Origin of the sequence: Streptomyces sp. NPDC006430, assembly GCF_040612395.1 — a bacterium.
GTDB lineage: Bacteria > Actinomycetota > Actinomycetes > Streptomycetales > Streptomycetaceae > Streptomyces.
On record NZ_JBEXQA010000002.1, the window covers coordinates 448,680 to 505,607 of the forward strand.

General features: G+C 71.7%; 50 protein-coding genes and 1 pseudogene (2 of these 51 running past the window's edge). 30 read left to right on the forward strand and 21 right to left on the reverse strand.

Annotated features, from left to right (window positions below; all coding sequences use genetic code 11):
- Positions 1–1,124, forward strand: partial view of a Na+/H+ antiporter gene (locus tag ABZZ20_RS05215; protein WP_356866860.1) — the 3' portion only. Its footprint begins 454 nt before the window's first position; the window shows 1,124 of its 1,578 coding nt (coding positions 455–1,578); its start codon lies off the left edge, out of view; it ends in the stop codon at positions 1,122–1,124.
- Between the two features lie 99 nt (positions 1,125–1,223).
- Here the strand turns inward: ABZZ20_RS05215 and ABZZ20_RS05220 are convergent, their stop codons facing one another.
- From ABZZ20_RS05220 to ABZZ20_RS05230, 3 genes are all read right to left on the reverse strand, one after another.
- On the reverse strand, positions 1,224–2,174 hold the full coding sequence (locus tag ABZZ20_RS05220; RefSeq protein WP_356866862.1) for a pyridoxal-phosphate dependent enzyme: 951 nt from the start codon (positions 2,172–2,174) through the stop codon (positions 1,224–1,226).
- 284 nt (positions 2,175–2,458) lie between these two features.
- On the reverse strand, positions 2,459–2,668 hold the full coding sequence (locus ABZZ20_RS05225) for a DUF397 domain-containing protein (protein ID WP_356866864.1): 210 nt from the start codon (positions 2,666–2,668) through the stop codon (positions 2,459–2,461).
- Between the two features lie 266 nt (positions 2,669–2,934).
- A complete protein-coding gene (locus tag ABZZ20_RS05230; RefSeq protein WP_356866866.1) occupies positions 2,935–3,165 on the reverse strand; it encodes a hypothetical protein in 231 nt (76 codons plus the stop codon).
- A 322-nt stretch (positions 3,166–3,487) separates the two neighbouring features.
- Here ABZZ20_RS05230 and ABZZ20_RS05235 point away from each other — a divergent pair, with 322 nt between their 5' ends.
- Positions 3,488–4,594 (forward strand): helix-turn-helix transcriptional regulator, encoded by a 1,107-nt coding sequence (locus ABZZ20_RS05235; RefSeq protein WP_356866868.1) that lies wholly within the window; start codon positions 3,488–3,490, stop codon positions 4,592–4,594.
- A gap of 168 nt (positions 4,595–4,762) precedes the next feature.
- Here the strand turns inward: ABZZ20_RS05235 and ABZZ20_RS05240 are convergent, their stop codons facing one another.
- The 5 genes from ABZZ20_RS05240 to ABZZ20_RS05260 form a co-directional block, all read right to left on the reverse strand.
- Entirely contained in the window at positions 4,763–5,245 is a 483-nt protein-coding gene (locus ABZZ20_RS05240; RefSeq protein WP_356866870.1) for a hypothetical protein, read from the reverse strand.
- A 128-nt stretch (positions 5,246–5,373) separates the two neighbouring features.
- Positions 5,374–5,724: a hypothetical protein gene (locus ABZZ20_RS05245; protein ID WP_356866872.1), complete on the reverse strand. Its 351-nt coding sequence runs from the start codon at positions 5,722–5,724 to the stop codon at positions 5,374–5,376.
- A gap of 60 nt (positions 5,725–5,784) precedes the next feature.
- Positions 5,785–6,375 (reverse strand): N-acetylmuramoyl-L-alanine amidase, encoded by a 591-nt coding sequence (locus ABZZ20_RS05250; protein WP_356866874.1) that lies wholly within the window; start codon positions 6,373–6,375, stop codon positions 5,785–5,787.
- Between the two features lie 150 nt (positions 6,376–6,525).
- Positions 6,526–7,731 (reverse strand): globin domain-containing protein, encoded by a 1,206-nt coding sequence (locus ABZZ20_RS05255; RefSeq protein WP_356866876.1) that lies wholly within the window; start codon positions 7,729–7,731, stop codon positions 6,526–6,528.
- A 131-nt stretch (positions 7,732–7,862) separates the two neighbouring features.
- Positions 7,863–8,318: an Rrf2 family transcriptional regulator gene (locus ABZZ20_RS05260; protein ID WP_356866877.1), complete on the reverse strand. Its 456-nt coding sequence runs from the start codon at positions 8,316–8,318 to the stop codon at positions 7,863–7,865.
- 225 nt (positions 8,319–8,543) lie between these two features.
- On the opposite strand from ABZZ20_RS05260, the gene ABZZ20_RS05265 reads away from it, so the two are divergent.
- The 4 genes from ABZZ20_RS05265 to ABZZ20_RS05280 all read left to right on the forward strand — a co-directional run bounded on the left by ABZZ20_RS05265 (position 8,544) and on the right by ABZZ20_RS05280 (position 12,089).
- The gene (locus ABZZ20_RS05265; RefSeq protein ID WP_356866879.1) at positions 8,544–9,950 is read left to right on the forward strand and encodes a family 2B encapsulin nanocompartment shell protein; all 1,407 of its coding nucleotides are present in this window, start codon (positions 8,544–8,546) and stop codon (positions 9,948–9,950) included.
- Positions 9,951–9,995: 45 nt separating this feature from the next.
- Positions 9,996–11,045: a family 2 encapsulin nanocompartment cargo protein polyprenyl transferase gene (locus ABZZ20_RS05270; protein ID WP_356866881.1), complete on the forward strand. Its 1,050-nt coding sequence runs from the start codon at positions 9,996–9,998 to the stop codon at positions 11,043–11,045.
- A gap of 139 nt (positions 11,046–11,184) precedes the next feature.
- On the forward strand, positions 11,185–11,784 hold the full coding sequence (locus ABZZ20_RS05275) for a GNAT family N-acetyltransferase (RefSeq protein ID WP_356866883.1): 600 nt from the start codon (positions 11,185–11,187) through the stop codon (positions 11,782–11,784).
- Between the two features lie 74 nt (positions 11,785–11,858).
- On the forward strand, positions 11,859–12,089 hold the full coding sequence (locus ABZZ20_RS05280; protein WP_356866885.1) for a hypothetical protein: 231 nt from the start codon (positions 11,859–11,861) through the stop codon (positions 12,087–12,089).
- Here the strand turns inward: ABZZ20_RS05280 and snpA are convergent.
- Positions 12,086–12,769, reverse strand: coding sequence for a snapalysin (gene snpA, locus ABZZ20_RS05285; RefSeq protein WP_356866887.1), 684 nt, complete (start codon positions 12,767–12,769; stop codon positions 12,086–12,088). The genes ABZZ20_RS05280 and snpA overlap by 4 nt on opposite strands.
- A gap of 209 nt (positions 12,770–12,978) precedes the next feature.
- Between snpA and ABZZ20_RS05290 the strand changes: the two genes are divergently transcribed.
- Positions 12,979–13,911 (forward strand): LysR family transcriptional regulator, encoded by a 933-nt coding sequence (locus tag ABZZ20_RS05290; protein ID WP_356866889.1) that lies wholly within the window; start codon positions 12,979–12,981, stop codon positions 13,909–13,911.
- A 42-nt stretch (positions 13,912–13,953) separates the two neighbouring features.
- On the opposite strand, the gene ABZZ20_RS05295 is transcribed toward ABZZ20_RS05290, so the two are convergent.
- Positions 13,954–14,733, reverse strand: coding sequence for a hypothetical protein (locus tag ABZZ20_RS05295; protein ID WP_356866891.1), 780 nt, complete (start codon positions 14,731–14,733; stop codon positions 13,954–13,956).
- A 138-nt stretch (positions 14,734–14,871) separates the two neighbouring features.
- On the opposite strand from ABZZ20_RS05295, the gene ABZZ20_RS05300 reads away from it, so the two are divergent.
- Together ABZZ20_RS05300 and ABZZ20_RS05305 are read left to right on the forward strand one after the other, a co-directional pair.
- Positions 14,872–15,786: a DUF4097 family beta strand repeat-containing protein gene (locus tag ABZZ20_RS05300; protein WP_356866892.1), complete on the forward strand. Its 915-nt coding sequence runs from the start codon at positions 14,872–14,874 to the stop codon at positions 15,784–15,786.
- Between the two features lies 1 nt (position 15,787).
- The gene (locus tag ABZZ20_RS05305; protein ID WP_356866894.1) at positions 15,788–16,726 is read left to right on the forward strand and encodes a helix-turn-helix transcriptional regulator; all 939 of its coding nucleotides are present in this window, start codon (positions 15,788–15,790) and stop codon (positions 16,724–16,726) included.
- 102 nt (positions 16,727–16,828) lie between these two features.
- Here ABZZ20_RS05305 and ABZZ20_RS05310 read toward each other — a convergent pair whose 3' ends face one another.
- The 4 genes from ABZZ20_RS05310 to ABZZ20_RS05325 form a co-directional block, all read right to left on the reverse strand.
- Positions 16,829–17,389, reverse strand: a complete 561-nt coding sequence (locus ABZZ20_RS05310) for a Clp protease N-terminal domain-containing protein (RefSeq protein ID WP_356866896.1) — start codon at positions 17,387–17,389, stop codon at positions 16,829–16,831.
- Positions 17,389–17,598, reverse strand: a complete 210-nt coding sequence (locus tag ABZZ20_RS05315; protein ID WP_356866897.1) for a helix-turn-helix domain-containing protein — start codon at positions 17,596–17,598, stop codon at positions 17,389–17,391. Before ABZZ20_RS05315 ends, ABZZ20_RS05310 begins: the two co-directional genes overlap by 1 nt.
- A gap of 83 nt (positions 17,599–17,681) precedes the next feature.
- Positions 17,682–18,644, reverse strand: a complete 963-nt coding sequence (locus ABZZ20_RS05320) for a zinc-binding dehydrogenase (RefSeq protein WP_356866899.1) — start codon at positions 18,642–18,644, stop codon at positions 17,682–17,684.
- A 655-nt stretch (positions 18,645–19,299) separates the two neighbouring features.
- Positions 19,300–20,502: an NADP-dependent malic enzyme gene (locus ABZZ20_RS05325; protein ID WP_356866901.1), complete on the reverse strand. Its 1,203-nt coding sequence runs from the start codon at positions 20,500–20,502 to the stop codon at positions 19,300–19,302.
- Positions 20,503–21,027: 525 nt separating this feature from the next.
- Between ABZZ20_RS05325 and ABZZ20_RS05330 the strand changes: the two genes are divergently transcribed.
- The 3 genes from ABZZ20_RS05330 to ABZZ20_RS05340 are packed head-to-tail and all read left to right on the forward strand — an operon-like array spanning position 21,028 to position 23,738.
- On the forward strand, positions 21,028–21,987 hold the full coding sequence (locus ABZZ20_RS05330) for an ABC transporter substrate-binding protein (protein ID WP_356866903.1): 960 nt from the start codon (positions 21,028–21,030) through the stop codon (positions 21,985–21,987).
- Between the two features lie 36 nt (positions 21,988–22,023).
- Positions 22,024–22,974, forward strand: coding sequence for an amino acid ABC transporter permease (locus tag ABZZ20_RS05335; protein ID WP_356866905.1), 951 nt, complete (start codon positions 22,024–22,026; stop codon positions 22,972–22,974).
- Complete coding sequence (locus ABZZ20_RS05340; RefSeq protein ID WP_356866907.1) at positions 22,971–23,738, forward strand: amino acid ABC transporter ATP-binding protein; 768 nt, start codon at positions 22,971–22,973, stop codon at positions 23,736–23,738. Before ABZZ20_RS05335 ends, ABZZ20_RS05340 begins: the two co-directional genes overlap by 4 nt.
- 94 nt (positions 23,739–23,832) lie before the next feature.
- Here ABZZ20_RS05340 and ABZZ20_RS05345 read toward each other — a convergent pair whose 3' ends face one another.
- Positions 23,833–24,588 carry a methyltransferase domain-containing protein gene (locus ABZZ20_RS05345; protein WP_356866909.1) on the reverse strand — a complete coding sequence of 252 codons (756 nt, stop codon included), beginning with the start codon at positions 24,586–24,588 and terminating at the stop codon, positions 23,833–23,835.
- Between the two features lie 82 nt (positions 24,589–24,670).
- Between ABZZ20_RS05345 and ABZZ20_RS05350 the strand changes: the two genes are divergently transcribed.
- Entirely contained in the window at positions 24,671–25,300 is a 630-nt protein-coding gene (locus ABZZ20_RS05350) for a CGNR zinc finger domain-containing protein (RefSeq protein WP_356866911.1), read from the forward strand.
- Here the strand turns inward: ABZZ20_RS05350 and sodX are convergent.
- Positions 25,204–25,623 (reverse strand): nickel-type superoxide dismutase maturation protease, encoded by a 420-nt coding sequence (gene sodX, locus ABZZ20_RS05355; RefSeq protein ID WP_356866913.1) that lies wholly within the window; start codon positions 25,621–25,623, stop codon positions 25,204–25,206. The genes ABZZ20_RS05350 and sodX overlap by 97 nt on opposite strands.
- Before the next feature lie 182 nt (positions 25,624–25,805).
- Between sodX and sodN the strand changes: the two genes are divergently transcribed.
- From sodN to tgmC, 6 genes are all read left to right on the forward strand, one after another.
- Positions 25,806–26,201: a superoxide dismutase, Ni gene (gene sodN / locus ABZZ20_RS05360; RefSeq protein ID WP_030709803.1), complete on the forward strand. Its 396-nt coding sequence runs from the start codon at positions 25,806–25,808 to the stop codon at positions 26,199–26,201.
- A gap of 482 nt (positions 26,202–26,683) precedes the next feature.
- Positions 26,684–27,868 carry a helix-turn-helix domain-containing protein gene (locus tag ABZZ20_RS05365; protein WP_356866915.1) on the forward strand — a complete coding sequence of 395 codons (1,185 nt, stop codon included), beginning with the start codon at positions 26,684–26,686 and terminating at the stop codon, positions 27,866–27,868.
- Between the two features lie 110 nt (positions 27,869–27,978).
- Complete coding sequence (locus ABZZ20_RS05370) at positions 27,979–28,509, forward strand: hypothetical protein (RefSeq protein ID WP_356866917.1); 531 nt, start codon at positions 27,979–27,981, stop codon at positions 28,507–28,509.
- 311 nt (positions 28,510–28,820) lie between these two features.
- Positions 28,821–29,084 carry a putative ATP-grasp-modified RiPP gene (tgmA, locus tag ABZZ20_RS05375; RefSeq protein ID WP_356866919.1) on the forward strand — a complete coding sequence of 88 codons (264 nt, stop codon included), beginning with the start codon at positions 28,821–28,823 and terminating at the stop codon, positions 29,082–29,084.
- Positions 29,084–30,049 carry an ATP-grasp ribosomal peptide maturase gene (gene tgmB / locus ABZZ20_RS05380; protein ID WP_356866921.1) on the forward strand — a complete coding sequence of 322 codons (966 nt, stop codon included), beginning with the start codon at positions 29,084–29,086 and terminating at the stop codon, positions 30,047–30,049. The genes tgmA and tgmB overlap by 1 nt, the downstream gene beginning before the upstream one ends.
- The gene (gene tgmC / locus ABZZ20_RS05385; RefSeq protein WP_356866923.1) at positions 30,046–31,212 is read left to right on the forward strand and encodes an ATP-grasp peptide maturase system methyltransferase; all 1,167 of its coding nucleotides are present in this window, start codon (positions 30,046–30,048) and stop codon (positions 31,210–31,212) included. The genes tgmB and tgmC overlap by 4 nt, the downstream gene beginning before the upstream one ends.
- A 452-nt stretch (positions 31,213–31,664) precedes the next feature.
- Here the strand turns inward: tgmC and ABZZ20_RS05390 are convergent, their stop codons facing one another.
- Positions 31,665–31,853, reverse strand: a complete 189-nt coding sequence (locus ABZZ20_RS05390) for a DUF6104 family protein (RefSeq protein ID WP_030597201.1) — start codon at positions 31,851–31,853, stop codon at positions 31,665–31,667.
- Between the two features lie 133 nt (positions 31,854–31,986).
- Between ABZZ20_RS05390 and ABZZ20_RS05395 the strand changes: the two genes are divergently transcribed.
- The 7 genes from ABZZ20_RS05395 (at position 31,987) to fxsT (ending at position 44,490) form a co-directional block, all read left to right on the forward strand.
- Positions 31,987–34,065: a trypsin-like peptidase domain-containing protein gene (locus ABZZ20_RS05395; protein ID WP_356866925.1), complete on the forward strand. Its 2,079-nt coding sequence runs from the start codon at positions 31,987–31,989 to the stop codon at positions 34,063–34,065.
- A gap of 25 nt (positions 34,066–34,090) precedes the next feature.
- Entirely contained in the window at positions 34,091–35,101 is a 1,011-nt protein-coding gene (locus tag ABZZ20_RS05400; RefSeq protein WP_356866927.1) for a MoxR family ATPase, read from the forward strand.
- A gap of 6 nt (positions 35,102–35,107) precedes the next feature.
- The gene (locus ABZZ20_RS05405) at positions 35,108–38,284 is read left to right on the forward strand and encodes an SAV_2336 N-terminal domain-related protein (RefSeq protein ID WP_356866929.1); all 3,177 of its coding nucleotides are present in this window, start codon (positions 35,108–35,110) and stop codon (positions 38,282–38,284) included.
- A 204-nt stretch (positions 38,285–38,488) separates the two neighbouring features.
- Positions 38,489–38,683, forward strand: coding sequence for an FxSxx-COOH cyclophane-containing RiPP peptide (gene fxsA / locus ABZZ20_RS05410; protein ID WP_356866931.1), 195 nt, complete (start codon positions 38,489–38,491; stop codon positions 38,681–38,683).
- A 221-nt stretch (positions 38,684–38,904) separates the two neighbouring features.
- Positions 38,905–40,167 carry an FxsB family cyclophane-forming radical SAM/SPASM peptide maturase gene (locus ABZZ20_RS05415; RefSeq protein WP_356866933.1) on the forward strand — a complete coding sequence of 421 codons (1,263 nt, stop codon included), beginning with the start codon at positions 38,905–38,907 and terminating at the stop codon, positions 40,165–40,167.
- Positions 40,164–41,420, forward strand: coding sequence for an HEXXH motif domain-containing protein (locus ABZZ20_RS05420; protein ID WP_356866935.1), 1,257 nt, complete (start codon positions 40,164–40,166; stop codon positions 41,418–41,420). The genes ABZZ20_RS05415 and ABZZ20_RS05420 overlap by 4 nt, the downstream gene beginning before the upstream one ends.
- Before the next feature lie 64 nt (positions 41,421–41,484).
- Complete coding sequence (gene fxsT / locus ABZZ20_RS05425) at positions 41,485–44,490, forward strand: FxSxx-COOH system tetratricopeptide repeat protein (protein WP_356866937.1); 3,006 nt, start codon at positions 41,485–41,487, stop codon at positions 44,488–44,490.
- Positions 44,491–44,814: 324 nt separating this feature from the next.
- Here fxsT and ABZZ20_RS05430 read toward each other — a convergent pair whose 3' ends face one another.
- The 4 genes from ABZZ20_RS05430 to ABZZ20_RS05445 form a co-directional block, all read right to left on the reverse strand.
- Positions 44,815–48,687 carry a multifunctional oxoglutarate decarboxylase/oxoglutarate dehydrogenase thiamine pyrophosphate-binding subunit/dihydrolipoyllysine-residue succinyltransferase subunit gene (locus ABZZ20_RS05430; RefSeq protein WP_356866939.1) on the reverse strand — a complete coding sequence of 1,291 codons (3,873 nt, stop codon included), beginning with the start codon at positions 48,685–48,687 and terminating at the stop codon, positions 44,815–44,817.
- Positions 48,688–48,946: 259 nt separating this feature from the next.
- A complete protein-coding gene (locus ABZZ20_RS05435) occupies positions 48,947–50,071 on the reverse strand; it encodes a HAMP domain-containing sensor histidine kinase (RefSeq protein WP_356866941.1) in 1,125 nt (374 codons plus the stop codon).
- Positions 50,068–50,808, reverse strand: coding sequence for a response regulator transcription factor (locus ABZZ20_RS05440; protein ID WP_356866943.1), 741 nt, complete (start codon positions 50,806–50,808; stop codon positions 50,068–50,070). The genes ABZZ20_RS05435 and ABZZ20_RS05440 overlap by 4 nt, the downstream gene beginning before the upstream one ends.
- 339 nt (positions 50,809–51,147) lie before the next feature.
- Positions 51,148–51,729, reverse strand: coding sequence for a hypothetical protein (locus ABZZ20_RS05445; RefSeq protein ID WP_356866945.1), 582 nt, complete (start codon positions 51,727–51,729; stop codon positions 51,148–51,150).
- 179 nt (positions 51,730–51,908) lie between these two features.
- On the opposite strand from ABZZ20_RS05445, the gene ABZZ20_RS05450 reads away from it, so the two are divergent.
- From ABZZ20_RS05450 to lon, 4 genes and pseudogenes are all read left to right on the forward strand, one after another.
- Positions 51,909–53,189 carry a hypothetical protein gene (locus ABZZ20_RS05450; RefSeq protein ID WP_356866947.1) on the forward strand — a complete coding sequence of 427 codons (1,281 nt, stop codon included), beginning with the start codon at positions 51,909–51,911 and terminating at the stop codon, positions 53,187–53,189.
- A gap of 446 nt (positions 53,190–53,635) precedes the next feature.
- A pseudogene (locus tag ABZZ20_RS05455) lies at positions 53,636–54,481 on the forward strand (sulfurtransferase); the annotation flags it as partial.
- Complete coding sequence (locus ABZZ20_RS05460; protein ID WP_356867237.1) at positions 54,473–55,018, forward strand: DinB family protein; 546 nt, start codon at positions 54,473–54,475, stop codon at positions 55,016–55,018. The pseudogene ABZZ20_RS05455 and the gene ABZZ20_RS05460, both read left to right, overlap by 9 nt.
- A 384-nt stretch (positions 55,019–55,402) precedes the next feature.
- A protein-coding gene (gene lon, locus ABZZ20_RS05465; protein ID WP_356866949.1) for an endopeptidase La crosses the window boundary here: on the forward strand, positions 55,403–56,928 show its 5' portion. It continues 871 nt past the right edge of the window; the window shows 1,526 of its 2,397 coding nt (coding positions 1–1,526); the start codon lies at positions 55,403–55,405; its stop codon lies beyond the right edge, outside the window.

Sequence of the window (56,928 nt, forward strand, 5' to 3'; positions counted from 1 at the left end):
ACGACGCCACCGCGATCACCGCGTACAAGGTGGCGCTGGCCGCGGCCGTCGGGGTGAGCGCCGGCTGGGCGGGCGGTATCGCGGAGTTCCTGCTCGCCTCGGTGGGGGGCGTCGGGGTGGGCCTGTTGCTGATGGTGCCGATCCACCACCTGCGCAAACACCTGCGGGAGCCGCTGCTGCAGAACACCTTGTCCTTGCTGATCCCGTTCGTGGCGTACGCGGCGGCCGAGCGGGTGCACGCCTCGGGCGTGCTCGCGGTGGTCGTGGTCGCGCTGTACCTCGGGCACCGCAACTGGCAGGTCGACTTCGCCACCCGGCTCCAGGAGGAGGCGGTGTGGCGGATGGTCGCCTTCGTCCTGGAGTCGGTGGTCTTCGCGCTGATCGGCCTCCAGCTGCCGGTGGTCCTGAAGGGACTTGCGGAGTACGAGGGCTGGGACGCGGCCTGGTACGCGCTGGCGGTGTTCCTCGCGGTCGTGGTGGCCCGCTTCGTGTGGGTCTTCCCGGCCACCTTCGTACCCCGGCTGTCGGAGCGGATCCGGACGCGGGAGCCGGACACCACCTGGAAGGCTCCGGTCATCGTGGGCTGGGCAGGGATGCGCGGAGTGGTCTCGCTGGCGATCGCCTTCTCCGTGCCGATGAGCGTGCCGCACCGGAACCTGATCCTCTTCCTGACCTTCACGACGGTGATCGGCACATTGGTCGTCCAGGGCCTCACCCTGCCGCCACTGATCCGGCTGCTACGGCTGCCGCCGCGGGACGTGCAGGCCGAGACCCTGGCGGAGGCCCAGGCCCAGAGCGAGGCCTCGCGGGCGGCGGAGGAGCGACTGGCGGAACTGCTGGCCGAACCGGAGAACGCCCTGCCGCCACCCCTGGCGCAGCGGCTCCGTACGGTGATGGAACGCCGGCGCAACGCGGTGTGGGAACGACTGGGCGAGGTCAACCCCGTCACCGGTGAATCGGCGGACGACGTCTACCGGCGCCTGGCACGGGAGATGATCGCGTCGGAGCGCGAGGTGTTCGTGAACCAGCGGGACCGCCGCCAGATCGACGACGAGATGCTGCGGGGGCTGCTGCGCAGGCTGGACCTGGAGGAGGCGGCGGCCTACCGGGAGGAAACGGCCTGAGCCCGGAGCCGCCCCGCGGGCCGCCCAGTGCGGCGCTGGGACCAGCCCCCCGGCCCCTCCTCCTGCGGGTGGCGGGTTCGGTTTCCCGCGCGGCCGGCTTTACGGGCTGCCCGTGATGACGGCTGCCAGGGTGGTGCCCCGCGGGAAGGCGCCCGACTCCGTGAGGGACGTCAGGGCCCAAAGGAGCTTGGCCACGTAGATCCGCTCGACGGGGAGGCAGTGCCGGGCCCCGAAGTCGGCGGCGAAGGCCTCCAGGGCGGCCGGGACCCGGGCGTAGCCACCGTGGTGGAAGTCCTCCGCCAGGCTCCAGTCCCCGGCCGGGCCGCCGAACGCCCGGTGCTGGAGGGAACGTATCTCCGCCGCCATGAAACCGCCCTTGAGGACGGGCACGCCCAGGGCCCGCTGCCCGGGGGCGAGACCCGCTGCCAGGCCGGCCAGGGTGCCGCCGGTGCCGCAGGCCACCGCGACCACGTCGGACGTGCCGCGCAGCTCCTGCCCCAGCTCCGCGCAACCGTGCAGCGCCAGCGCATTGCTGCCGCCCTCGGGGATGACGTACGCGTCGGACGCACCGGCCCCGGTCAGCAGCCGTGCCAGTACCTCGGGCTCGGCCTTGCGCCGGTAGTCCGACCGCGCCGCGAAGTGCAACCGCATCCCGTCCGCCGCACACCGGGCCAGCGAACCGTTCAGCGCCCGTCCGGCCAACTCGTCGCCGCGGACGATCCCGACGCTCGCCATCCCCAGCAGCCGCCCGGCCGCCGCGGTGGCCCGCAGGTGGTTCGAGTACGCCCCGCCGAACGTCACCAGCCCCGTACGCCCCCCGGCCACGGCGGCCCGCAGGTTCGGCGCGAGCTTGCGCCACTTGTTCCCCGGAGGGTGCAGGTCCACGGGTCCCAGTAGATCCGTGTCCCACGGGATGGTGGTGTGGATCAGGTCGTCGCGCTTCAGCAGCAAGCGGACGCCGTGCCGCTCGAACCTGTCGTCACGGATCTCCTGCAACGGGGACGGTGGGCGTGGCTGCAAGAGCACGTCAACGTTCGCGGGGCGGTTCACCCGTCCATTGTGGCTGGTCCAGGCGGTGCTGGGGAAAGACAAAGCCCCGCCCAGCGGTGGCGCTCGCCGTTGCCGGACGGGGCTCGTGCGTGTTCAGCGGTTCAGGTTCCGGTGTTCGTTCAGGGCACGCAGACCGGGGGAGTGACGAGGCAGGGAGCCCGGACAGCGGATCTCTCGAGGGAGGGCCCAGGAGTGCCAGCAGGAGAGGCACCAAAGCGACCGGTCATGCTCGGGGTCCTGTACCGCTTCGCCGCCGCAGCGGGGGCACTCCTGCACCGTGTCTCCTAGGCCGAGAGGTCGAACTCTCCCAGCTTGGCACCGGTGAGGAAGTCGGTCCATTCCGTGGGCGTGAACTCGACCGCGCGGCCCGTCTCAGAGCTGCGCACCACTACCTTGCCGGGAACGTTGGTGGCGACCTCCACGCAGCGCGGGTTGTTGTTCTCGTACGTGCACGCGCTGGACGTGCGGAACTCGTAGTCGGGAATCTTGGTCATGGTGCCTTCCCTTCGCCGTGCTGCGGGGAAGCGGTCCCCGCGCCGTTCTACTGCCCGCCTCACTCGGGGCGGGGGCCTGTGTGCATCGGGCACTGACAGGGCGGGAACTCGTCCCCGAAGCCCTCCCAGTAGCCCTCGCGACGGAACCGGGCCACGTTGATGGGGTCGCGTACCAAGGGGACGTACGGGCTCGCCCGATCGGAACACCAGGGGTTCGCCGGCTGAGTCGCCGTGGAGCACCGGGACCGTCATCCGGGTTCGTCCGCTCACGGGACACGCTCCACCACGACGACTTCCGAGAACTCCCGCAGGAAGGTCATGTGTCCGGTCCTCCCCGTGTGCTCAATGCACATGTCGGTGCACACGTCCGCGTTCCCGGTCGGTGCGGAAGTCCACCGACAGTCCGGATTCAGGCATCGTGCGGTGGCCGTGGTCTCCGCCGAGGGGTGGCGGTGCATGACGTAGCGGACGTAGCGCAGGACGGTTCGAACGGTCATGCCGCCCCCCTATCGCGGGAGTGGTTGCGCAGCTCGGTACGCAACAGTTCGGCAGCACCCAGGTTTCCGACTGCTTCGGCCACCTTCAGGTCAGCGTCCAGCGCGCGGCACACCCCGCACTCATGGGCGGGAGGCTCCGGGCCCTCTGGCCAGGTCGCTTCCTGCCGTGCTGCCGTCGCCATGCTGCACCTCCGTGTCACCCTCGGTGCTGGGCATCGTTCCGCCGCCGGGCGGCCCGGCCTAGTGTGATCCGTAGTGGCAACCATCCCCCGAGCCCCGGAATCCCGCTGTCTAGTGGCATGGCTAGTAGCAAGATGGCCGCATGGACATCGGGGAGCTGATTCGGGATCTCCGCAAGGCTCGTGGCTGGAGCCAGGGGCGGTTAGCTTCGGAGATCAACAAGGTTCACGGCACGACGCTGACCCGGGAGTACGTGAGCAACTGGGAGCGTTCCAAGGTCAGGCCCGGCCCGTTTTACCTGGCCGCGCTGTCTGCCGTGCTCGACGTTCCCCTAGCTGTCCTTGAAGGTGAAGTGGACCGACGCGAGTTCCTTACCGATGTGGCCGGGGCCGCCATAGCCCCTGTCGTCGCCTCCGATCTGATCAGCGCAGGATTCGCCGCCCGGCTCCATGGCGGGCCGTCAGCCGACGAGTGGGAGGCCAAGCTCACGACGTACGGCACCGAGTACATGTCCATGGGCGCGGCGGACATCCAGCGTCGGGTTTCCGGGGAACTCGTCACCGTGCAGCAGCAACTCGAAGACCCCTGGCTGTGGTCCGTCGCCTCCCGCCTGATGACCCTCTACGCCAAGACGTTCCCCGGTTCGGACGGCTCCAAGGCCGTGCACTGGTACCGGATGGCGGCGAGAGCCGCTGACGAGTCCGGCAACGACGAAGCGCGCGTGTGGGTCCGGGGACGTGCCGCTATCGCCCTGGGCTACGAAGGCGCGTCACTGGGTGTCGCTGATGTGCTGGCCGATCAAGCCCTGGCCATATCGGAACGCCCGTCACTGGGACTCCTCAACGCCGTCATGGGCAAGGCCCACGCGGCAGCGATCCGAGGCGACCGCAAAACTGCTCTCAAGCTGGCCGACGACGGGCGGCGCATCTTCGACAGTGCTGGATCGCACGAACAGACCAGCGACTACGCCGTGCCCTGGTGGCGGATGAACGTCTTCCTGTCGCTGCTCCTCGCACGTTTGGGAGACGAACGCGGAGCCGTGGAAGCCCAGGAAGCAGCACGCCGAGAACTGCCCGCAGAGCTGCCTCGGTTCGCGACTCACCTTGAGATGCACCGGGGCCTCATGCTCGCCCGGTCCGGAGATCTGTTGGGCGGGGCCGCGTACGCACGCACAGCGCTGGACGCCCTGCCGCCGGAAAAGCACTCCCTGACACTGCGACTCCTCATGGCGGAGATCGAACAGACCTGACAGCCGGCCACTGAGACTCGGCGCGTGGTGCAGGCCGCCGCATGGTCGGGGCGCAGCTTCGGGGGCATCCAGCGTCGTGGGTCGAGGGTCTTCGCCCACCCAGTGGAACCTGATGGGGCCCAGCGCTTCAGGTGGCGACTCGGCGTGCGAGACGGCGGGGTGAGCGCTTCATCCGCCAAAGCCCCGGAAGACCCCATCGGGATCACCCTCGGCCGCGTCCGCGAAGTCACCGAAGTCCAGGTTCGCGATCATCAGGTTCGCGTTCATCTCGTGGATCCCGTACGGCACCACGCGGAACGAGCCACCGTCCGCCTCGAACTCCTCGTCGCTTTCGCACTGCTCCCTGGTGAGCAGGGACAGCGCCAGCAAGGTGACAGGGCTCTCCCGCATCGAGGTGTGGTCGGCGAGGTAGACGACGCTGTGGCGCTCTGCCTGTGCGGACGCCTCGGAGAGGACCTGAGCGGGTGTGGTTCCCGCCCACTTCGGATCGTCGACGATGTGGACGTAGGGCTCGAAGTCGTCGTCCTCGCCCCAGGCCATCATCAGCGCCGCTTTCACGGCCGCCCATGCCTGATCATCGCCGTAGGCGGTCCTGATGATCAGCGCGGCGTCCTTGTCACGCCCCGCCGGCCACTCCCTACGATCACTCATGCCGCTCCCCACCCGTCCGCGCAGATCACCACCCCACGCATTCGGTACGCACGCTACGCCAGGGCACTGACACACCCGTGAGCAGTTCAGCCGGCGAGCCCCGGGACGGGTGTCCGACGGGGGCGTGCTCAGAGCCAGCGGCCAGCCGCCTCGACGCTGTCCCCGCCACTGGTGCTGAAGGCGATCGCGGCCTGGGGAGCATGGCGGCGGATCAGGTTCAGGATGCGCTCGAAGAGCGGCAGCAGCTGTTCCGTCTTGCGGATCCCGCCCCCCACGACCACCACGTCCCAGGGGCGCCGGGCCAAGGAGGCGGCAAGTGCGGAGTCGCTCGCGGCGTCGAACACGACCAGCGCCATCTCCGCGTCGATGCCGTGCTCGCCGAAACGCGCCAGCTCCGCGTCCAGGGCCGCACGAAGGGCCTGCGCATCGATTCCGGGTATGGCCTGCGGGTCGTAACCAACGACGAGTACGGAAGACATGGCGCCAACCTACGGGGGCTTGCCCGGGCGTGATCCGCCGGGCAAGCCCAAGTCACCCGCCTATGAGAGGCGTTCGCCGACGCGGGTGCGGAAGGAGTCCATGGTGAACCCCTTCGGGTCGATCTTGCCGGGTTGCCATTCGAGGTGGCCGATCACCGAGCGTTCGGTCCAGCCGTGGACCCGGCACACGGCGGCTGCCGCACGGGCCATCGCGTCGAGTTGGACCGCGGGCCACGGGTCCTCGCCGTCGCCGAGGTTCTCGCACTCGAAGCCGTAGAAGTGCCGGTTGCCGTCGGTGTTCGCGTGGCGGTCCGGCGGGAGGCGCCTCTCCGCGATCACCGCCGCCAGGACGTCGGCGTCGCCCGACCCGGCGTGGTTGGCGCGGCCGTAGCCGACCAGGTGGACCCGGCCGTCCTTGGTGATCACGCCGTGGCAGAGCGGTCCCGGGAGGGCCGCGTCGCCGTCGCGGCAGAGCTGGACGGTGTACGCGGTGCCGTGCGTGACGGTGTGGTGGATCATCACCCCGTTCACCGGGCCCCAGGGGCCCTTGTGGTTGCGGTTGTGGGTGCGCCAGGCCCCGACTTCGACGACGGTCAGGCCCTCGCGCCGCAAGACGTCGATGAACCGGCTCGCGGACATGGGTGCGGACACGGCCCACCTCCCTCCGGTGCTGGCGGTCACCTTACGTGTCCGCCTCATTGCTCTCCGGTGTAGTGGAGGTGGTCCTTCCGGGCTAGTGCATTCGTACAGCGAGCGAGCCGATCCGGACACTCGTCCCGATCGGCCCGCCCATCGCAGGAGTTACGCGGAGGCCAGCCACAGGTCCGGGCCGAAGACCTCGTAGTGGATGTCGGCGGCCGGTACGCCCTTGGCGAGCAGCTGCGCGCGCACGGCCCGCATGAAGGGGAGCGGTCCGCACAGGTACGCCGTGGTGCCGGGTGCGACCGGAACCTCCGCCAGGTCGAGCAGGCCCTCGCGGTCGCCCGGCTCCGCGCCCTCGGTGGCGTCCTCGTACCAGAAGTGCGCCGTGGCGTCGGGGAGCTTGTGCGCCAGCGCGCGGTGGTCGCCGCGCAGGGCGTGGTCGGCGGGGGAGCGGTCGGCGTGCAGCACGGTCACCGGCGCGGTGTGTCCGGTGTTGGCGAGGTGCTCCAGCATCGAGAGCATCGGCGTGCAGCCGATCCCGGCCGAGGCGAGCAGGATCGGCGCCGTGGAGTCGCGCAGGACCAGGTCGCCGTACGGGGCCGAGACGCGCAGGGTGTCGCCGACCGCGACCCGGGCGTGGAGGTGGTTCGACACCTCCCCGTCGGGGCCGGCGGCGGCTGCGCCGTGGACCCGCTTCACGGTGATCGCGCGGATCGGGGAGTCGGGGGAGCTGGAGAGGCTGTACTGGCGTATCTGGCGTGCGCCGTCCGGGAGTTCGACCTGGACCGAGACGTACTGGCCCGGCTTGAAGGAGGGGGCGGGCGCGCCGTCCGCCGGGGTGAGGTGGAAGGTGGTGCAGTCCGCGGTCTCCTCGATGCGGGCGGCGACCGTCCAGGTGCGCCAGACGTCGCCCCCGATGACCTGCTGCTCGGCGTAGAGCCGCTCCTCGATGGTGATGAGGGCGTTGGCCATCAGCCAGTAGACCTCGTCCCAGGCCTCGGCCACGTCGGGGGTGACGGCTTCGCCGAGGATCTCGACGATCGCCTCGAAGAGGTGCTTGTGGACGATCGGGTACTGCTCGCGGGTCACGCCGAGGGAGGCGTGCTTGTGCGCGATCCGCTGGAGCATCACGTCGGGACGGGTCTCCGGCTGGGCGACGAGGTGGGTCGCGAACGCGGCGATGGAGCCGGCGAGCGCCTGCTTCTGGAGGCCGGCGTTCTGGTTGCCGCGGTTGAACAGGTCGCGGAGCAGTTCCGGGTGGGCCGCGAACATCTTCGTGTAGAAGAGCTCGGTGATGTCGCCGATGGCCGCACCGACTGCGGGCAGGGTGGCGCGTACGGTCTCGGTGGACTTCTCGGACAGCATCCGGCACTCCTTGTGATAATTGGTATTTGAGATACGTATTTTTGGGCGTGGGTACACCCGTTCGAGCTACCGATGGCTTCACCCTAGGTGGGGCGGCCTGGCGGCGGGAACCGGCCAATCGGCCCTCGGGCTCAGGGTCCTTCGGCCCTGCCCGGCGCTCCGGTCGAGATCCCCAGGAGCAGTGGCCCGGTGGGTGCTGCGACGAGGTCGTTCACCGTCAGCGGGTCCAGTGTGGCGAAGAAGGCGTCCTGGGCCCGACGTAGGGCGCCCCGCAGGAGGCAGGCCCCGCGCAGTGGGCACGGGGTGGTGCCCTCGCAGTCCACCACGTCGCCCGCGCCCTCCAGTTCGCGGACCACCCCGCCCACCGAGGCGGCTCGCCCGGCGGCGGTCAGGGCGAGCCCTCCGCCGCGACCGCGCCGTGCCTCGATCAGGCCGAGATGTTGCAGTTTGGCGACCACCTTGGCCGTATGCGTGTACGGGACCTCCATGGTCGACGCCACCTCGCGGGTGGTCGGGAGGTCCGTCTCCGCAACGGCCAGGCGCATCAGGACGCGTAGCGCCACGTCGGTGAATCGGGTCAACCGCATGGGCTACACCCTAGGAAACTTGCATCTCGTGTGCAAATTAAAGATCCCGAAACGCGGGATGGCTGAATTCGCTGGGGTGGGAATGGACTCCTGGGGAGGGAGTGAACTCAAAAGGGTGCCCATGCTCGGACGGAGTAGTCCCACCCTTTTGTGTAATGGTCTCACCACGTTCCGTACTGGAAGGCTGCGTCCCGCAGGTCCATGGAGTGATCGAAAGGGAAACACATGTCGGTCCAGGCAGGTTCCGAATCCGAGCTCCAGGCTCCGCAGCGGAGCCTTGGCACATCGGCCGCGCGGAACTTGGCAACCACGACCAAGTCCGCCCCGCAGATGCAGGAGATCACCTCGCGGTGGCTCCTGAAGATGCTCCCGTGGGTGTCCGTGCAGGGCGGCACATACCGGGTGAACCGGCGACTGAGTTACTCGGTCGGCGACGGACGCGTGGAGTTCATCAAGACCGGGACCCAGGTCCAGGTCATCCCGGCCGAGCTCGGCGAGCTTCCGCTGCTGCGGACGTACGAGGACCCGGAGGTGCTCGCCGAACTCGCCCAGCGGTGCCGGCAGATCGACTTCGAGGCGGGTCAGGAACTGACCTCCTTCGGCAGTGCCTCCGACAAGGTGTTCCTGCTCGCCCACGGACGCATCGAACAGGTCGGCCCCGGCCCCTACGGCGACGACGCGGTCCTGCGGACCGTCGCCGACGGCGCCTACTTCGGCGAGGACTGTCTCGTCGACGACGAGGCGATCTGGGAGTACACCGCCCGCGCCGTCACCTCCGGAACCGCGCTCGTCCTGTCCCGCCAGGACTTCCGGCTCCTCGCCGACCGGGTCGACTCGCTGCGCGAGCACGTGGAGACCGTACGGGCCCTGCCGCCCCAACGCACCAACAAGTACGGCGAGGCGGCGATCGACCTCTCCGCCGGCCACCAGGGCGAGGCCGTCCTGCCCGGCACCTTCGTGGACTACGACGCCAAGCCGCGCGAGTACGAACTCTCCATTGCACAAACGGTCCTGCGGGTGCACACCCGCGTCGCCGACCTGTACAACCAGCCGATGAACCAGACCGAGCAGCAGTTGCGGCTCACGGTCGAGGCGCTGCGCGAGCGCCAGGAGCACGAGATGCTCAACAACCGCGAGTTCGGCCTCCTCCACAACGCCGACTACGACCAGCGCATCCAGCCCCACGACGGAGCACCCACCCCCGACGACATGGACCAGCTGCTCAGCATGCGGCGCGGCTCCAAGCTCTTCCTCGCCCACCCCAAGGCCATCGCCGCGTTCGGGCGCGAGTGCAACAAGCGCGGCCTGTACCCGGAGTCGATCGACGTCGGCGGGCACCGGGTGCCCTCCTGGCGGGGCGTACCGATCTTCCCGTCCAACAAGATCCCGATCAGCGACGCACGGACGACGTCGATCCTGTGCATGCGTACGGGCGAGGACGAGTCGGGCGTGATCGGCCTGCACCAGCCGGGCATCCCGGACGAGATCGAGCCGAGCATGTCGGTGCGCTTCATGGGCATCAGCGAGCAGGCGATCATCTCCTACCTGGTCACCGCCTACTTCTCCGCCGCGGTGCTGGTGCCGGACGCGCTCGGCATCCTGGAGAACGTCGAGATCGCCCGCTGGCGCTGACGGGCCGGCCGAGGACGACCTGAGATCGGGGATCGGGGACACGCCATGGGGACCACTGAGGCGATCACGACCGGCGAGGGGCAGGAGGCCGCCGCCCTCCTGGAGCGGACGAGAGGAACCGTCGATCCGGAACTGCGCCGCACCGTCGAGAGCCTGCCGGGTTCGATGCGGCGCGTGGCGATGTACCACTTCGGCTGGGAGCACGCGGACGGCACCCCGGCCGCAGGCAACGCGGGCAAGGCCATCCGACCCGCCCTGGTGCTCGCCGCGGCCCAGGCCCTACAGGGTCCGGCGGGCAGCGCCGAGGGCGCGGTACGGGCGGCGGCGGCCGTGGAGCTGACGCACAACTTCACGCTGCTGCACGACGACGTCATCGACAAGGACGCACGGCGTCGGGGCAGACCCACGGCCTGGACCGTGTTCGGGGTCCCGGACGCGATCATCACCGGCGACGCCATGATGGCGCTCGCGCTGCGGCTGCTGGCGCAGGACCCGCACCCCGCCTCGGCGGCTGCTTCGGCCCGGCTCGCGACCTGCGTCGTCGAGCTGTGCGCGGGCCAACAGGCGGACTGCGCCTTCGAGCAACGGCCGAACGTCTCGCTCGACGAATGCCTGACCATGGCGACGGCCAAGACGGGGGCGCTGCTCGGGTGCGCCTGCGCGCTCGGGGCGCTCTACGCCGGTGCCGGGCCCGAGGAGGTCGATGCGATGGACGCCTTCGGGCGCGAGGCCGGGCTGGCCTTCCAGTTGATCGACGACCTCATCGGCATCTGGGGCGATCCGGGGCATACCGGCAAGCCCGCAGGGGCCGATCTGCTCGCCCGCAAGAAGTCCCTGCCCGTCGTGGCCGCCCTCACCTCGGGCACCGCGGCCGGCGAGGAGCTGGCCACCCTGTACGCGGGCCCGATGACCGGGGACGACGTGCTCAGGGCCGCCGATGCGGTGGACCGGGCCGGCGGGCGCGACTGGGCGCAGGCCCATGCCGCGGACCGGATGGGCCGGGCGGTGCAGCAGCTGTCCCGGGCCGTGCCCGATCTCGCGGCGGCGGGCGGGCTGCTGGCGCTGGCGGAGTTCGTCACGCGCCGCACCCGGTGAATCGGAGTCCGTAGCGGGGGACGGGCGGTGCGCAAGCCCTGTTCCGGCACTGCATGGTGCCGGAACAGGGCTTTCCGCTCTTCTGGGCCAACTCTAGGATCGCTCAAGGTAGTTGAAACGCGAGCGAAGGGTGTGACCAGTGGCGCTGGAGATACGTCAGGCGGATCAGTCGGACCGGGACGCGGTGGCGCGGCTGCTCGACGAGGCCTTCCGCAACGATCCGGTGAGCACCTGGGTCTTCCCCGAGCCGGCACACCGGGCCGCGGTGCACGGCAGGTTCCTGGGCGTCTTCGTGGACGTGGCACTGGCCGAGGGCCGGATCGACTACGCGGTCGACGGATCGGCCGCCGCGCTGTGGCTGCGGGTCCCGGCGGGCGAGCCGGAGGGCGAGGACGAGGTCCCGGCGAAGATGCGTGCCATCGCCGACCCCGACAACGAGCGGTGCGAACTCGTCGGCCGGCTGACGGGCGCGGTGCACCCCACGGCCGAGGAGCACGAGTACCTGCTCATGATCGCGGTCGCCCCGGGCCGGCAGGGGGAGGGGCTCGGCACCGCGCTGATGCGGCCGGTGCTGGACCGCTGTGACCGCGAGGGCGTGCCTGCCTACCTGGAGGCGAGCAGCGAGCGCAGCAAAGGGTTGTACGAGCGGCTCGGCTGGGAGTTCACGGGCGAGGCGGTGCAGCTGCCGGAGGGGCCGCTGATGTGGCCCATGTGGCGCAAGCCGCAGGGGGCCGCGTAACCCCGTCCGGGCGGACGCCACCGGGTGGACGCGCTCGGACCGCTGAATGCACGGAACCGGCCTACCGTGGTGGTATGGCCGGTGAACAGCACCAACAGCAGGATCGGCGCCATCCGCGCCCGTACGGGACGGTCGCCCCGCAGGCCGGGCACGAGCAACACGTGTGCCCGGCCTGCGGACGCCCCGTCGAGACCCTCGTCCGACGACGCAAGGCGCTCGGGATCTTCATCCCGGAGTGGGTGCCGGGCCCCTGCGGGAATCCGGACTGCCCGGAGTACGACCCCGGGGCGAAGAACCCGTACTAGCTCTTGGTGCCCAGCCCCGAGGCGGCCAGGCCGTTGCGCCACAACTGGTCCACGCGCGAGCGCTCCGTGCTGTTCGGGTAGGCGTTCTGGCACGAGGTGCCCGGGCCGCCGCCCGACATCAGCTCGGAGCAGGGACCCGAGTAGTGGTCGGGCAGACCCAGCACGTGGCCGGTCTCGTGCGCGGTCACCCGGGTGGAGTTGTACTGCTGGTTCTGCCGGTAGTCGAGGAAGATGTAGCCCCGGCCGTGGCCGTCCGTGCTCGCGTACGAGCCGCGGGAGTCGTTGCCCTCGTAGTACGAGAAGTTCCCGCCGGAGGAGACCTCCTGCAGCTTCACGTTGGACACCGAGCTGTTCCATATCTGCGTGGAGCGGGATATCTGGGTGCGGAAGCTCGGCGCGTTGCGCGTGTTGTAGGTGACGGTCACGGAGAGGACGCCCGGGTTCGCGGCGCGCTGCTCGGCGACCGAGCGCTGCACGGCCTCGAAGAAGGCGCGGTTGGCGTTCTGGTTCTCCTGCGAGCGCTCGTACGCGGCGTAGGTCGCGGCGTTGCCGGCGGGGGCGGGAGCAGAGGCGGCGCTGGCGCTGGGGACGACGCCGGCGAGGGCGGCCGCGACGCCGAGGCCGATGGTGGCGGCCAGCACGGCCTTCCGGGACGTGCGGGCATGACGGGAGTGGCGCATGTGGGGGGCTCCTACTCATCCGGTGTGGGGGGGTGGGTCGTTCGGTACCGGAGTCTGCGGGAGCCGGAGCGTGCGGCGGATGATGTCAGCCACCGATAGCGCGGCCCTATCGGGGAGATTTCGGCAGGTCAACTTCCATGAGAATGGCGGGATTCGATGGGGTATCAGTGGCTGGTGCGGTCCACCGGACCCGGCCTACCCTCGGGGACATGGAGCTCGAGGTGAGGCACCTGCGCGCACTGTGCGCCATTGCCGACGCCGGCAGTCTGCACAAGGCCGCGCGGCAGCTCGGCGTGAGCCAGCCCTCCCTGACGACCCAGCTGCGCCGCATCGAACGCGCCCTGGACGGGGAGCTGTTCCTGCGCGAGCGCACCGGTTGCCGCCCCACCCCGTTCGGTCGCACCGTACTCGGCCGTGCCCGCCCGCTGCTCGACGAGATGGCCGCACTGGTCGCGGAGGCCCGGGCGCTGGCCCGCGGACCGAGGCTGCGCATCGGCTCCACGGCCAGCCGCGCCCTGCCGGGATGGCTGCGCCGACTGCACCGGAGGATGCCGGACGCGGAGACCTCGTTGGTGGTGGACGTGTCCGCCAACGCCTTGCTGCGCATGGTGGCTTCGGGGCAGCTGGACGTAGCGTTCGTCCACGAGGTGGAGGGCAGTCCGCTGCGGGTGCCGCCCGATCTGGAGCTACGGGTCCTGATGGAGCGGGAGCCGCAGTTCGTCTCCATGTCCCGCGACCACCCGGCGGCGCGGCAGCCGGTGGTGGCGTTACAGGACCTCGCAGCCGACCGGTGGACCGTCGACCCCTCGGTGGACGGCGAATGGGACGGACTGCGCAGGGTGTTCGCCGGGGCCGGGGTCGACCCGCCCGTGTTGCAAGCCGACTACCACACCGCGACCTCGCTGATCGTCTCCGGCGAGGCCGTCGCCCCCTGTCAGCCGACCTCCGGGCCGCGCGAGGACATGGCGATCCGGCCGCTGTCCGGTGACCCCCTGGTGGTACGGCTGCTGCTGGCGACCCGGCCCGGCGCGCACGCCGAGGTCTTCGACGACCTCCGGGCGGCCTACCGCGAGGTCGCGCTGCGGACGCCCCCGTACCGGGCGTGGCTGCACCACCACGCGAGTCCGCTGCTGGTTGCGTAGTCGGTCATCCGCACGGTGGGGCGGGGGCCGGGCTGCGGAGCGTCAACGCGGCGTGCGGGCGCGGCCGGAGGCCAGGGCCGCGGCCCCGTGTGCGACCAGCAGGGCTCCGGCCGCCAGCCAGCCCGGGCTGCGGCGCCGGGCGGCCCATACCACCAGCGGCACCCCGGCCGCGAGCTGTAGCGCGCCCGTGCGGCGGGCCCACGCGCCGTGCGCGTCCAGTTCTGCGCGCACCGCATCGCGCCAGCCCGACCCCTCGACCGTCCGGGCGCCCGGCGCGACCCGGGCCGCCGCCCTCAGCCGGTCGGCCGATTCGCCGGGTGACAGCCCGGCGGGCAGGGCCATACCGGCGCGCGAGAGGAGGGCGATCAGTCCGATCATCCTCGTGGAGCCGTCGGCCGCCTCGTCCGGTCGGGTCAGCCGTTCCAGTTCCTCCAGGTCCAGGACGGGGTCCAACCCCAGCCGGGCCGCGAGCGTGCGCATCGCGTCGGGGTCCCCGTCCGGGCGGCCCGCCGCGTCCCACGCGTAGGCGGCCGGCCGCCGGAAGCCGGAGGCCAGGGCGAACCCGCTGCGGCCGTCCTCCCACCACAGGCTCAGCACCGGCCACGGGGTGCCCACCGCCACCGCCGAGCCCCAGCCGGCCAGCACCTCGGCCACCGATTCCTCGGCGCCCCGCCAGGGCGTGTCCACGGGGACGAGCACGGTCCACTCGCCGGCGGGGGCCAGCACCATGCGTTGGCGCAGGAGGTGCGCGGCGGGGCGGGACGCGAGCGGTTCGGTGGGGCAGAGCAGCAGGCCGCCCGCCGCGGTCCGGGAGATCGACATGCCCACACGCTAAGCCAAATCCCCGCAAAGCGGGGATTTTGACCGCAGTCTTGACTTCGCCCTACCGCGATATATCGTGTTGACCAGAAGACGCGATATGTTGCGTGCCGAGTCCGTACGTCGAGGAGGATCAGCACCATGGCAGAGCAGAAGACGTGGTCGGTCGCCGAACCGCAGAAGCTCACCTTCGATGAGCCGGTGACCGAACTTCGCGTTCGTGTCGTCGGCGGCACGGTCAACGTCGTCGCCGACGAGGGCCCGGCCCGCCTCGAAGTGGCCGAGGTCGACGGACCGCCCCTGTACGTGGTGCACGAGGGCGGCATGCTCACCGTCTCCTACGAAGACCTGCCCTGGAACGGCTCCCAGGGCTTCAAGAAGTGGTTCGAGGGCAAGCCGTGGAAGGCCTGGTCCCCGTCCGGCGCGGGCCGCAAGGCCTGGGAGCGCAACGTCACCGTCACCCTCACCGTTCCCGCCGGCACCCGCGTGCAGCTGGCGGTGCTCGGCGCGGCCTCCGTGGTCTCCGGCATCGCCGGCAGCACCGACGTCAACGCGGTCTCGGGCGACGTGACGCTGGTCCGCCTCTCCGGCAAGGTCAACGCGAAGACCGTCTCCGGCAGCGTGGAGGCCCAGTCCGTCACCGGCGAGCTCGGCTTCCACTCCGTCTCCGGTGGCCTGACGGTGGTGGACGGTGCGGGCGGCAACGTACGAGCCGACTCGGTCAGCGGCGACATGCTCATCGACGTCGCCCTCGACCCGGCCGAGCCGCGGCCGGTGGACATCTCCCTGAACTCCGTGTCCGGACAGGTCGCGATCCGCCTGCCGCACCCCGCGGACGCGCGGGTGGAGGCCAACACCGCCACCGGCGGCGTCTCCAACGCCTTCGAGGACCTGCACGTGTCCGGTCAGTTCGGCGCCAAGCGGATCACCGGCACCCTGGGCGCGGGCACCGGTACCCTGCGGGCCGCCACCGTCTCCGGCTCCATCGCCCTGCTGCGCCGCCCGGCCGCCGACGCCCCGGCCGCCCCCCTCGTGCTCGACAAGAAGGTGCTCTGACATGCCGCCCGTCTTCGCCCACGGCCGCCTCCGCCTCTACCTGCTCAAGCTGCTCGACGAGGCCCCGCGACACGGGTACGAGGTGATCCGCCTGCTGGAGGAGCGCTTCCAGGGCCTGTACGCGCCCTCCGCGGGCACGGTGTACCCGCGGCTGGCCAAACTGGAGGCCGAAGGGCTGGTCACGCACGCCAGCGAAGGCGGGCGCAAGGTGTACTCCATCACCGATGCGGGCCGCGCCGAACTGGCCGACCGCGGCGGTGAACTGGCCGACCTGGAACTGGAGATCCGCGACTCCGTCTCCGAACTGGCCGCCGAGATCCGTGACGACGTGCGCGGTGCGGCGGGTGCTCTGCGGCGCGAGATGAGGGCCGCGGCCTCCGCGACGGCGACCCCGGTCGAGGACGTGTCCTGGGCGGCGGCCAAGGAAGAGCTGCGCAAGGCCAAGCAGGAGTGGAAGGAACAGGCGCGCCGGGCGAAGGACGAGAGCCGCCGGGCCCGCGAGGAGGCCCAGCAGGCCCGCCGCCAGGCCAAGGAGGCGCAGGAGCGGGCCCGCGAGGAGGTCGTGCGGATCGCGAGCCAGCTCCAGGAGCAGTTCGCGAAGTCCGGCGGGGTCCTGGGCAATCTGGCCGGCACCTGGCTGGGCGGCGGTGCGAGCGCCCCGGGCGCCGATGCCCCGGCCGCACCAGGTGCGGGAGCTGGTACCGGCACCGCTACCGGTGCGTCGGCCGGCGCCGCGGCAGGGGACCCGCACTGGGCCGAGGACCTCGCCGCCACCGGTGACCCGGCCCGCGACCTGGACCGGCTGCTGGACCGTTTCCGCGATGACGTCCGCGACGCCGCCCGCGACCACGGCGTCACCCCGGCCCAGCTGGCCGAGGCCCGCACCCACCTCGCGGCGGCGGCGGACCGCCTCGCCGCGACGCTCCGGCCGGGCCGGTAGACGGGGCGGGAGTCCTCCCGCCCTGCCCGCGCCGTCCGGCGCCCGTGGTGCCTGCTGCGCCGCCCCCCACCGAGGTGGGGGGCGGCGGTCGGGCGTTCGGGGTCAGGCAGGCAGTCCCGCTTCGGCGGTCGCGTACGTGACGCCGTGGTCCGCGAGGACCTCGCAGACCGCGCCCGGGCGGGACAGCAGGGCCAGCAGTAGGTGCAGGGTGGCGATGTGGTGCTCGCGGCGCCCCACCGCGATGCGCAGGGACTGCTGCACGGTCTTCTTCGCCCCCTGGGCCAAGGGGACGTGGCGGCTCCCCGGTTCCGGGCGGCCGAGCGTCGAGCGGAGCGAGGAGCCCAGGCTCCGCCGGCGCGGGGCCGCCGCACCGAGCGCGCCCTCGCCGTGGGTCTCCTCGACGCGGGAGACGATCTCGGTGAGGTCGATGCCGAGGCCGGCGAGTGCTTCCTCGTCCGCCCGGGACATGCCGCCCCGGCGGCGGGTCGCTGCGAGGTCGGCCGCGACCGCGGCGCGGTCCACGCCCAGAGGGTCCAGTGCGCCCAGGTCGAGCAGGGCCAGGACCAAGTGCTCTTCGGTGACCGTGGCGGCTCCGGCCCGCCGGGCCTCGGCGACGGCGCCCGTCACGGTGTCCCGGGCGTCCCGGGTGAAGCGTTCGAACATCAGACCCTCCCGTGCTTCTTGTGCACGGCCTGCCGGCTGACGCCCAGCTCGGCCGCGATCTCCTGCCAGGACCACCCCTGTACGCGGGCACTGCGTACCTGTACGGCTTCCAGCTGCTCCAGCAGCCGCCGGAGCGCGGCCACGGCACGCAGGCCCACGCGCGGGTCACGGTCGCCGGCCCGTGCGGCGAGATCGGTCGCTTCCGTCATGCCTGTCAATGTAGGTTGACGAGAAGAGGCGTGTCAACCATGGTTGACGGGAAAGGTGTGCGATCGCGGATCACGGATCGCGACTAGACCGTCAGGACGATCTTTCCGAAGAGGTCGCCGGACGCCAGCTTCTCGAAGCCCTCCCGCGCCCGGTCGAGCGGAAGGACCTCGTCGATCACCGGTCGGATCCCGGTCGCCGCGCAGAACGACAGCAGGTCCTCCAGCTCGTCCTTCGACCCCATCGTCGAGCCGACCACCCTGAGCTCAAGGAAGAAGATCCGGGTCAGCTCGGCGTGCGGGGGACGGTCCCCGCTCGTGGCGCCGGAGATGACCAGGGTGCCGCCCGGGCGCAGCGACTTGATCGAGTGGGACCAGGTGGCGGCGCCGACGGTTTCGATCACCGCGTCCACCCGCTGGGGCAGCCGTGCGCCGGGCTCGTACGCCTCGACCGCACCGAGCTCCAGCGCACGCTTGCGCTTGGCCTCGTCCCGGCTGGTGGCGAAGACCCGCAACCCCGCCGCCTTGCCGAGGACGATCGCGGCGGTCGCGACCCCGCCGCCCGCGCCCTGCACCAGGACCGAGTCGCCGGGGCGCACGCCCGCGTTGGTGAACAGCATCCGGTACGCCGTCAGCCATGCCGTGGGTAGGCAGGCGGCCTGCTCGAACGACAGCTCGGCGGGCTTGCGCAGCACGTTCCAGGCGGGGACGGTCACCTGCTCGGCGAAGGTCCCCTGGTAGCGCTCGGTCAGGATCGAGCGCGGTTCGTCCGGGCCGACCCCGTGGCCGCTCTGGCCGATCACGGAGTGCAGGACGACTTCGTTGCCGTCCTGGTCGATGCCGGCGGCGTCGCAGCCGAGGATCATCGGGAGCTTGTCCTCGCCGAGGCCGACCCCGCGCAGCGACCACAGGTCGTGGTGGTTGAGGGAGGCGGCTTTGACGTTGACGGTCACCCAGCCGGGGCGGGCCACGGGAGCCGGGCGCTCGCCCAGCACGAGGCCGCTCAGCGGCTGGTCACGGTCGATTCGGGCGGCATAGGCAGCGAACATGCCGCGACGCTACCGCCCGGTAGCGCGGTGGGCCAGCCCTGTCAGGGCTCTGCCGGTGAGGCCTTCGTCGCACGGTCCGCCGTACGGAACACCGGCCACCAGTGGGAACCGGACGGGGCGCATGTGCGTCCGTAATGGGTCTGCCCGGAGCCGGAGCGGAACTATCCGCCATGCGCCCAACTACCGGCTGTACATGCGGTTTTACGTCACTTAGAAGCGGAAGCGGAACGTCAAAATCAAGCCTGGGGTGGCGGTAATATTCAGGCCGTGCCGCCCGGCTCGTCATGAGCCTGTCATGGTGCGCGGCATTCCCCTTCGTGTTTCCGGCGCGCCCCTCCGCGCGCCCAGTGAGGAACCCTGATGAAACGTCAGTTCGTGGTGTTCGCAGTCGTGGGCGCCGTCGCGACCGACGGCGTCCACGGTCCGCGAACCCGCAGCGTCGTCCCGCGGCGCCGGTGCGCCGGACCGGGCGGCGGTTCCCCGTGCTCCACGCCCTGATCCTCCGGTTGAGGCGCTGAGGCGGAGCGCCCCCTCCCGGTTCGGGGGCGGGGAGGGTGTGTTCCGCGCGCGAGCGGTGCGTGAGAAGAAGGAAGGGCCCGGCCGGATGGAATCCATCCGGCCGGGCCCTTCCGCGTACGGCTGCCCGTGGGGCGGCTCAGGCCAGGCGGGCCACGCCGTCGGCCTTGGCCGCCGCGGCGACCGCGGCGGCGACGGCCTCGGCGACGCGCTCGTCGAACGGCGACGGGATCACGTAGTCGGCGGCGAGCTCGTCACCCACGACGCCCGCGATGGCGTCGGCGGCGGCGATCTTCATGCCCTCGGTGATCCGGCTGGCGCGGACCTTCAGGGCGCCCGCGAAGATGCCCGGGAACGCCAGCACGTTGTTGATCTGGTTCGGGAAGTCCGAGCGGCCCGTCGCCACGACCGCCGCGTACTTGTGCGCGACGTCCGGGTGGACCTCCGGGTTCGGGTTGGCCATGGCGAAGACGAAGGCGTCCTTCGCCATCGAGGCCACGGCCTCCTCGGCCACCGTGCCGCCGGAGACGCCGATGAAGACGTCCGCGCCGTTCAGGGCCTTCTCCAGGGAGCCGGTCTGCCCGGTCCTGTTCGTCAGCCGCGCGATCTCCGCCTTGACGTCCGTCAGGTCGGAGCGGTCGGCGGAGACGACGCCCTTGCGGTCGGTGACGCACACGTCGCCGATGCCCGCGTCCACGAGGATCTTGGCGATGGCGATGCCCGCCGCGCCCGAACCCGAGATCACGGCGCGCAGGTCGCCGAGCGTGCGCCCGGTCAGCTTCGCGGCGTTGCGCAGGGCGGCCAGCGTCACGATGGCCGTGCCGTGCTGGTCGTCGTGGAAGATCGGGATGTCCAGCTGCTCCTGCAGCCGGCGCTCGATCTCGAAGCAGCGGGGGGCGGAGATGTCCTCCAGGTTCACCCCGCCGAAGGACGGCGCGAGACGGACGACGGTCTCGATGATCTCGTCCGTGTCCTTGGTGGCGAGCGCGATCGGAACCGCGTCCACACCGCCGAACTGCTTGAAGAGGATGGCCTTCCCCTCCATCACGGGGAGGGAGGCTTCGGGACCGATGTCACCGAGTCCGAGCACGGCCGTGCCGTCGGTGACGACGGCGACCACGTTGGACTTCCAGGTGTACTCGTTCACCAGATCGGGCTGCTCCGCGATGGCGCTGCAGACCTTCGCCACGCCGGGCGTGTACGCGAGGGACAGGTCATCCTTGTTCTGGACCGGCACCGTGGCCTGGATGGCCATCTTGCCGCCCCGGTGCAGTGCGAACACCGCGTCCGGGTTGTTGTCCGTCGCGCTGTCGCTGCGAGGATTGACGATCTCCGCTGCCACTTTCTTGGCCCCTTAGGTCTTTGAATCATTGAGGGTGACCACTCCTGGTTAAGGGGTGGGCGGGCACCGCGTCCGTACTCCGCATCGACGGTTGGCCCGTCTCCGCGGAGGGGAGGTTCGTACGCGCGGGCGCGCCGCACGCGCGCCCTGAGCCCCGGATGAGGGGTGTAAGGATCCGTTGTACCCGAAGAACGCTCGCTCAGACGAGTCGATTCCTGCTCGACTGTAGACCTCTTGTCCTGATTTCGGCGAAAGGTCCAAACGGCTGTGTCCAATAGGCGAGACGGACCGCAAATAGTCCGTCAAAAAGGCCAGGTCGCGGCGGTTCCTGCGGCTTCGAGGGCCCCATCCCGCAGTCCTGTTGGGTACCCCAGGCCACCCGTTATCCGATTTTGACCTGACGAGTTACCTGAATGCGTCAGTCCGAATGGCAAGATGCCGTAATCACACAAGGTCGCGACACCCGATGGTGCGTGCGCGACCGCTCTCGGATGCTTTTCACCAGCCAGCCGGAGGAACCAGCTCATGACCGCAAGCACCACCCGTCGTACGACCGCCGCCCGGTCCCGGATCGCCGCGGTCGGCGCGATCGCGGTCGCCGGCGCCCTGATCCTGACCGGCTGTGGCGACCAGACCGAGACGAAGTCCACGGGCACCCCCTCGGGCGGCACCACGGCCAACAACAGCGCCCCGCTCTTCTCGGCCCTGCCGAAGAAGATCCAGGACGCCGGTGTAATCAAGGTCGGTACCGACTCCGCCTACGCCCCCATGGAGTTCGTCGAGGGCGGCAAGATCGTCGGCGTCGACCCCGACATCGCCGAGGCGCTCAGCAAGCAGCTCGGCGTGAAGTTCCAGTTCACCGCGGGCACCTTCGACGGCCTGATCACCTCGATCTACACGGGCCGCCAGGACGCGATCATGTCCTCGATCACTGACAACAAGCAGCGCCAGGAGGGCCTGGACGACAAGGGCCAGAAGATCGGCAAGGGGATCGACTTCGTCGACTACTTCTCCTCCGGCCTCTCGCTCCTCGTCAAGAAGGGCAACCCCGAGGGCATCAAGACTCTGGACGACCTCTGCGGCAAGACCGTGGCCGTCCAGCGCGGCACGACCTACGAGGACGAGTTCAAGAAGCAGGCCGAGAAGTGCGGTGACAAGAAGCTCACCATCCAGGCCTTCGACACCGACGCCGAGGCGCAGACCCGCGTCAAGGCCGGCGGCGCCGTCGCCGACCTGAACGACTACCCGGTCGCCGCCTACACGGTGAAGACCTCCGGTGGCGGCAACGACTTCGAGATCGCCGGCCAGCAGACCGGCGTCGGCCTCTTCGGCATCGGCGTGAGCAAGGAGAACACCCAGCTCCGCGACGCCCTCAAGCAGGCTCTGGACGCCGCGATCAAGGATGGCTCCTACGGCAAGGCGCTGGAGAAGTGGAACGTGCAGGACAGTGCCGTCAAGTCCGCGACGGTCAACGCAGGTCAGTAAGTCCCGCGCTCCACGCTCCACTGAAGGGCAGTCATTGTGACTGACAAGATCGAAAAGGGTCCGGCCGAGAATCCGCCGGCCGGACCCGGCGCCTCGGGAACCCCGTACGAGGCGATCAAGGCAATCCCGGTGCGGCACTACGGTCGCTGGGTCAGCGGCGTGATCGTCGTCGTGCTGCTCGGCTGGCTCGTCTACGCCTTCTCCCAGGGCAATGTCATCTGGGCGACGGTCAAGGACAAGCTGTTCGACCCGGCCGTCCTCGGCGGCCTCGGCAACACCGTGATCATCAGCGTCTCGTCCATGGCGCTGGGCCTCGCGCTCGGCATCATCTTCGCGGTGATGCGCCTCTCCAAGAACCCGGTGACGAGCGCCGTCTCCTGGCTCTACATCTGGTTCTTCCGCGGTACTCCGGTGTACGTCCAGCTGCTGGTGTGGTTCAACCTGTCGCTGATCTTCCAGTACATCAACCTGGGTCCGATCTACAAGAACGAGACCGTCGACATCATGACCCCGTTCATGGTCGCCCTTCTGGGCCTCGGCCTGAACGAGGGCGCGTACATGGCGGAGATCGTCCGGGCCGGTATCCAGTCGGTCGACGAGGGCCAGACCGAAGCCGCTCACGCGCTCGGCATGCCCCAGACGAAGACCATGCGCCGCATCGTGCTGCCGCAGGCGATGCGCGTGATCATCCCGCCCACGGGCAACGAGTTCATCAACATGCTGAAGACCTCGTCCCTGGTCTCGGCGGTGCAGTACACGGAACTGCTGCGTGCTTCGTCGAACATCGGCAACACGGCCGGTGCCATCATGGAGATGCTGTTCGTGGCCTCCTTCTGGTACCTGGCCCTGACCAGTGTGTTCAGCGTCGGCCAGTACTACCTGGAGCGCCGCTTCGCCCGAGGTTCCACGCGGAACCTGCCGCCGACGCCGTTCCAGCGGCTGAAGGCCAACCTGAACATGTTCCGCCGTACGGAGGTCGCGCGATGACCACTCAGCCGATGGTCAAGGCCGAGGGCGTCCACAAGTCGTACGGCGCCGCCCACATCCTTCGGGGCATCGACCTTGAGGTCGCCCCGCGCGAGGTCTTCTGCCTGGTCGGCCCGTCCGGCTCCGGCAAGTCGACCTTCCTGCGGTGCATCAACCACCTGGAGCGCATCAACTCCGGGCGGCTCTCGGTGGACGGGCAGCTGGTGGGCTACCGCCAGAAGGGCGACAAGCTCTACGAGCTGAAGGACAGCGAGGTCGCGGCCCAGCGCCGCGAGATCGGCATGGTCTTCCAGCGCTTCAACCTCTTCCCGCACATGACGGCCATCGAGAACGTCATGGAAGCCCCGGTCATGGTCAAGGGAGAGAGCAAGGCGGTGGCGCGCGAGCGCGCCATCCGGCTGCTCGACCGCGTGGGTCTGGGCGACAAGGGCGGGAACTACCCCACCCAGCTCTCCGGCGGTCAGCAGCAGCGTGTGGCCATCGCCCGCGCGCTGGCCATGGAGCCGAAGCTGATGCTCTTCGACGAGCCCACCTCGGCGCTTGACCCCGAGCTCGTCGGTGACGTCCTCGACGTCATGCGGGACCTGGCCGAGTCGGGCATGACCATGATCGTGGTGACCCACGAGATGGGCTTCGCCCGCGAGGTCGGCGACAACCTCGTCTTCATGGACGGCGGCGTCGTGGTCGAGTCCGGCCACCCGCGCGACGTCCTGGGCAACCCGCAGCACGACCGGACGAAGGCGTTCCTGTCCAAGGTGCTGTAACGGCCGGATATGCGAGAGGGGTGGTACGGGTTCCCGTACCACCCCTCCTGCACGTTCGGCGTCCCGCTTTCCGGCCCGCGCTCCTACCCGCGTCCTACTTCACTCCTAGGACCAGGCCGTCGGAGGGCGAGCGCCAGACCGTCCGGGCCTCCGCGAAGCCGGCCGCGCGCAGGGTGCGGGCGTGCCAGGCGGCGTCCGGCGTGTCCCCGTCGGCGTGCTCGCCGTAGATCTCGAAGCGGCGCGCCGTCGGTTCGGCCAGCACCGGATCCGCGGCGGCGAGGGCCCACCAGTCCCGCCAGTCCAGCGCCCCGGCCTCGCGCGCCCGGTCCATGGCGGCGTGCCGGTGGGCGCGCTCGGCGGCGTTGATCCGGGGGGTGGCGGGGTCGGGCATGTGGTCGGCGTTCATGAAGACCCCGCCCTCGCGCACCAGCGGCGCCAGTTGCCCGTACAGCACGGCGAGCTGCGGGCTGTGCAGCCAGTGCAGGGCGGTGGCCGTCAGTACAGCGTCGTACGTGTCGTGGGGCAGTGCCGAGACCCAGGAGGGGTCCTTGAGGTCAGCGGTGACGAAGGTGACCCGGTCGTCGCCCGCGAAGTGGCCCCGGGCGATGGTCAACAGCGCCGGGTCGAGATCGACGCCCGTACTGGTGGATTCCGGGAACCGCTTGAGCACGCGGTCCGTAATACTTCCCGTACCGCACGCCAGATCCAGCACCCGGGGGGTGGGGCCCACCAGTGCCTCGACCATGTCGAGCATCACCCGGAACCGTTCCTCGCGGTCGGGCATGTACCACTCCTGCTGCCGGTCCCAGCTGTCCTGCCAGGCCTGCCAGTCGGTCGTGGTCTCCGCCATCGCTCACCCCTCCAGTCGTAATACCCTCGAATACGTCTCAGGCGTTACCCGAGACATTAATCCGCAGCCGTAAGGACTACAAGTGGAACTGGCCCATTACTCGGACTATGCCGTGCGCCTGGTCAACACCGAGGAGCCGGCCCGCAACAAGGATTCGCTCACCTCGGTGGACGCCGTCCGCGCCCTCTTCGGCGCCGGGGTCCAGGCCGCCCGCCGGGTCACCGACGCCGACGTCACCCGCTTCCGCAACGTCCGCGGCCGGCTGCGCGCCGTCTTCGAGGCCGCCGACAGCGGCGACCACGTCCTCGCCGTCGACCTGCTGAACTCCCTGCTCATGGAATTCCCGGTCAGCCCCCAGGTCTCCGGCCACGAGACGATCGGCGAGGACGGCAGCCCCAACTGGCACATCCACCTCGCCGACCACCCCTCGAACGCCTCGGCCGGCTACGCCGCCACCGCGTCCTTCGGACTGGCCTTCCACCTCACCGAACACGGGCCCGACCGGCTCGGCCTGTGCCAGGCCGCGCCCTGCCGCAACGCCTACCTCGACACCTCCACCAACCGCTCCCGGCGCTACTGCTCCGACCGCTGTGCCACCCGCGCCAACGTGGCCGCCTACCGGGCCCGCAAACGGCTGGAAGCCGAGGCGTCCGGCCAGAGCGGCCGCAGTGCCGACACCGCCCAGGACAGCCGCGCCCTCAGCGAACTCTGATCCGCCGCGCGCGGCCGGAAGCGCAGCACCGCCGTCGCCAGCACCAGCTCGTCGGGCACCGCCCCGTAGACGGTGCTGTCGCCGGTCTCGTTGTACGGGTTGTCCCCGAGCACCCACCAGCCGCCCGGCCGCCGCTCCACCGCCCGCTTGACCACCAGCAGGTCCTGCTGGAAGGGGTGCCGCAGCACCACCACGTCACCCGGGCGGACGGTCGCCCCGTACCGGACGACCAGCCGGTCCCCGTGCAGCAGCGTCGGCACCATCGAGGGTCCCGTCACTTCCAGCACCTCGAACGCCGCCCGCGAGGGCCTTCTCTCCACCATGCGCGACCTCCTCGCCGCTCTCGCCCCACTGCGCATGCTGCCGTACCCGCCCGTACCTTCGCTCACCGGTCCCGACGTCACCCTGGACTTTTGTCCTAAGCCCACGGGGCCGCTCGCGAAATACCCCTTCCCACGGAGTAATCTCCCCTCTTGAGAAGACGATCACGAGGAGGACAAACTCCATGCTTTCCCGCCTCTTCGCCCCCAAGGCGAAGGTCTCCGCCCACTGCGATCTGCCGTGCGGCGTGTACGACCCTGCCCAGGCCCGCATCGAGGCCGAGTCCGTCAAGGCCGTTCAGGAGAAGTACCAGGCCAACGACGACGCCGACTTCCGCGCGCGCGCCATCACCATCAAGGAGCAGCGCGCCGAGCTCGCCAAGCACCACGTCTCGGTGCTGTGGAGCGACTACTTCAAGCCGCCGCACTTCGAGAAGTACCCGCAGCTGCACACCCTGGTCAACGACACCCTGAAGGCCCTCTCGGCCGCCAAGGCGTCGAACGACCCGGCGACCGGCGCGAAGGCCCTGGAGCTCATCGCCGAGATCGACCGCATCTTCTGGGAGACCAAGGCCGCCTGATCTGGGACGGTCGAGGGATCTCCTTGCGCTGCTGGTCAGAGCGCAAATGACAACGGCCCGACCGCTTCATGCGGCCGGGTCGTTGGGCACTCACGAGATCATTTGTGGGGGCGGGAGATGTGAGTTGATCATGCGGAAGCCGCCTGCTCCTTCCACGCCCCGGAGCCGGTGACCCGTCCTCTGCTCGACCGCGACCCTCGGGCGATCCTGCTCGTCGAGCCGCACCTTGTGGCCGTGCCGGAGGCCGTGAGGCGCCATCCCTTCGAGGTCCCCATCCCCCGGGAGCTCGATCTGGGCGCGTCGCCCTCGCCGCGACGGTTCGGCGTCCTGGCCGGCGTCGCCGGGGCGGTCACCGGTGCTCTGTCGCTGCTCGCGCGGTACCCCTCCCAGCAGCACATCGCCCCTCCCGCCAGCAAGGTGGGAGAGGGCGATTTTGTCGTGTACCGGTACCGTTCCGGTGTCGAGTCAGAACGGGAGCCAGTATGCACTCTCTACCTCACGACCACACCGGCGCGCGAATCAAGCGCCTGCGCCTGGAGCGCGGCCTCACCCAGAAGGCCCTCTCTGACCTTTCCCAGGTCTCCTACTCCACGCTGACGATGGCCGAGCAGGGCGTGAAGCCGGCCTCCCCCTACGTCATCGCCCAGCTGGCCCGTGCCCTCCGTATTAACGTCGCCACGATCACCGGCCAGCCCTACGTCAATGAGCTCCGCGAGGATCAACTGGACGTCCTCGTCCAGCCGATCCGCGAGGCCCTTGACGTCTACGATCTCGGGGCCGACCCCGAGATCACCCCTCGCGACCTCCAACTCCTCGCCGACGATGCCGAGGCCCTCCTGATCGCCGTCCGCGCCGGAGAGATCAAGCAGGCCGCAACGGATGTTCCCGGGCTCATTCAGGAGGTCACGACGGCCGCTCACTCGGCCCCCTCGCGCGAGCGCTGGCTCCTCCTGGCGAGCACCTACCGGTCCGCCTACGACGTATCCAGCAAGCTCGGATACGGCGATCTGGCGGCCATCGCGCTCTCCCGCATGGACTGGGCGGCCGAACGGGCCTCCAGCGCGGCCCTGGGTGGCATCTACAGGTACATGCGCGCCCTCACCTACCTTCGCGATGGCCAGTACCGCACGGGCCGGCGACTCACCGACCTCGGCCTGGGCATCCTGGAACAGGCAGACCCCGGGCACGAGCGCGAGGTCGTCACCGGCCAGCTCCACCTCGGCGCCGCCGTTATGGCCGGCCGCTCGAAGGACGCGGTGACCGCCGAGGAGCACCTGGCCGAGGCCGAACGGATCGCGGAGGCAACCGGCGAGGCCCCAAGGGTCCACTACCTGGCCTTCGGGCCCACCAACGTCCAGGTCCACCGGGTATCCGTCCTGGCTGAGCTTGACCAATACGACAAGGCAACCCGGACCGGACGTGGGCTGCAAATCCCCCGAGACTGGCCCAAGTCGAGAAAGTCGCACCACTTCGCCGAGCTCGCACGGGCGCAGCTGTGGACCGGTGACCTCGACGCCTCGTTCGGCAACTTGTTGCGGGCGCGCAAGGCCGCGCCGCAACAGGCGCGCTATCACCAGACGGTGAGGGACACGTACACCGGACTGGAGGCCGCCCGCCGACAGCTACCCGACTCATTCCTCTCGTACGGCAGCTGGCTGGGCGTGTAGCGGTCCGCCAACCCATGGCCCCGGCTATCACCAACTCGTGATAGCCGGCGCCTAGTTGTGCAATCACCCTGGTCACATCACCCGCTCGCGAAGGCAGGGAGTGACCACCCGTGACGCGCATGATGACCGACTGGCTGGCCGGCAGTTACGGCCAGCCCCAGCAGGTACGCGCCGAATGGCGCAATCGCGGAGTAGCCCTGATCCCCATCGGCCGCATCTTCGACGCCATCCGCCTGCCGGAGCCGGTCGTCTTCGCGGCCGTCTGCAACGAAGGGCACGACTACGCACACGCCGACGCCGCCCTCGACGAGAGCCTCGGCGGCCCCGTCATCCACGATGGCCACGGCCGCAACTACTACGCGATCGTCCCCGCCGGCACCGTAAGCGAGTGGCGCTTCACCGGCCTCGGCGTCGAGTGCCTCGGCCCCGGAACGCACTTCGGCGTCCCTGCGGTAGACGTTCAGGAGTATGACGCCACACACCCGATCTACTGGGCCACCCTCGGCGGAAGCTCCGGATTCTGCGCCCCGGCGTCCGTGGCCCTCCTCGTTCGCATCGGGGCGGCCCGTCTCGCAGAGGCCGAAGCGAGCCAGCAGGGCGCCGATGCGCGGACGCTACGAACCGAGCAGGTCCCCCAGTGACCGCCCCTAGGTGGAGCGCAAGGCCTTCGACCTCCACCAGGGCAACTCGCGCCGATCACGATCAAGTGCGGCGGCCCGATGGCCTACTGCCGGCTCTGCGGCTCCGGCTGGGCCGTTCACCACGACCCGAGTTCGTGCTGGCTGCGCAGCAGCTACTTTGACGGCCCGCACGTAGAGGCGACCACGGCCGCTCGGGTGCTTGAGCTGGCGCCCCTCCTGATGGCGGCACGCGCTCGCCTCAGTGTCATCGCCGACACCCTCTGACTTCCCGGTCCCGTCCGGGCCCGGGTTCATCTATCGATCGGAGTCCCATGTCCATCACGTCTCCCACACCCATCGTCCCGTGGGGAAGCAGCCGACTCGCCCCATACGCCGCCACCATGCAGCTCCCGCACGCCTCCGTCACGATCGACCCCAACACTCAGCTCGGCATCTTCCGCGACCGGCACGGCCGGGTGGTCGAGATGGGCAAGCACGGCACCAGCAGCGCCACGGGAACCACGACCTCGACCAGCCCCGACGGGGGGCAGGGTACCGGCGACCAGGGCAGCGACCAGGACAGCCAGCAGGACTAATGCCCACGACCGAGGAGAGGCCGGTTCTGGTGGCCACCGAGGCGGACGACGTCACCGCAGACATGGTCATCACCGAGCTCAACCGGCGAGGTGTGCCGGTAGTTCGGTTCAACCCCGCCGACATCGGCGACGGCCTGACGGTCTCGGCTCGGTACGGCATCCGCCCGGCCCAGGCGGCTGGGCGGATGCGCACCCCGTCGAGAGCCGCCCAACTGGATGACGTGCGAGCCGTGTACTGGCGGCGGCCAACATGGCCGGCCTTCCCACACCTGAGCTCCGACGACGCCCGGTTCGCCGCGGCACAGACGCGGTACGGACTCGGCGGCGTCCTACACGCCCTTGATGGCCCGCTGTGGGTGAATCACCCGCTGCGGAACGCCGAAGCCGACTACAAGCCCCACCAGCTGGCCCGCGCCCAGCGTCTCGGACTCGCCGTGCCAGCCACTCTCATCACCAACGATCTAGACGACGCGCGCGAGTTCGTCGCGGCTCACCCCGCAGTGATCCACAAGACGCTGCGGGCAACGTCCTACCAGCGAGACGGCGTCTCCGTGGTGTCGTGGGCGGAGCAGGTCACTGCGGACGAGATCGACGACCGTGTCCGAGTCGTCCCGCACCTCTTCCAGGTGCGTGTCGACAAGACATGTGACATCCGCGTCTTGATCGTGGGCCGCCGGGTCTACGCGGTACGCATCGAGTCCGATCTCCTGGACTGGCGGCGGGACTACTCTGCCCTGACGTACTCGGTCATCACCCTGCCTGCCGCGCTGGAAGCGGCCCTGCTCGCTTTCCTCGACGCTTTCGGACTTGCGTCTGGAAGCTTCGACCTCGCAGTCGACCGGGCCGGAAAGTGCTGGCTCCTGGAACTGAATCCCAACGGTCAATGGGGCTGGCTGGAGGAGCACACCGGCCTCCCCATGGCAGCCGCCTTCGCTGACCTGCTCACCCGAGGAGAAACCCGTTGATCGATACCGCCCCCCAGCGGCAGGCCCTCGCCGACCGGCTCGAAGCCGCGGGCGCCCTCCGGACACCGGCGTGGCGGAAGGCCGTCGAAGCGATCCCCCGCGAACTCTTTCTGAACCCCGGCGTCTTTCTGCCCGCCGGTAACGGGCTCTGGCGGCCGATGACCGCCGCCGACACGGACCCCGCGGAGTGGGCCAGGACCGCGTACGCCGACGAGTCCCTCGTCACGCAGCTCGACAATCAGCTCACCGCCGACCAGGCCCCGGGCCCGTTGCCAGGCATCCCGACCTCATCGTCCACGGCTCCGCAGCTGGTGCTGGAGATGATCGAGGAGCTGGAGGCCGAGGACGGGCACCGAGTGCTGGAGATCGGCACCGGGACCGGGTACTCCACGGCTCTGATGTGTCACCGTCTGGGCGAGGACAACGTCACCACGATCGAGGTCGACGCGGGAGTCGCCGCCCGAGCTGATGCGGCCCTGGAGAGCGCCGGCTTCTCCACCTGGACCGTCACGGGGGACGGGCTGCTCGGCCTGCCCCGCCGCGCCCCGTACGACAGGGTGATCGCCACATGCGGAGTCCGCCGCATCCCCTACACGTGGGTGCGCCAGACTCGCCCCGGCGGCGTCATCCTCGCCACCGTCGGGTCACTGGTCACCGGGACCGGCCTCGCCAAGGTCACCGTGCGCGAGGACGGGACGGCCGAGGGGCGGTTCGTCGCCCACACCAACTTCATGCAGGCGCGGTCCCAGGCCGTCACTCCTGTCGCCGGAGACCTCTCCTCCCGTGTGGCGTACCCCGACACCGAGCGGCGCGCCCTCGTACCCCCGACCGACCTCGACGAGCCGATGCAGGCCCTCCTGGTCCAGCTCGCAGCACCGACGGCCCAAGTCCTACGAGCCCGGGCCAGCGACGGCGGGACCCTCGTCTACCTCTTCGACCCCGACCGGGAGTCGTTCGCCGAGCTCGTGCAGAACGGCGGCGAGTGGCTCGTACGCCAGGGCGGCCCCGTCTCATTGTGGGACGACGTCGAGCACGCGCTCCTCGGATGGGCCGGCATCGGCCAGCCGGGCATTACCGAGGTTCGCCTCCGCGTCACCGAGCGCGCCCACACCTACTGGATCGACAATTCTCCGGCCCTGCGATGGGAGCACCCGCTCTGCTGAACGGCCTGGACTCCCTGCGTTCGCCTCAGGGCTTACCAGGACGCCCCGGCTGGCCTCCGGCCGGGGCCTCCCTGGCTCACCCGATGAGCGGATTCAAGCCTGGCTGCTCGAAGCTCGACAGAAGAACCCTCAAGTCCGGGTGCGTACCCGTCTTACTACGTGAGCGGGGAGCCGCGCGTCCCGCATTTGCCGCTCGTCGCGGGAAGCCCTGCAATCCGGTCATATGACGGACTCGGCGGAACGCCTGATCGACCATGCATCTCGCGGGGCATGACCACGGTCACCAGGGGGCGTCTCGGGAGCCCCGGGGCGTCTCGAAAGCACTGCCGCCACGTGCGCTGAGCGCCCCAGGAACACCGTTCGCCCATCCGACGCCGAAGGGGCCCGACCGTTAGACCGGTCGGGCCCCTTCGCCGTGGTCAGCCGCCGCGCGGCTCACACGTGAGCGCTGCTCACTCGTCGTCTTCGTCGTCCTCGTCGTCCAGCCGCGCCAGCCACGTGGCCAGGCGCTCTACCGGGACCTCGAAGTCCGGATTCAGGTCGACGAAGGTCCGCAATTGCTCGGCGAGCCACTCGAAGGTGACCTCCTCCTCGCCGCGCCGCTTTTCCAGCTCCTCGATGCCGCGATCGGTGAAGTACAAGTCGGGCTCCGTGCCGTGATGAAGGTGTGCATGGGGATGTTTCCCGCCAGGATAATCCGCATAGTCGGCTAGACCTCCCGCCCTCCTGGCCCCGCCGCTAGCCTGGAACGTCTCGAAGCTGAGGGGGCAGGGGATGCAGGACGGGCGCACGGGCGGCACCGCGCGCGCCTACGAGCTCCTCGAACCCCTCGTCCAGGCGGCGACCGTACGCGTCCATGCGGCGCCGGACGGGTATGGAACCCCTGGGACCGGACCCACCTGGGGGAGCGGTTTCTTTATCGCCCCCGGCTGGGTCCTGACGTGCGCGCACGTGGTGGGGGAAGGGGGTGCTGCGGTGCGTCTCGTGGGGCGTGAGCTCGGCATCACCTTCTCCTCCGGCAACAGCGCCACCGGGACCGCCACCGGCCGGGTGGAGTGCGTCCTGCCCGAGCGGCTGGAGGAGCGTCGCCCCGCCCGCCACGCCCTGTGGGACCTGCCCGACCTGGCGCTGGTCCGGGTCCTCTCCCCGATCTCGCACACCTGCGTCCGGCTCACCGACCGCGCCCGGCCGCGCCTGGACGAGGTCGCCTACTTCGGCTGCACCGAGGACCTCGGCGCCCCCGAGATCACCGGCCGCACCACCCGGCTGCGCGGCACCGCGGCGGGAGGGGCCGCCCTGCGCCTCGGCGACGACGACGAGATCGAGCCCGGCATGTCCGGCGGACCCGTCGTGGACCTCGCCCGCGGCGAGGTCGTCGGCGTCGTCAAGGCCCGTCGGCACACCGGGGGCGGCGGGCTCGCCGTGTCCGTCGTGCAGCTGCGCACCCTGCCGCTGGCCGCCACCGGCCAGATCGGGCTCTACCGCCGGGTCATGCAGGCCCACGACCTCTACCACTACGACCAGCACCTGAGCGATCTCTACAGCCGGCGCACCTGGACCGACGTCCACGACGAGCTCCCCACCCGCGACGACCCGTACGAGGAGCGCCGGCGGCTCACCCCCGCCGAGCGCACCACGCTGTGCGGGCTGCTCGCCGAACTGCCGCCGCCCGGTTCCTCGGAGACCGTACGCGCCCTGGTCGAGGCGGCGCGCGGCGAGGAGCCGGACCCCGGCCTGCCGGCGCCGCTGAGCTGGCGCGACGGACTCGGCATGCTGCACGACCCACCGGGCGGAGCCGGCGAGGCCGCGGCGATGCTCCGATACGCGACCGACGTCAGCGTGGTCGACCACCGCGAGCCGCCTTCCCCGGGCGCCGACGAGGAGCTGTGGGACTGGGTGCGGGCGACGGCCGAACGGCTGTGGCGACCCCTGCGGCGCGAGTTGGGCGAGCGGCACGAGCAGGGCCTCGCGGAGCGGGCCCGGCGTCGCCGCGTTCAGGCCGTACAGCCTTCGAACGGGCCCGGCCGGCCGGCCGACGGGCTGCTCCAGGGGCCGTCGGTGCTGCTGGAGGCATGGCCGCACGGCTGGGAACAGGTCTACGACTGGCGGGTCTCGGTGCTCGCCGGACCCGCCCATCCGGGGCGGGTGACCCCGGTGGACTCGGGGGTACGGGTCCCCCGGGCGCGTCTGGAGGAGATGCTGCGGGCCCCGCTCGCCGAGGCCTTCCGGCGCTGCGACACCCACGAGGCGGCGGCGCTCCTCGAAGTGGCCGTACTGCCCGAGCTGTTCGGACTGCCCGTGGACACCTGGACGGTGGCGGGCCGGATGCCGCTGGGCGTCCAGCGGCCGGTGGTGTTCCGCTACCCGGCCGGGAGCGAGGAGACCCTGACCGGCGAGGAGGCCGTCCACCGCCGGGCCGACCGCTGGGCGCGCGTCCAGGCCGGGCCGCTGCTGGACGAGCGGGCCGACTGCGCCCGGGGGCGGCCCAAGACCCCCGCGCCGGGTTGGTTGGACGGGCTGGCGGACAACACCGTGCCCGTGCACTGTCGGGCCGCCGACGAGGAGCCCACCCGAGGTTCCCTGCACGCGGTCCGCGATGCGGGGTACGGCGTGGCCGTCAGCCGTCGGCCCCCCGCCGATCCGGCGGCCCCGTGCGCGCCGTTCCACCGGGGGCTGCGCGAGGAACTGACCGAGGCAGGGCGGGGAGCGCTGCTACCGGTCCGGTTCCAGGCACTGCGGGCACGCGCGCACGAGGCCGACCCCGACGCGTACTGGGCGGACGGGACGGCCCTGGTATGGGACGACCCGTCCCGCGCACTGCCCGAAGACGAGCCGCTACAGGGCGACCTGTGACGGGCGGGAGGGGGAGGGAACGGCCGTGAACGAGGAATGGCTCATCTACCGCGGGGTCGGCGAACCCCACGACGGGATCGACGCCCTGCCCGACCCGCCTCCGTGGCGGGACTTCGACGGCGGGCCCGTGGGCGAGCCCGGGGGACCCGCGGCGGCGACCGACGGGAACGTCGCGCGGCGCCTCGGTGCGCACCGGCAGGCCGCCGAGCTGCACCGGCCCGAGCCCGAGGAGCTGGAGGCCATCAACGCGGCGCTGTACCTGCGACGGCCGCTCCTGGTGACCGGGTACCCCGGAACCGGGAAGTCCACCCTCGCGCACGCCGTGGCCCACGAGCTGAAGCTCGGCCGGGTACTGCGCTGGCCCGTGGTCTCCCGGACCGTGCTCCAGGAGGGCCTGTACCGCTACGACGCCATCGCCCGGCTCCAGGACGTACAGATCGCCGCGAGCGGCGGCGCCGTCGGCGGGGCGCCCGGCATCGGCAAGTACATCCGGCTCGGACCGCTGGGCACCGCCCTGCTGCCCACCGCACGGCCCCGCGTCCTGCTCATCGACGAGCTCGACAAGAGCGACATCGACCTGCCCAACGACCTGCTGAACGTCCTGGAGGAGGGCGAGTTCGCGCTGCCCGAACTGGAGCGGGTCGCCGACGCCGAGCCCGAGGTGCAGGTGCTCACCGACGACGGGGCGAAGGTGACCGTCCGGGGCGGCCGGGTGCGCTGCCGGGCCTTCCCCTTCATCATCCTGACCAGCAACGGCGAACGGGACTTCCCCGCCGCCCTGCTGCGCCGCTGCATCCAGCTCAAACTCGGTCAGCCCGGTGAGAAGCGGCTCGCCACCATGGTCCGCGCCCACCTCGGTGAGGAGGCCGCCCAGCTCGGGGCCGACCTGATCCGGGAGTTCCTCACCCGCTCGCAGTCCGAACTCGTCGCAGCCGATCAACTGCTCAACGCCATCTACCTCACCCACTACGCCGCCCCACCCACCCGGGAGGACCTCGCCGACCTGCTCATCCAGCGACTCGACCGTCCGAGGTGAGCGGCCGTGACCCCTGACCGGCCGCCCGCCGCGGTGGCCCTCCGCGAACTCGTCGGGCTGCTGCGCGCGGCCGGGCTCGACCCCACCGCCGAGGAACTCGCCGACGCACTGTGGCTGGCGGGACGCATCGGGGTGCCCGGAGCCCCCGCCCCGGAGCCGGATCGGCCTGCGCCGGTCCCGCAGCCGGAGACCGGTGGCAGCGCGCCGCCGCCCGAGGAGGAGACCGTACCGGCAGAGCCCGAGCCCGAGGACCCGGTCAGGCTCTACGCCTCCCGGGTCCGTGAGGCCGTGGCCGAGGAGGCGGCCGGCCTCCCGGGCGGGGCCGGAGTGCCCGTACGGGTGCCCGGGGCAGCCGCACTGCCCCGCATCCTGGAGATCCAACGGGCCCTGCGCGCCCTCCAGCGGCACCGTCCGCCCGGCCCGCCCACCCGCCTGGTGCTCGACGAGCCGGCCACCGCCGAGGCGAGCGCCCGGGCCCTCGGGCTGGTCATTCCGGTGATGCGACCGGAGAGCCGGCGCGAGGCGACCGTACGGCTGATGATGGACGCCTCGCCGTCGATGGCCGTGTGGAACGACCTGTTCGAGGAACTGCGCTCCGTGTGCGAGCGGTTGGGCGCATTCCGGGACGTCCAGGTGCACTACCTGCACCGGCTCGCCGACGGCCGGGCCGCCGTCGGCCGCGGGCCCGGACCCGACACCCGGCTGCGCTCCGGGGATCAGCTGCGGGACCCGAGCGGTCGGGCCCTGACCATGGTCGTCTCCGACTGCGCCGGGCCGCTGTGGCGGGAGGGCGAAGCCCAGCGGCTGCTGCACCGGTGGGCCGAGTGCACTCCGTGCGTCGTCGTCCAGCCGTTGCCGCAGCGGCTGTGGAACCGCAGCTGGCTGCCGACCGAGCGCGGGACCCTCGCCCGCGTCGAGGGCGGCACCGGGAAACTGCGGTTCCGCCCGGACCGGCCGGCTCGCCCCGGGCGACCCACCGGCGGGCTGACCGTCCCCGTCCTGCCGCCCAACGCGACCGCGCTCGGCGCATGGGCCCGCCTCGTCGCGGGGCTGGGCAGCGGGCCCGTGCCGGCCGAGGTGGGCCGGGTGCTGGCCGACCATCCCGCCGCGCCCGTCCCGCCGCCGCGCGCGGTCCGGCCGCCGCGCGAGCTGGTGCGCCGCTTCCGCTCCTCCGCCTCGCCCCGCGCCGTACAGCTCGCGGTGTACCTGTCGGCAGCCCCGCTGACCCTGCCCGTGATGCGGCTGGTGCAGCGCACGATGCTCCCCGACTCGGAGCCCTCGGACCTGGCGGAGGTGCTGCTGAGCGGGCTGCTGCGGCGCGGTCAGGCCCCCGGGCAGTGGTACGAGTTCGTACCCGGCGTGCAGGACGTGCTGCTGGGCCCGCTCGGTCGGGACGAGGCCGCGCTGGTGCTCAAGCACTGCTCGGAGTACGTGCTCGCCCACTTCGGGCCGGGCGTACGGAACTTCCCCGCGCTCGCCGTCTCCCAGCTGACCGGGGCGCCGGTGGTGGAGGAGAGCGGTGACGACCGGGTTCCCGCCGGACGGCTCCCGCAGGCCTTCGCGGAGGTTTCGGCCCGCGTCGTACGGCGCTACCTGCCCGGGCCTCCCGTCGAGGACCCGGCCGCCGCCGAGCCCGTCGCCCCCGCGCCCGGACGGGCCTGGGCGGTGCGCACGGCCCGCGATCGCCTCGCCACGCACGATCAGGACGGCGGCCAGCGCGGCCTGTACGAGGCCGTCGCCGTGCTGCGCCGGGCGGTGGCCGCCCCCGCCGCACCCGACGACCCGCCGGGCGAGGCCGAGTGCGAGCTGGCCGGCGTACTGCTGCGGCTGTGGAGCCGGCAGCGGGACCCGGAACTGCTGATGGAGGCAGAGCGGGCGCTGACGGGACTCGGCTCGCCGCCGGCGCGGGCCGTGCGCGGCCGGGTGCTGTACGAACGGGCCCTGGCGGCCGAGCCGGACGCGGAGCTCCTGGCCGCGGCGGAGCGGGAGTTCGCGGCCGTGGGAGCCGTCCCCGACCCGGACCTGGACCCGGGGCTGCGACGGGACTGTGTGCTGCGGCGGGCGCAGACCCTGGTGCGGCTCGGCGAGCTCCGCGAGGACACGGGGGCGCTGCGCGAGGCGCGGGCCGCGCTGGAGGCGGTGGTCGGCACACCGGCGCCCGACCCGGCGCTCAGGCAGGCACTCGGGCGGGTCCTGCTGGCCATGTTGTCCCGGACCCACGATCCTGCGCAGCGCACGGACCTGGCCGAGCAGGCAGCCGACCACCTGGCGGCGGGCCTGGCGGCGGGCCTGGCGGCGGCCCCGGCCGACGAACCGGGGGGCGCCGCGACCGCGCGGCTACGGGTGGAGCTGGCCACGGCCCTGCGGTACCTGCCGGGGCGGCTGGAGGAAGCGGCCGGAGAGCTGGACCTGGCCCTGGCCGAAGCCGCCGGTGACCCGGAACTGCTGCTGGCCGGGCTGGTGTGCCTGGCGCGCGTGCACCGGGCCCGGTACGTGCGGGACGCGGATCCGGCGGCCCTGGAGGACGCGGCGGAGGCGTACGGCAGAGCACGCAGGCTGATCCCCCGGGACGGGGAGGCCTACGGGGAACTGCTGCCCGAGTGGGGCGACGTACTCCTGGACCGTGCGCGGGCCGCGGACGGGCGGCGGTTCACCTCGGCGGCCGTACGGGTGCTGCGCGACAGCCGGGCGGCGGTGCCGCAGTCCGACCCCCGGTCGTCGCACCGGCTGCTGCGGCTCGCGGAGGGGTTGCGGCTGCGCCACGGGTACGAGGGGGACGTGGTGGACCTGCGGGAGGCGGAGTACCTGTTGGAGCTGGCCGTCCGGCAGAGCCGCGGCCCGTTGGAGCAGGCCCGCGTCTGGCGGGAGCACGGAGACGTACAGCAGGAGATCCACGCGCACACCCGGGCGTTGGACCGACTCGACCGGGCCGCGGATTCCTACCGGCGGGCCTGGCGGGCCGCGCTGACCGCAGACCGGGAGGAGCGGCGGGACATCGCGGTGGAACTGGGCGCGCGGGTACAGGAGTTGCGCGGGGAGGTGCTGGAGCGACTGGCGCGGCCGAGGGCGGCGCTGGACGCGTACCGTTCGGCGCTGGAGCTGTGGACCCGGCTGGGCGAGCCCGCCGCGGACCGGAAGGAAGCCGTGCGCTCGCGCGTCGCCACACTGGAAGCGGGGCTCTGATGCCGACCGCGGGCACCGGCCCCCGGCTGCGCACCCCGGACGCGGCGGTGGGCAGGCATGAAGAGCTCGGGCTTGGGAAAGAGGCAGTGGACCATGCGGCAGTGGGCCACGGGGCAGTGAGCCACGCGCCAGTGGGCCAGAAGTTAGTGAGCCACGAGGCAGTGGACCATCGGACATGCGACTCAACAGGGGGACGGGCAGCCCATGGTGACTCGGCAGCAGGAAGTGGAGACGGCGGCTTCCGCCTGTCCCACGCGGTTACCGGATCTTTCCGGGTTCGATCTGGCGGCGCTGCGCGGGATCGACCATCCCGTACTTGCCCGGGTCATCGAAGGCATGGTGGAGCGGGTGACCCACCCGGCCGAGATCCTCAACGCCTTCGACTCCGGAGTGGCCTGATGCGGAAGTGGCCCGATGCGCTCGCTCACGCAGCGCGTTCCCGGCGCCACGCAGAGCATCCACAGTTGTCCCGTTTCCGCCGTTAGCCGGCGCCGTCCGCAGGGCAGGGATGGGCAGTCCGCAGTGGGCGCCTCCGTGGGAGTACTCCCGGACGGAGTCCGGTGGGGGGACCTCCCGGTGGGAGCCGGGGGAGAGGTGGCCGGGGGAGGAAGGTGCAGGCAATGAGGCAGACGCACACGAGCGACGTCGTGCTGCCCGCCCATCGGATCCACGCACCGTGGCCGTACGCCCGGCTGGACGTGCCCGCGCTCCGTGCCGCGGGTCACCGGCCCCATCCCATACGGCAGTTCGTGTTCAAGACCCGCAGTCGCTGCAACCTCGCCTGCACCTACTGCTACGTGTACGAGATGGCCGACCAGGGCTGGCGCGACCAACCGGCCGCCATGTCCCCGGCCACCACCGCCCGCGCCGCCGCCCGCATCGCCGAGCACGCCGCCGCACACGACCTGTCCCGCGTCGACCTCGTCCTGCACGGCGGCGAACCGCTGCTCACCGCCCCGGCCGAACTCGCCGCTCCCGTCGAGGCCGTACGGGCCGCCCTGGGTCGGACGTCCCCCCGGACCCGGGTCACCGCCACCGTCCAGACCAACGGCACGCTGCTCACCCGCAGCCGGCTCGCCGCGCTCGCCGCCGCCGGGATACGCATCGGCGTCAGCCTCGACGGCGGGCTGCCCGCGCACAACGCGCGGCGCGTGGGCCACACCGGACGCCCCGGCTACGGCGCCGCCGCCCGCGGCCTGCGCCTCCTCGCCCGGCATCCCGAGAGCTACGCCGGGGTGCTGTGCGTCGTCGACCTCGCCCAGGACCCGGTGGAGACGTACGAGTCCCTGCTCGCCTTCGCCCCGCCGACGCTCGGCCTGCTGCTGCCGCTCGCCAACTGGAGCGCGCCGCCGCCCGGTCACCACCCGCCCGACAGTCCGTACGCCGACTGGCTCCTCGCCGTCTTCGAACGCTGGTGGCACGACGGGGTGCTGCGCACCCGGATCCGGATCTTCGAGGAAATCATCGCCCTGCTGCTCGGCCTGCCCGCCGCCACCGAGACCCTCGGCCTCGCCCCCGCCGCCACCGCCGTGATCGAGACCGACGGCGGCATCGAGCAGGCCGACTCGCTCAAATCCGCCTACGAAGGCGCCGCCACCACCGGAATGACCCTGGACACCCACAGCTTCGATGCGTTCCTCGACCACCCAGGGACCGCCGCCCGCCAGATCGGACGGGAGGCGCTCGCCGATGACTGCCGCTCCTGCGAGCTCGTCGCGGTCTGCGGCGGCGGGCACTACCCGCACCGCTACCGGGCCGGCGAGGGCTTCCGCCAGCCGTCCGTGTACTGCGCCGACCTCCAGGTCGTCATCCGGCACGTCGCCGCCGCGCTCCAGCGGGCCACGGCCACGGCCACGGCCGCCCGGCAGGCGGCGGCCTCATGAACGCCCCCCTGACCGGGTTCACCGTCACCTCGGCCACCCTGCGCGCCCTGGCCTCCACCGAGCCCTCCGAGGACGGAACGCGCCTGGTCCGCGACGTCCGCCGGTCCAAGCGACTGGTCCTGCTGCGCGGGGTGCTCGACGCCGCCCCCGGCGGGCGGGTCGGTGAGAGCGCCGACCACTGGGCGCTGCTGGAGGAGGCCGAACGGCACGCCCCCGACGCCGTGCGCGACGTCCTGCACTACCCGGCCACCGGGGTATGGGCCGAGGAGACCCTGCGTCGGCTGCACGCCCCGGACGGGCCCCCGCCCGACCTCGGCCACCTGGGAGCCCTCGCCGTCGCCGCGGCCCTGCGCTCCGGGGTCGCCTTCAAGACCACCCTGCGGCCCGTCCACGGCCGGCTCGTGCTGCCCACCCTCGGGCTGCTGCGCCCCGCCCGGCCCGGACCGCTCGCCCTCACCGAAGGCTCCTGGGACCCCGACGACCCCGCCACCCTCACCCTGCACGCGCTGCCCGGCGGCCGGACCGCCCTCGACGACCTCGACCCCTACCGGGCCCCCGGCCCCGCGCATCCCGCGCCCGTCCGCCCGGCCCGCAGGCTCACCCCCAAGGGGCACAAGCGCTGGGACACCCAGTGGGCCGGGGCGCTCACCCTGCTGGAGCGGTACGACACCGCCCGCGCCGAAGAGGTCGGCCGGCTGCTGCGCTCCGTCGTTCCGCTGGCCGGCGGCTCCCGCTCCAGCGGCGCCACCCTGCCCGCAGCCGCCGGGTCGGTGCTCGCCCGTACCCAGGCCCCGCCCGCGCTCGCCGCCACGCTCGTCCACGAGGTCCAGCACGGGAAGCTGACCGCCCTCGCGGACATCCTGACCCTGCACACCGCAGACCGCACGCCCCGGCACTGGGCTCCCTGGCGCAGCGACCCCCGTCCGTTGGAGGGGCTCCTGCACGGCGCGTACGCCCACCTGGCCCTGGCCGGGTACTGGCAGCGGGCCGCCCTCTACGGCGCCCGCGGCGCCTGGGCCCAGCACGCCCGGATCCGCGCGCAGGTCGCCGCCGTACTTCCGGCGCTCCACGCGCACCCACAACTCACCACCACAGGGCGGGAGTTCATCGCAGCCATGGCTGCCGCCGAGCGGGCCATGGACGACCTGCCGCCGCCGGGGGACCAGCATGCCGCCGCCCGCCGGGCCGTCGAGCACGAACGCCGCGCCTGGTGCGCGCAACACCCCGAACTCGCGTCGTTCGCACAGGGATGACGACCCGTCCGCTGCGGTAAGTTTTCAACCCCGTCCACCGCCCGGATTCCAGGGAGACGGCCGCATGACCACCGGTATTCGCCAGGACCGAGAGCGCGACGCGGTCGCGCAGCCGCAGCGCTTCGTCATCAGCTTCGCGGGCTTCAACCGGCCCTGGGCCGTGTGGATCGCCCACCGCCTGGAGGAACACGGCCACCGGGTCGCCCTCGCGCGCTGGGACCCGCAGAGCAGCCCCGGTCTCGCCCAGGCCCTCGACGACCTGGCCCGCAGCGGCAGCCGCGTCCTGCTCGTCCTCAGCGAGCGCTACTTCTCCGCCGGCACCCACACCGACGAGGAGTGGAACACCGCACTGCGCACCGTCACCGACGACCATCCCGACCGGTTCGCGGCCGTCTCCCTCACCGACGCCCCGCTGCCCAGTGCCGTCGCCGTACTGGAGAAGACCGACCTGTGGGGCCTGGACGCGTACGAGGCGGAGTACCGGGTACTGCGCCGGCTGGAGTTGCCCACCGACCGGATCGGCACCGACTCCGGCCGCCGCGGCCCCCGCTTCCCCAACGACCCGCCCGAGATCTGGGGCCGGGTGCCGCGCCGCAACCCGCGCTTCACCGGCCGCAACGACGTCATCGGCAGGTTGCGGGCCGCCCTCACCGAGGCCCCGCCCGGCGCCTCGACCGTCACCCTGCTGGGCCTGTCCGGAGTGGGCAAGACCCAGGTCGCCACGGAGTACGCCTATCGGTTCGCCTCCGAGTACGACGTCGTGTGGTGGGTTCCCGCCTCGGACCGGCCCACCCTGCGCGAGCGGCTCGCCGACCTGGCCCCGGCGTTGGGCCTGCCGCGCGGCGCCGGCAGCTACGGCGAGCAGATCCGGGCCGTCCTGGAGGCGCTGCGGCGCGGATCCCCGTACAGCCGCTGGCTGATGGTCTTCGACGGCTGCGACAACCCCGACGACCTCACCGACATGCTGCCCTCCGGTGCGGGAGACGTCATCATCACCTCCCGCAACCGCGAATGGGCCTCCCGGCACACCAGCCTCGTCGAAGTCCCGCTCTACGCCCGGCTCGAGTCCATCACCTTCATCCGCCGCCGGGCCCGCCGGCTCACCGGTGACGAGGCCGACCAGCTCGCCGAGGCCCTGGAGGACTACCCCCTCGCCCTCGACCAGACGGCCGGCTGGCTCGCCGACTCGCCGCTGACGGTGGGCGACTACCTGGCCCTCCTCCAGCGCAGGCTGGATTCCCGGGAGGCCGTCACCGTCTCCGACGACTACCCGCTGCCCTTCCCCACCGCGCTCGCCATACTCCTCAACAACGTCCGGGAGAACTTCCCCGACGCCCTGGCCCTGCTGCGGCTGTTCGTCTTCTTCGCGCCCGGGCCGGTGCCGCTGCGGCTGCTGCGCGAGTTCCAGGCCGACGAGGTGCCAGAACAACTCGCCGGGCTGATCAACGACCAGATCCGCTGGAACGCAGCCCTGAACAAGCTCGTCCAGTTCTCGGTGGTCCGCCTGGAGTACTCCGACCTGTCCGAGGAGGAGGGCGGCGGACTGGAGACCGTACAACTGCACCGCATGGTGCACGGAATCGTCCGCGACAACCTCTCCGAGGCCGAGGCCGAGCCGCTCTCCCGTGCGGTCCGGCAGGTCCTCGCCGCCGCCGACCCCGGCCGGCCCTCCGACTCCCGGCTGTGGCCGCGCTTCGCCGAGCTCATCCCGCACCTGGAGACCGCCGGCGTGCTGAGCAGCAGCAACCCGCGGATCCAGACCTTCCTGCTGCACTGTATGCGCTACCTGATCCTCGCCGGGGAGTACCGGACCTGCCTGCGGCTGGCCGAGCAGACCGACGTGATCTGGCGGGCGATGCTCGGTGACGACCACGACCAGGTGCGCGAGCTCAGCTACCACTACGGCGGCGCCCTGCGCATGCTCGGACACTTCAAACGTGCCGAGACCCTCGCCAAGTCGGTCGCCGACCGGCTGCTGGCCGAGCGGGGCGACCGGGACCTGGAGACCCTGCGCGCGACCAGCACGTACGCCGGGGTCCTGCTCAGCACGGCCAAGTTCGAGCACGCCCGGGAACTACTGGAACACGCCTTCGCCCGCTACCGCGAGCTGCTCGGCGAGGACGACTCCACCACGCTCAACGCCGAGAACAACGTCGCCGTCGCACTTCGGCTGCTGGGCCGCTACCAGGAGGCCTACGACACCGACCTCGACACCCTGCGCCGCCGCGAACGGGTGCTGCGCGTACGGCACATCGCCACCCTCTCCTCCGGGATCGGCTGCGCGATGGGGCTGCGGCTGATGGGCCGCTACCGGGAGGCGCTCGCCCGCCAGGAACAGGGCCTCAAACTCAACGCCCAGGTGCTGGGCACCAACCACCCCCAGACCTTGCGCGCCGAACACAACCTCGGCATGTGCCTGCGCCGCTCCGGGGACATCCCCGGCGCCGGAGCCCGGCTGCGCAGCGTCCTGGAACGCTCGACCCGCGTCTTCGGCGCCACGTTCCCGTGGACGCTGATGGTGGCCTCGGACTACGCCACGTACCTGCGGGAGTACGGGGACATCGGCGAGGCCCGACGGATCTCCGAGGAGGTCGTCCGCGGCTACCAGACGCAGCTGGGCCTCGCCCACCCGTACAGCATCGGCACGGTCGGCAACCTCGGCCTGGTGCTGCGCGCCCAGGGCGAACGGGTGGAGGCGCTGAGCCTGGCCGAACAGGCCCTGGTCGGCATGCGGGGCGCGGTCGGCGACCGCCACCCGTGGACCCTGGGCTGCGCCCTGAACGCCACCGGGCACCGCAACATCACGGGCCGCCTGGAGGACGCGCTGGAGCTCAGCCGGGAAACGCTGCGGGGCTGCGAACAGGTCCTGGGCCCCGACCATCCGATGACGCTGAGCGCCCAGATCGCACTGGCGGCGGACCTGCGGTCGGTCCGCGAGGACACGGAGGCGGGCAAGCACGAGGAAGCGGGCCTGAAGGCGCTGACGCGCACGCTGGGCCCGCAGCACGTCCACACGGTCTCGGCCCGCCAACAGAACCGCCCGTACTGGGACTTCGAACCCCAGCCGTAGGCGGTGGACCCGGGACGGCGGTACGCCTGCGGGGCGTCGGTGTCCCCGCTGTGCCCGTTGTCATGGCGGTGGCGCCGCATTCCTGGCGGTTCGAGGGCGGTCGTCAGACCTCTCACCGGTGCTTTTCGGCCTGCCGTGCGAACACGCTGCGCTCCCGGCGGGCTGCGTCCGCGGCGGCTTCCATCGCCGATCATCTGCCGCCACGGGGTCACGACAGCCGGGCAAGGGGGTGAAGGCCCCGAGCCAGCGAAGCCCCGTACACAGCCGGAAGGCCCGGCCCCCACCGGGGGCCGGGCCTTCCGTCCGTTCAGCTCAGCGCAGCGACTAGGCCTCGAAGACCTCGTTCAGCAGCAGCTGCTGCTCCGCCTGGTGGCGCTTCGCGGAGCCCACCGCCGGCGACGAACCGTGCGGCCGGGAGATGCGCCGCAGGCGCTCGCCCGCCGGGACGTCCGCGCCGACCGCCAGGTCGAGGTGGTCGATCAGGTTCAGCGCGATGAACGGCCACGCACCCTGGTTCGCCGGCTCCTCCTGCGCCCAGATGTACTTCGCCGCGTTCGGGAACTTGGCGATCTCCGCCTGGAGCTCCGCACCCGCCAGCGGGTAGAGGCGCTCGATGCGGATGATCGCGGTGTCCGTGATGCCGCGCTTCTCCCGCTCGGCCTCCAGGTCGTAGTAGACCTTGCCCGCGCAGAAGACGACCTTGCGGACCGCGCTCGGGTCCACCGTGCTGTCGCCGATGACCGGACGGAACGAGCCGCTCGTGAACTCCTCCGCCTTCGACGCCGCGGCCTTCAGACGCAGCATCGACTTCGGGGTGAAGACGATCAGCGGCTTGTGGTGCGGGTTGTGGACCTGCCAGCGCAGCAGGTGGAAGTAGTTCGACGGCAGGGTCGGCATGGCGACCGTCATGTTGTCCTGCGCGCACATCTGCAGGAAGCGCTCCGGGCGGGCGGAGCTGTGGTCCGGGCCCTGGCCCTCGTAGCCGTGCGGCAGGAGCAGCGTGACACCGCTCGTCTGGCCCCACTTCTGCTCGGCCGAGGAGATGAACTCGTCGACGACGGTCTGCGCGCCGTTGACGAAGTCACCGAACTGGGCCTCCCAGAGGACCAGCGCGTCCGGGCGGGCCAGCGAGTAGCCGTACTCGAAGCCCATGGCCGCGTACTCGGAGAGCAGCGAGTCGTAGACGTTGAAGCGGGCCTGGTCGTCCGCCAGGTACTGCAGCGGGGTGTAGTCCTCGCCGGTCTCCCGGTCGATCAGCACCGCGTGGCGCTGGCCGAACGTACCGCGGCGGGAGTCCTGGCCGGACAGCCGGACCGGGGTGCCCTCCATCAGCAGAGAGCCGAAGGCGAGGGTCTCGCCCATGCCCCAGTCGATGGTGCCCTCGTCGATCATCGCCGCGCGGCGCTGGAGCTGCGGCAGCAGACGCGGGTGCACGGTGACGTGGTCGGGGATGTTGACCTGCGACTCGGCGATCCGCTTCACGACGTCCTGGGAGACCGCGGTGGTCACCGGGACCGGGAAGCCGGCCTGCGAGGCCGGGGCCGCCGGCGGGGCGACCACGGGCTGCGTGGCGGCCTCGCGGACCTCCGCGAAGACCTTCTCCAGCTGGCCCTGGAAGTCCTGGAGCGCCTGCTCGGCCTCTTCCAGCGTGATGTCGCCGCGACCGATGAGGGACTCGGTGTACAGCTTGCGCACCGAGCGCTTCTTGTCGATCAGGTCGTACATCAGCGGCTGCGTGAACGCCGGGTTGTCCGACTCGTTGTGACCGCGGCGGCGGTAGCAGATGAGGTCGATGACGACGTCCTTGTTGAACGCCTGGCGGAACTCGAAGGCGAGCCGCGCGACGCGGACCACGGCCTCCGGGTCGTCACCGTTCACGTGGAAGATCGGGGCCTCGATCATGCGGGCCACGTCGGTCGCGTACATCGAGGAACGCGAGGACTCCGGGGCGGCGGTGAAGCCGACCTGGTTGTTGATCACGACGTGGACGGTGCCGCCGGTGCGGTAGCCGCGCAGCTGCGACATGTTCAGCGTCTCGGCGACGACGCCCTGGCCGGCGAAGGCCGCGTCACCGTGCAGGGCGACGGGCAGGACGGTGAAGTCCGTGCCGCCCTTGTTGATGACGTCCTGCTTGGCGCGGGCCACGCCCTCCAGGACCGGGTCGACGGCCTCCAGGTGCGAGGGGTTGGCGACGAGCGAGACCTTGATCTGCTCGCCGTCCAGGCCGGTGAAGGTGCCGTTGGCGCCCAGGTGGTACTTCACGTCGCCGGAGCCGTGCATGGACTTCGGGTCGAGGTTGCCCTCGAACTCGCGGAAGATCTGCGCGTACGACTTGCCGACGATGTTCGCCAGCACGTTCAGGCGACCGCGGTGGGCCATGCCGATGACGACCTCGTCGAGGCGGGCCTCGGCCGCGGAGTCGATGACGGCGTCGAGCAGCGGGATGACGGACTCGCCGCCCTCCAGCGAGAAGCGCTTCTGGCCGACGTACTTCGTCTGCAGGAAGGTCTCGAAGGCCTCCGCCGCGTTCAGCCGGCGCAGGATGCGCAGCTGCTCCTCGCGCTCCGGCTTGGAGTGCGGGCGCTCGATGCGGTCCTGGATCCAGCGGCGCTGCTTCGGGTCCTGGATGTGCATGAACTCGACGCCGGTGGTGCGGCAGTACGAGTCGCGCAGCACGCCGAGGATGTCGCGGAGCTTCATCATCGACTTGCCGGAGAAGCCGCCGACCGCGAACTCGCGCTCCAGGTCCCACAGGGTGAGGCCGTGCTCGGTGATGTCGAGGTCGGGGTGCTTGCGCTGCTTGTACTCCAGCGGGTCGGTGTCGGCCATGACGTGGCCGCGCACCCGGTAGGAGTGGATCAGCTCGAAGACGCGGGCGGCCTTCGTGACGTCGTCGTCGTGCGAGGCGTCGATGTCCCGGAGCCAGCGGACCGGCTCGTACGGGATGCGCAGCGCCTCGAAGACGTCGTCGTAGAAGCCGTTCTCGCCGAGGAGGAAGTTCGCGACGATACGCAGGAACTCGCCGGAGGCCGCGCCCTGGATGACCCGGTGGTCGTAGGTCGAGGTCAGGGTCATGACCTTGGAGACGCCCAGCTTGTTCAGGGTGTCCTGGGAGGTGCCCTGGAACTCGGCCGGGTAGTCCATGGAGCCGACGCCCATGATGACCGACTGTCCGGGCATCAGGCGGGGCACGGAGTGGACGGTGCCCAGGCCGCCGGGGTTGGTCAGCGAGACGGTGACGCCGGTGAAGTCGTCCATCGTCAGCTTGCCGACGCGGGCGCGGCGGACGATGTCCTCGTACGCCTGCCAGAACTCGAAGAAGTTGAGCGTCTCGGCCTTCTTGATGCCGGCGACGACGAGCTGGCGGTCACCGTTGGGCTTCACCAGGTCGATCGCGAGGCCGAAGTTCACGTGCTCCGGCTTGACCAGGGTGGGCTTGCCGTCCTTCTCCGCGAAGGAGTAGTTCATCGACGGCATGGCCTTGATGGCCTGCACCATCGCGTAGCCGATGAGGTGGGTGAAGGAGATCTTCCCGCCCCGGGCGCGCTTCAGGTGGTTGTTGATGACGATGCGGTTGTCGAACAGCAGCTTCACCGGGACGGCGCGGACGGACGTGGCCGTCGGGACGTCGAGGGAGGCGTTCATGTTCTTGGCGACGGCAGCGGCCGGGCCGCGCAGCGTCACCAGTTCGGGACCCGCGGGGGCCCCGGTGGTGGGCGCGGCCTTCTGGGCGGCGACGGGAGCGGCAGCGGCCGGAGCCTGCGGGGCGGGCGCGGCGGCCGGGGCCTGGGAGGTGACAGTCACAGCAGGGGCACCAGAGGGAGTGGCAGGAGCAGGGGCAGGAGCTGACACAGGCGTGGGCGCGGCGGCAGAGGGGAGCGCGGCGCTCGCCGCCCCCGTGGCGGTGGCGTCGGAGACCTGCGGAGCTGCGGCGACGGTGGCGGCCTGTGCGGAGGCGCCGTCCGTCGTCGGGGACTTCTTGGGCTCGTCCGGCTTGGCCGGAGAAGCAGTGCCCCCCGGCTTGTAGTCGGCGAAGAAGTCCCACCAGGCCCGATCGACCGCATTCGGGTCCTGGAGGTACTGCTGATAGATCTCGTCGACGAGCCACTCATTGGCACCGAAGCCTGAGGCAGGGTTCTTCCCGCCCTCTGCTGCTTCGGTCGTGGTGCTCGAGTTACTGGGGGACTGTGGCGACACGGCGGCAACCGCCCTCTTCCGCTTCACAAGGTATGGACAGCGGGAATAAAGGCTACGCCTCCCGGACCGTGTGATGCAGACCGGGCGGGACTTACGTCATGTAGGTCACATCGAACGGCGGGTTTCGCCGCCTTGAATGGCGGGAAACTAGCGTGGTTCGGGTAGGGGGCACCGTGGTTGCGGCCCCCATGGCTTCGCACCCCTGACGGACCCCGGGCACGTGTGGCCGAGATCATGTCCTTCCCACTCGAACCCTACGTCAATGTGGCGCCTGCGAACTGCCCGGAAGCGTGACGAGCATGCGGCAGCCCCGTGACGATTCGGCCACTCTGATGTGCCCGCCGTGCAGGCCGACGGCCCAGCGGGCGATGGCCAGGCCCAGTCCGGTGCCGCCGTCACCGCCGCTGGCGTTGCCCCGGTTGAACCGCTCGAAGACCCGGTGCCGCTCGGCTTCCGGGATGCCGGGGCCTTCGTCCCGTACCTCCAGAGCCAGGCTTCCGGGCGTGTCCGAGGCCCGGGCGCGGACCGTGACCCTGCCGTGCGGCGGGCTGTGCTTGACCGCGTTGTCGATCAGGTTCGCCACCACCTGGTGCAGCCGCTCGGCGTCCGCGTAGGCCATGAGGTCCGGGGGGAACACGTCCAGGTGCAGGTGCACGTCGTTGCGGGTGTGCCCGCCCGAGCCGGAGAGCAGCCCCGGCCGGCCGGCCGCCGCCAGGCCCGATTCCTTCAGCACCCCGGACAGGTACGGCCACACCTCGAAGCGGCGGGCCTTCAGCGGGACCACGCCGTTGTCCACCCGGGACAGGTCCAGCAGGGTTTCGACGAGCCGGCCCAGGCGCTCGGTCTGCTTGAGCATCGTCCGCATGGTCTCCGGATCGGCCCGGGAGACCCCGTCCACCACGTTCTCCAGCACCGCGCGCAGTGCCGCGATCGGCGTGCGCAGCTCGTGCGAGACGTTGGCGACCAGCTCCTTGCGGTGCCGGTCCACCGCCTCCAGGTCGTCCGCCATCAGGTTGATCGTGGAGGCCAGGTCTCCCAGCTCGTCGCGGCGCCCGGCCCCGCGCACCCGGCGGGTGTAGTCCCCGTGGGATATCGCCCGGGCCACCCGGGTCATGTCGTCCAGCGGGGCGGTCAGGCTGTGCGCCACGAACTGGGTGATCAGCATCGAGGCGATCACCGAGAAGACCGTGATGAACCGCAGCTCGGTGTCGGTGCGCAGGGCCACCATCAGCAGGCCCGTCGTGATGAAGACCGAGACCACCACGAGGGTGCCCAGCTTGGTCTTGATCGAGAACGGGGAGAACGGCCGCAGCCCCACCTCGCGGGCATCGGCTCCACCGGAGCGGCTGACCCCGTGCCCCCGGTCGGGACGGGCGCCGCTCATGGCTGGGCCGGGGTCTCCAGGGCGTACCCGACGCCGTGGACCGTACGGATGCGCTCCGCCCCGATCTTCCGCCGCAGGGCCTTGATGTGGCTGTCGACCGTACGGGTCCCGGATGCGTCGGCCCAGTCCCACACCTCGGCGAGCAACTGCTCCCGCGAGAGCACCGCCCGCGGGGTGCCGGCCAGGCACACCAGTAGGTCGAACTCGGTGGGTGTCAGGTGCACGTCCTCGGTCTGCACCCGGACCCGGCGCTGCGCGTGGTCGATCTCCAGGTCGCCCAGGCGCAGGGTGGCCCCGCGCGGGGCGGTGGCGGCGAGGGTGGCCCGTTCCACGCGCCGCAGCAGGACGTGGACGCGGGCGGTGAGCTCGCGCATCGAGAACGGCTTGGTCATGTAGTCGTCCGCGCCGACCCCGAGGCCGACGAGCATGTCGGTCTCGTCGTCCCGCGCGGTGAGCATCAGCACCGGCACCGGCCGCTGCGCCTGGACCCGGCGGCAGACCTCCAGGCCGTCGAAGCCGGGCAGCATCACGTCGAGGACCAGCAGCTCGGGCTGCCAGCTCTCGGCCGCTGCCACCGCGGCCGGTCCGTCGAAGGCGGCCTGCACCTGGAAACCCTCGGCGCGCAGCCTGGCCGCGATGGCGTCGGCGATGGTGCGGTCGTCTTCGACCACGAGCACGCGCCGCTGAGCGCCGGGGGTGGCCGCGGCACCGCCGTGGGTGGTGTGTGTCTGTTCCATGTCCCGCCCCTGAAGATCCGCGTGGTAGGGGTGCAGCGTAGAGGAGCCGCCGGCCTGCGGCTATGCAGGGTTCGGACAGGGCAAACAGCGGAGGCAGCTGTTCCGATTGCGGTGGGAATGCGGATATGGGACGTGATGCCGGGTGCCACGCGGCCCGCACGTAGCTTCCCTGTGGGCGGGGACGTCAGCGACCCCGCCCGCTTTTGTCGACCCCCTACAGGGCCGGGCCGCGGCCGGACGTGATCACCGGGTCGGGCCGCCCACTGCCCGACCGGCCGGGGGTCGGGTACCGCCTGCCGTCCGACCGGCCGGGTACCGCCCGCTGCTCCACCGGACCTATCAGGCGTCGAACGGGGGCAGGGCGTCCAGCACGCTCCGCAGGCCCGGGGTCAGCGACTCCTGGCCCGCGGCCACTTCGTGGCCGCCGTGTACGAAGGCGTAGCGGAACCCGTCGTAGACCGTCGGGCCCCCCTCCAGGACCCGGGGCAGGTGGGCGAAGTCCGCCTGCTGGAGCGCGGTGCGCAACCGCACCAGCCGGTCCGGCGACAGCTTCCCGGAACCCGTCGGCTCCGCCTCCCCGTCCCACCGGGTCCACGAGCCGTCGCCCTTGACCAGCAGGCTGCTCGTCCGCCCCGCGAAGCCACCGGTGCGGGTGACCGTGACCAGGCGTTCGAGCGCGGAGGACGGCGCCAGGGACGGTACGGAACCGGAGGACGAAACGGTCGTGCTGGCGGGGCCCGGCACGGCCGTCGGGCTCGCGGAGGACGTGGCCGGGCCCGAGGTGGCACCGGCGGAAGGCTGCGCCGGGGCGGACGCCGTACCGGCCCCGGACGAGGGGCCCGCGGACGGCTCCCCCGATCCGCACCCGCTCAGGACCACCACACTCAGCAGCACCGCCGCCACCGCTCGGAACGCGCGCACACCCCACCCCCGCAGGCATTCGGGCCGACCCCCGAGTATGGAGTCGGCACCACCCGTACGGAAAGCACCAGGAGGACGACATCCGCCGCACCGCCCCCTGGCGCTGGCTGCCGCCGCTGCTCGCCGTCCTCCTCGGCCTCTGGGGCCTGGAACGCGGCGGCACCGGCGGTCGCGGCAGCATGTGGCGCGACGAGTCCGTCACCTGGCAGGCGGCGCACCGGCCGCTCGCCGGGCTGTGGGACCTGCTCGGACAGGTGGATGCCGTGCACGGGCTGTACTACCTGCTGATGCACGCGGTGTTCCTCGTGTGGGACGGCGGCGGCCCCACGAGCGGCGGCCTGTGGGCGCTGCGCCTGCCCTCCGTCGCCGCCACCGCCCTCGCCGCCGCAGGGGTGAGCGCCGTCGCCCACCGGCTCGCGGGGGAGCGGGCCGCACTGCTCTCGGGCCTGACCTACGCCGTGCTGCCGCCCGTGCAGGCGTACGCGCAGGAGGGGCGTTCGTACGCCCTCGTCGCGGCGGCCGTGGTGTGGGCGACGTACCTGATGCTGCGCGAGCGGTGGGTCGCGTACACGGCGGTGCTGCTGCTGGGCTGCTGGCTGCACGAGTTCGCCGCACTCGCCCTGCTCGCCCACGCGTGCTGGGCCCGGCGCTCGCAGGGATGGAGGCGGAGCGCCGGGGTGGTGGTCGTCCTGTTGCTGCCGCTGGCCCTGGTGAGCGCCCGGCAGGCACAGCAGCAGCTGGGCTGGCTCGGGCGGCCGAGCTGGCAGGACTGGGCGGCCTACGGGGTCGTCGCGGCGGTTGCGCTGCTGCTCGCCCGCGGCCCCGCGGTGCCGCGGGAACTCGTGCGGGTGGCGCTGCCGCTGGTGCTGCTGCCGCCCGGACTCCTGATGGCCGTCTCACTGGCCCACCCCTGGTACGTCGACCGGTACGTGCTCTACGCGCTGGCCGGGCTCGCCCTGCTCGCCGGCCCCCGGCTGGCGGCGGCGCACGGCTGGCGGCCGTGGGCGCTGGTGGCCGCCCTGCTGCTGCCGCTGGGCTGGTGGTCGGCCTGGCTGCGCACCCCCGACAGCCGCAAGGACGACGTGCTCGCCGTGGCCGCCGTGGTCCGGGAGCGGGCCCGGCCGGGGGACGCGGTGCTGTTCATGCCGTCGCGGCGGCGCGAGTGGCTGCTGTCCTCGCCGGAGGCGTACGAGGGCCTGCGCGACCTGGCCCTGGACCGCTCCCCGGCGGCTTCGCACAGCCTCCAGGGCACGGAACTGCCGACGGCGCAGATCTGGACCCGGCTGGTGGACGCCCCCCGGGTGGTGGCCCTGCTGGACCCCGCCCGGCAGCCGCTGGACCCGTACCCGCGGGAGGCGGTCAAACGGCAGACGCTGGCCTCGCACTTCGACCTGTGTTCGATGGACGAGGTGCGCGGGGCCCGGATCGCGGTGTACGCCCAACCGGGCCACTGCCCGTGAGCCGGCGCAGGCCCGGGGGTGGTGCGCGTGAGCCGGCGCGGGCCCCGGGGTGGTGCGCGTGAGTTGGTGTGGGCCCGGGGGTGGCCTCGGGGTGCCGCTGCTCGTGGGGTGGCACCTGCGGGAGGAACGCCAACCCCTGCCGTGCGGCGACTTCGCTCCTGGGAGCGCCGCCGCCCGTGGGGTGCTGCGGTCCGCGGCGGCGCCGCCGCCCGCGAGGTGGCGTCCGTCCCGCGGGGCAGTCGGCGAGGGGAGCCGCCCGGGCCGGGGCCCCTCGCCGACGCCCCCGCAGCTGCCTCCGGGAGGTGTCCCCGGTGCGGCAGCGTCCGGCCGCCGGCCGGGCAACTCCGCGTCCCCGTCGGCCCGATGTTTGCCGGTCCCGCAGACCCGAAGGAGGATGTGCGGCGGGCCGCTCCGCCGAGGCCCGCCGACTCCTCCGGAGGTGCCGTATGACCCCGTCCCGCTCTGCCGCCGCCCTGCCCGGACCGCTGGTCGGGGCGGACTGGCTGGCCGGTCGGCTCGGCGAGCCGGGCCTCGTCGTCCTCGACGCCTCCGTCGGGGCGCACCGCGGCGCCGACCGGCGCATCCCGGGCGCGCGGCCGTTCGACCTCGACGGCGCCCTGTCCGACCACGACGCCCCCGCGCCCCACACCATGCCCGGAGCGGCCGCGTTCACCGAGGCGGTGCGCGACCTCGGCATCGACGACACCAGCACCGTCGTCGTCTACGACGGCGCCGGCATCTACTCCAGCGCCCGCGCCTGGTGGATGCTGCGCGCCATGGGCTTCGACCGGGCCGCCGTCCTCGACGGCGGACTGCCCGCCTGGACCGCCGCCGGCCTGCCGGTCGAGGCAGCCGGCCCTGCCTACGAAGGGCCGCGCGGCTCCTTCACGGCCCACCCCCGGACCGGGTACCTGGTGGACGCGGGCACCATCGGCGCGGCGCTGGCCGATCCGGCCGCGGCCGTGCTCGATGCCCGTACGCGCGGGCGCTTCACCGGCACCGCCCCGGAACCACGCCCGGGGCTGCGCGGGGGCCACATGCCGGGCGCGCTGAACCTGCCCTTCGGGGAGCTCCAGCGGAACGGCGGCCTGATGCGCCCGGCCGGGGAACTGCGGGAGGCCTTCACGGCGTTGGTCGGGGACCGGGAACGGCTGTACTTCAGCTGCGGGTCCGGTGTCACGGCGTGCGTCCTCGCCCTCGGCGCCGAGCTCGCCGGGTACGAGGAACTCGCGGTGTACGACGGCTCGTGGACCGACTGGGCCATGCGCCCGGAGCTGCCGGTGGTGACGGGCAGGAGGGCGGAGCTCTTTCCCGCCTCCGGTTCCGATGCCCGCTTCGCCGGACCGGCGACGGGGGAGGAGCGCCTGCTGCTCACCGATGTCCTGCGGGCCCAACGCGCGACCCTGGAGCTGAAGTGCTCCGGCCTGGACGCGGAGTTGTCGCTTCGGTCCGTGGAGCCGTCCACGCTGTCGCTGCTCGGCATCGTCCGGCACCTCGCGGATGTGGAGCGCCGTTGGTTCCGGCGGGTCCTGGCCCGACGGGAAGCGCCGGCGCTGTTCTCCTCGGACGCGGCCCCGGACGGGGACTTCGAGGGGGCGGGCTCCGACCCCGGGGCGGTCACGGCGGCCTGGGAGGCCTGGCGGGGCGAGGTGGCGTTCGCGGAGGCCTTCGTGGCCGCCTCGCCCGACCTGGACGTGGAGGGCGAGGACAGCTGGCGGGGGAGGGTCTCGCTGCGCTGGGTACTCATCCACATGATCGAGGAGTACGCCCGTCACAACGGGCACGCCGACCTCCTGCGGGAGCGCATCGACGGAGCGATCGGCATCTGAGGACCGACGGCCCGTCGGTCCTCAGACAGGCAACTGCCACCACCGCTGCCCCCGGCCCCGGCACCCGGCCCCGGCACCCGGCACCGGCCCCCGGGACCGGCCGGGGGGTGCTGGCCACCCCCGCGACGCTGGGGCAGCAGTCACCGACGGCTGCGCCGACACCTCCTGAGGGCGGGCCGAGCAGGGTTGCAGCGCCCGTCCGAGCACCACGATCGTGCGGCGCCGCGGATCGCGCCCCCGGTGCCGCCGGATCGCCCCGCGCGGAACCCCCCGCGACCGGGCAGGGGACACGTGTTCGCCCCGGGCGAACGGGGCTTGGGGAACATCGGAGGGTGCCCGTGCATTGAGCCGGCATAGCTCAACTTCACTGCCGGAAGGAAGATCATGGCTTCGACGTCCGTAACGCTCACCCTGCCCGTACTGCCGCTCGACGACGAGGTCGTGCTGCCGGGGATGGTCGTTCCGCTGGACCTGTCCGACGCCGAGGTGCGGGCTGCCGTCGAGGCCGCCCAGGCGGCGGTCAAGAGCGGCAAGCCCCGGGTCCTGCTCGTGCCGCGGGTCGACGGGAAGTACGCCGGCATCGGTGTGCTCGGGACCGTCGAGCAGGTGGGACGACTCTCCGACGGGGATCCCGGGGCGCTCATCCGCGGTGTCGGCCGCGTCAAGATCGGGGCGGGGACCACCGGCCCCGGGGCGGCGCTGTGGGTCGAGGGCGAGAGTGTCGACGAGCGGCTCGTCGATCCGCTGCCCGGAGCCGTCACCGAGCTCGTCAAGGAGTACAAGGCACTCGCCACCAGCTGGCTCAAGAAGCGCGGGGCCTGGCAGATCGTGGACCGGGTCCAGCAGATCGAGGGCGTCTCGGCGCTGGCCGACAATTCCGGCTACTCGCCGTTCCTCACGGTGGCCCAGAAGGTGGAACTGCTGGAGACCGTGGACCCGGTCGCGCGGCTCCGGCTGGCCGTCAAGGCGCTGAGCGACCACCTTGCCGAGCAGGACGTCGCCGAGTCCATCGCCAAGGACGTCCAGGACGGGGTCGACAAGCAGCAGCGGGAGTTCCTGCTGCGCCGCCAGCTGGAGGCCGTGCGCAAGGAACTGCGCGAACTCAACGGTGAGAAGGACGGGGAGGAGTCCGACGACTACCGGGCCCGGGTGGAGGCCGCGGACCTGCCCGAGAAGGTGCGGGAGGCCGCACTCAAGGAGGTTGAGAAGCTGGAGCGGGCCAGCGACCAGTCCCCGGAGGGCTCCTGGATCCGGACCTGGCTGGACACCGTGCTCGAACTGCCCTGGAACGAGCGCACCGAGGACGCGTACGACATCCTCGGCGCCCGGGCCGTCCTCGACGCCGAGCACGCCGGCCTGAGCGACGTGAAGGACCGCATCACCGAGTACCTCGCCGTGCGCAAGCGGCGTTCCGAGCGCGGAATGGGCGTCGTCGGGGGCCGCCGGGGCGGGGCCGTGCTCGCGCTCGTCGGGCCGCCGGGAGTCGGGAAGACCTCGCTCGGAGAGAGCGTCGCCCACGCCATGGGACGCAAGTTCGTCCGCGTGGCGCTCGGCGGCGTCCGGGACGAGGCCGAGGTCCGCGGGCACCGGCGCACGTACGTCGGCGCACTGCCCGGCCGGATCGTCCGCGCCATCAAGGAGGCCGGTTCCATGAACCCGGTCGTGCTGCTCGACGAGATCGACAAGGTGGGGTCCGACTTCCGGGGGGACCCGGCGGCGGCGCTGCTGGAGGTCTTGGACCCGGCGCAGAACCACACCTTCCGGGACCACTACCTGGAGGTGGAGCTCGACCTGAGCGACGTCGTCTTCCTGGCGACGGCGAACGTCCTGGAGGCCATTCCGGAGGCGCTCGCCGACCGTATGGAGCTCGTCCGTCTCGACGGGTACACCGAGGACGAGAAGGTCGTCAT

Coding starts and splice junctions, on each gene's coding strand:
- ABZZ20_RS05225 (WP_356866864.1), bottom strand. CDS start 2,668: ATGACCAAGATTCCCGACTACGAGTTCCGCACGTCCAGCGCGTGCACG.
- ABZZ20_RS05230 (WP_356866866.1), bottom strand. CDS start 3,165: ATGACCGTTCGAACCGTCCTGCGCTACGTCCGCTACGTCATGCACCGC.
- ABZZ20_RS05235 (WP_356866868.1), top strand. CDS start 3,488: ATGGACATCGGGGAGCTGATTCGGGATCTCCGCAAGGCTCGTGGCTGG.
- ABZZ20_RS05240 (WP_356866870.1), bottom strand. CDS start 5,245: ATGAGTGATCGTAGGGAGTGGCCGGCGGGGCGTGACAAGGACGCCGCG.
- ABZZ20_RS05245 (WP_356866872.1), bottom strand. CDS start 5,724: ATGTCTTCCGTACTCGTCGTTGGTTACGACCCGCAGGCCATACCCGGA.
- ABZZ20_RS05255 (WP_356866876.1), bottom strand. CDS start 7,731: ATGCTGTCCGAGAAGTCCACCGAGACCGTACGCGCCACCCTGCCCGCA.
- ABZZ20_RS05260 (WP_356866877.1), bottom strand. CDS start 8,318: ATGCGGTTGACCCGATTCACCGACGTGGCGCTACGCGTCCTGATGCGC.
- ABZZ20_RS05265 (WP_356866879.1), top strand. CDS start 8,544: ATGTCGGTCCAGGCAGGTTCCGAATCCGAGCTCCAGGCTCCGCAGCGG.
- ABZZ20_RS05270 (WP_356866881.1), top strand. CDS start 9,996: ATGGGGACCACTGAGGCGATCACGACCGGCGAGGGGCAGGAGGCCGCC.
- ABZZ20_RS05280 (WP_356866885.1), top strand. CDS start 11,859: ATGGCCGGTGAACAGCACCAACAGCAGGATCGGCGCCATCCGCGCCCG.
- snpA (WP_356866887.1), bottom strand. CDS start 12,769: ATGCGCCACTCCCGTCATGCCCGCACGTCCCGGAAGGCCGTGCTGGCC.
- ABZZ20_RS05290 (WP_356866889.1), top strand. CDS start 12,979: ATGGAGCTCGAGGTGAGGCACCTGCGCGCACTGTGCGCCATTGCCGAC.
- ABZZ20_RS05295 (WP_356866891.1), bottom strand. CDS start 14,733: ATGTCGATCTCCCGGACCGCGGCGGGCGGCCTGCTGCTCTGCCCCACC.
- ABZZ20_RS05300 (WP_356866892.1), top strand. CDS start 14,872: ATGGCAGAGCAGAAGACGTGGTCGGTCGCCGAACCGCAGAAGCTCACC.
- ABZZ20_RS05305 (WP_356866894.1), top strand. CDS start 15,788: ATGCCGCCCGTCTTCGCCCACGGCCGCCTCCGCCTCTACCTGCTCAAG.
- ABZZ20_RS05310 (WP_356866896.1), bottom strand. CDS start 17,389: ATGTTCGAACGCTTCACCCGGGACGCCCGGGACACCGTGACGGGCGCC.
- ABZZ20_RS05315 (WP_356866897.1), bottom strand. CDS start 17,598: ATGACGGAAGCGACCGATCTCGCCGCACGGGCCGGCGACCGTGACCCG.
- ABZZ20_RS05320 (WP_356866899.1), bottom strand. CDS start 18,644: ATGTTCGCTGCCTATGCCGCCCGAATCGACCGTGACCAGCCGCTGAGC.
- ABZZ20_RS05330 (WP_356866903.1), top strand. CDS start 21,028: ATGACCGCAAGCACCACCCGTCGTACGACCGCCGCCCGGTCCCGGATC.
- ABZZ20_RS05340 (WP_356866907.1), top strand. CDS start 22,971: ATGACCACTCAGCCGATGGTCAAGGCCGAGGGCGTCCACAAGTCGTAC.
- ABZZ20_RS05345 (WP_356866909.1), bottom strand. CDS start 24,588: ATGGCGGAGACCACGACCGACTGGCAGGCCTGGCAGGACAGCTGGGAC.
- sodX (WP_356866913.1), bottom strand. CDS start 25,623: ATGGTGGAGAGAAGGCCCTCGCGGGCGGCGTTCGAGGTGCTGGAAGTG.
- sodN (WP_030709803.1), top strand. CDS start 25,806: ATGCTTTCCCGCCTCTTCGCCCCCAAGGCGAAGGTCTCCGCCCACTGC.
- ABZZ20_RS05365 (WP_356866915.1), top strand. CDS start 26,684: ATGCACTCTCTACCTCACGACCACACCGGCGCGCGAATCAAGCGCCTG.
- tgmA (WP_356866919.1), top strand. CDS start 28,821: ATGTCCATCACGTCTCCCACACCCATCGTCCCGTGGGGAAGCAGCCGA.
- tgmB (WP_356866921.1), top strand. CDS start 29,084: ATGCCCACGACCGAGGAGAGGCCGGTTCTGGTGGCCACCGAGGCGGAC.
- ABZZ20_RS05395 (WP_356866925.1), top strand. CDS start 31,987: ATGCAGGACGGGCGCACGGGCGGCACCGCGCGCGCCTACGAGCTCCTC.
- fxsA (WP_356866931.1), top strand. CDS start 38,489: ATGGTGACTCGGCAGCAGGAAGTGGAGACGGCGGCTTCCGCCTGTCCC.
- ABZZ20_RS05415 (WP_356866933.1), top strand. CDS start 38,905: ATGAGGCAGACGCACACGAGCGACGTCGTGCTGCCCGCCCATCGGATC.
- ABZZ20_RS05420 (WP_356866935.1), top strand. CDS start 40,164: ATGAACGCCCCCCTGACCGGGTTCACCGTCACCTCGGCCACCCTGCGC.
- fxsT (WP_356866937.1), top strand. CDS start 41,485: ATGACCACCGGTATTCGCCAGGACCGAGAGCGCGACGCGGTCGCGCAG.
- ABZZ20_RS05435 (WP_356866941.1), bottom strand. CDS start 50,071: ATGAGCGGCGCCCGTCCCGACCGGGGGCACGGGGTCAGCCGCTCCGGT.
- ABZZ20_RS05440 (WP_356866943.1), bottom strand. CDS start 50,808: ATGGAACAGACACACACCACCCACGGCGGTGCCGCGGCCACCCCCGGC.
- ABZZ20_RS05450 (WP_356866947.1), top strand. CDS start 51,909: ATGTGGCGCGACGAGTCCGTCACCTGGCAGGCGGCGCACCGGCCGCTC.